The 57,671-nt window shown below is 71.0% G+C and carries 41 protein-coding genes, 2 rRNA genes and 1 other RNA gene (2 of these 44 only partly in view); 16 read left to right on the top strand and 28 right to left on the bottom strand.

Going from position 1 to position 57,671, the window contains the following annotated elements:
• A protein-coding gene (locus tag JGS22_RS13980) for a nitrate/nitrite transporter (protein WP_211041123.1) crosses the window boundary here: on the bottom strand, positions 1-354 show its 5' portion. 1,044 nt of this gene lie to the left of the window's left edge; only the first 354 of its 1,398 coding nucleotides appear in the window; it begins with the start codon at positions 352-354; its stop codon lies off the left edge, out of view.
• A gap of 357 nt (positions 355-711) precedes the next feature.
• Positions 712-1,680 carry a hypothetical protein gene (locus JGS22_RS13975; RefSeq protein WP_211041124.1) on the bottom strand — a complete coding sequence of 323 codons (969 nt, stop codon included), beginning with the start codon at positions 1,678-1,680 and terminating at the stop codon, positions 712-714.
• A 630-nt stretch (positions 1,681-2,310) separates the two neighbouring features.
• Here JGS22_RS13975 and JGS22_RS13970 point away from each other — a divergent pair.
• Positions 2,311-3,285 (top strand): helix-turn-helix transcriptional regulator, encoded by a 975-nt coding sequence (locus JGS22_RS13970; protein ID WP_211041135.1) that lies wholly within the window; start codon positions 2,311-2,313, stop codon positions 3,283-3,285.
• 218 nt (positions 3,286-3,503) lie between these two features.
• On the opposite strand, the gene JGS22_RS13965 is transcribed toward JGS22_RS13970, so the two are convergent.
• Both JGS22_RS13965 and JGS22_RS13960 read right to left on the bottom strand, forming a co-directional pair.
• Positions 3,504-4,325: an SDR family oxidoreductase gene (locus JGS22_RS13965; RefSeq protein WP_211041125.1), complete on the bottom strand. Its 822-nt coding sequence runs from the start codon at positions 4,323-4,325 to the stop codon at positions 3,504-3,506.
• A 144-nt stretch (positions 4,326-4,469) separates the two neighbouring features.
• Positions 4,470-5,456 carry a pirin family protein gene (locus JGS22_RS13960; RefSeq protein ID WP_211041126.1) on the bottom strand — a complete coding sequence of 329 codons (987 nt, stop codon included), beginning with the start codon at positions 5,454-5,456 and terminating at the stop codon, positions 4,470-4,472.
• On the opposite strand from JGS22_RS13960, the gene JGS22_RS13955 reads away from it, so the two are divergent.
• Positions 5,365-5,841, top strand: coding sequence for a GNAT family N-acetyltransferase (locus JGS22_RS13955; protein ID WP_372454245.1), 477 nt, complete (start codon positions 5,365-5,367; stop codon positions 5,839-5,841). The two genes, JGS22_RS13960 and JGS22_RS13955, sit on opposite strands and share 92 nt — an antisense overlap.
• Positions 5,842-5,899: 58 nt before the next feature.
• Here JGS22_RS13955 and JGS22_RS13950 read toward each other — a convergent pair whose 3' ends face one another.
• On the bottom strand, positions 5,900-6,367 hold the full coding sequence (locus JGS22_RS13950; protein WP_211041128.1) for a PPOX class F420-dependent oxidoreductase: 468 nt from the start codon (positions 6,365-6,367) through the stop codon (positions 5,900-5,902).
• A 61-nt stretch (positions 6,368-6,428) separates the two neighbouring features.
• On the opposite strand from JGS22_RS13950, the gene JGS22_RS13945 reads away from it, so the two are divergent.
• Together JGS22_RS13945 and JGS22_RS13940 are read left to right on the top strand one after the other, a co-directional pair.
• Complete coding sequence (locus tag JGS22_RS13945) at positions 6,429-7,310, top strand: GNAT family N-acetyltransferase (protein WP_308405662.1); 882 nt, start codon at positions 6,429-6,431, stop codon at positions 7,308-7,310.
• A gap of 209 nt (positions 7,311-7,519) precedes the next feature.
• Positions 7,520-8,698, top strand: a complete 1,179-nt coding sequence (locus tag JGS22_RS13940; RefSeq protein ID WP_372454244.1) for an MFS transporter — start codon at positions 7,520-7,522, stop codon at positions 8,696-8,698.
• A gap of 72 nt (positions 8,699-8,770) precedes the next feature.
• On the opposite strand, the gene JGS22_RS13935 is transcribed toward JGS22_RS13940, so the two are convergent.
• Positions 8,771-9,520, bottom strand: coding sequence for a chitinase (locus tag JGS22_RS13935; protein WP_211041130.1), 750 nt, complete (start codon positions 9,518-9,520; stop codon positions 8,771-8,773).
• 337 nt (positions 9,521-9,857) lie between these two features.
• Here JGS22_RS13935 and JGS22_RS13930 point away from each other — a divergent pair, with 337 nt between their 5' ends.
• On the top strand, positions 9,858-10,766 hold the full coding sequence (locus JGS22_RS13930) for a nucleotidyltransferase domain-containing protein (protein ID WP_372454243.1): 909 nt from the start codon (positions 9,858-9,860) through the stop codon (positions 10,764-10,766).
• A gap of 214 nt (positions 10,767-10,980) precedes the next feature.
• Here JGS22_RS13930 and ssrA read toward each other — a convergent pair.
• The 5 genes from ssrA to ftsE all read right to left on the bottom strand — a co-directional run bounded on the left by ssrA (position 10,981) and on the right by ftsE (position 14,916).
• Positions 10,981-11,352: a transfer-messenger RNA gene (gene ssrA, locus JGS22_RS13925) on the bottom strand.
• Positions 11,353-11,565: 213 nt separating this feature from the next.
• Positions 11,566-12,045 carry an SsrA-binding protein SmpB gene (smpB, locus tag JGS22_RS13920; RefSeq protein ID WP_211041131.1) on the bottom strand — a complete coding sequence of 160 codons (480 nt, stop codon included), beginning with the start codon at positions 12,043-12,045 and terminating at the stop codon, positions 11,566-11,568.
• A 17-nt stretch (positions 12,046-12,062) separates the two neighbouring features.
• Positions 12,063-13,226 carry a S41 family peptidase gene (locus JGS22_RS13915; RefSeq protein WP_211041132.1) on the bottom strand — a complete coding sequence of 388 codons (1,164 nt, stop codon included), beginning with the start codon at positions 13,224-13,226 and terminating at the stop codon, positions 12,063-12,065.
• A 78-nt stretch (positions 13,227-13,304) separates the two neighbouring features.
• Positions 13,305-14,216 (bottom strand): permease-like cell division protein FtsX, encoded by a 912-nt coding sequence (gene ftsX / locus JGS22_RS13910; RefSeq protein ID WP_211041133.1) that lies wholly within the window; start codon positions 14,214-14,216, stop codon positions 13,305-13,307.
• Between the two features lie 10 nt (positions 14,217-14,226).
• Entirely contained in the window at positions 14,227-14,916 is a 690-nt protein-coding gene (ftsE, locus tag JGS22_RS13905; protein ID WP_211041134.1) for a cell division ATP-binding protein FtsE, read from the bottom strand.
• A 525-nt stretch (positions 14,917-15,441) separates the two neighbouring features.
• Between ftsE and JGS22_RS13900 the strand changes: the two genes are divergently transcribed.
• The gene (locus tag JGS22_RS13900; RefSeq protein ID WP_216814985.1) at positions 15,442-15,639 is read left to right on the top strand and encodes a hypothetical protein; all 198 of its coding nucleotides are present in this window, start codon (positions 15,442-15,444) and stop codon (positions 15,637-15,639) included.
• Between the two features lie 298 nt (positions 15,640-15,937).
• Here JGS22_RS13900 and JGS22_RS13895 read toward each other — a convergent pair whose 3' ends face one another.
• The 4 genes from JGS22_RS13895 to JGS22_RS13880 form a co-directional block, all read right to left on the bottom strand.
• Positions 15,938-16,501: a hypothetical protein gene (locus JGS22_RS13895; protein ID WP_216814984.1), complete on the bottom strand. Its 564-nt coding sequence runs from the start codon at positions 16,499-16,501 to the stop codon at positions 15,938-15,940.
• 598 nt (positions 16,502-17,099) lie between these two features.
• A complete protein-coding gene (prfB, locus tag JGS22_RS13890; RefSeq protein WP_216814983.1) occupies positions 17,100-18,215 on the bottom strand; it encodes a peptide chain release factor 2 in 1,116 nt (371 codons plus the stop codon).
• A gap of 28 nt (positions 18,216-18,243) precedes the next feature.
• Positions 18,244-19,458 (bottom strand): serine/threonine-protein kinase, encoded by a 1,215-nt coding sequence (locus JGS22_RS13885; RefSeq protein ID WP_211043784.1) that lies wholly within the window; start codon positions 19,456-19,458, stop codon positions 18,244-18,246.
• Between the two features lie 154 nt (positions 19,459-19,612).
• A complete protein-coding gene (locus JGS22_RS13880; RefSeq protein ID WP_216814982.1) occupies positions 19,613-21,304 on the bottom strand; it encodes a serine/threonine-protein kinase in 1,692 nt (563 codons plus the stop codon).
• A 516-nt stretch (positions 21,305-21,820) separates the two neighbouring features.
• Between JGS22_RS13880 and JGS22_RS13875 the strand changes: the two genes are divergently transcribed.
• A complete protein-coding gene (locus tag JGS22_RS13875) occupies positions 21,821-24,997 on the top strand; it encodes an FtsK/SpoIIIE domain-containing protein (protein WP_216814981.1) in 3,177 nt (1,058 codons plus the stop codon).
• A gap of 430 nt (positions 24,998-25,427) precedes the next feature.
• Positions 25,428-27,632: a bifunctional glycosyltransferase/CDP-glycerol:glycerophosphate glycerophosphotransferase gene (locus JGS22_RS13870; protein ID WP_211039807.1), complete on the top strand. Its 2,205-nt coding sequence runs from the start codon at positions 25,428-25,430 to the stop codon at positions 27,630-27,632.
• 129 nt (positions 27,633-27,761) lie between these two features.
• Here the strand turns inward: JGS22_RS13870 and JGS22_RS13865 are convergent, their stop codons facing one another.
• From JGS22_RS13865 to JGS22_RS13855, 3 genes are all read right to left on the bottom strand, one after another.
• Positions 27,762-32,738: an NAD-glutamate dehydrogenase gene (locus JGS22_RS13865; protein ID WP_211039808.1), complete on the bottom strand. Its 4,977-nt coding sequence runs from the start codon at positions 32,736-32,738 to the stop codon at positions 27,762-27,764.
• 431 nt (positions 32,739-33,169) lie between these two features.
• The gene (locus tag JGS22_RS13860; protein ID WP_211039809.1) at positions 33,170-33,910 is read right to left on the bottom strand and encodes an HAD family hydrolase; all 741 of its coding nucleotides are present in this window, start codon (positions 33,908-33,910) and stop codon (positions 33,170-33,172) included.
• Between the two features lie 215 nt (positions 33,911-34,125).
• Complete coding sequence (locus JGS22_RS13855) at positions 34,126-34,644, bottom strand: DUF6912 family protein (protein ID WP_211039810.1); 519 nt, start codon at positions 34,642-34,644, stop codon at positions 34,126-34,128.
• Between the two features lie 268 nt (positions 34,645-34,912).
• On the opposite strand from JGS22_RS13855, the gene JGS22_RS13850 reads away from it, so the two are divergent.
• Positions 34,913-35,395: an Rv3235 family protein gene (locus tag JGS22_RS13850; protein ID WP_211039811.1), complete on the top strand. Its 483-nt coding sequence runs from the start codon at positions 34,913-34,915 to the stop codon at positions 35,393-35,395.
• A gap of 200 nt (positions 35,396-35,595) precedes the next feature.
• On the opposite strand, the gene secA is transcribed toward JGS22_RS13850, so the two are convergent.
• Positions 35,596-38,430 (bottom strand): preprotein translocase subunit SecA, encoded by a 2,835-nt coding sequence (gene secA, locus JGS22_RS13845; RefSeq protein WP_211039812.1) that lies wholly within the window; start codon positions 38,428-38,430, stop codon positions 35,596-35,598.
• A 187-nt stretch (positions 38,431-38,617) separates the two neighbouring features.
• Here secA and JGS22_RS13840 point away from each other — a divergent pair, with 187 nt between their 5' ends.
• Positions 38,618-39,199: a GNAT family N-acetyltransferase gene (locus JGS22_RS13840; RefSeq protein ID WP_211039813.1), complete on the top strand. Its 582-nt coding sequence runs from the start codon at positions 38,618-38,620 to the stop codon at positions 39,197-39,199.
• 386 nt (positions 39,200-39,585) lie between these two features.
• Positions 39,586-40,758 carry a winged helix-turn-helix domain-containing protein gene (locus tag JGS22_RS13835; protein WP_211039814.1) on the top strand — a complete coding sequence of 391 codons (1,173 nt, stop codon included), beginning with the start codon at positions 39,586-39,588 and terminating at the stop codon, positions 40,756-40,758.
• A gap of 207 nt (positions 40,759-40,965) precedes the next feature.
• Here JGS22_RS13835 and JGS22_RS13830 read toward each other — a convergent pair whose 3' ends face one another.
• From JGS22_RS13830 to mtnA, 7 genes are all read right to left on the bottom strand, one after another.
• The gene (locus JGS22_RS13830; protein ID WP_211039815.1) at positions 40,966-41,715 is read right to left on the bottom strand and encodes a response regulator; all 750 of its coding nucleotides are present in this window, start codon (positions 41,713-41,715) and stop codon (positions 40,966-40,968) included.
• Positions 41,716-41,955: 240 nt separating this feature from the next.
• A complete protein-coding gene (gene hpf / locus JGS22_RS13825) occupies positions 41,956-42,654 on the bottom strand; it encodes a ribosome hibernation-promoting factor, HPF/YfiA family (protein WP_308405661.1) in 699 nt (232 codons plus the stop codon).
• Positions 42,655-43,099: 445 nt separating this feature from the next.
• Positions 43,100-43,915: a ComF family protein gene (locus JGS22_RS13820; protein WP_211039817.1), complete on the bottom strand. Its 816-nt coding sequence runs from the start codon at positions 43,913-43,915 to the stop codon at positions 43,100-43,102.
• Positions 43,916-44,137: 222 nt separating this feature from the next.
• Positions 44,138-45,967, bottom strand: a complete 1,830-nt coding sequence (locus tag JGS22_RS13815; RefSeq protein ID WP_308405660.1) for an LpqB family beta-propeller domain-containing protein — start codon at positions 45,965-45,967, stop codon at positions 44,138-44,140.
• Positions 45,957-48,086 carry an MtrAB system histidine kinase MtrB gene (mtrB, locus tag JGS22_RS13810; RefSeq protein WP_211039818.1) on the bottom strand — a complete coding sequence of 710 codons (2,130 nt, stop codon included), beginning with the start codon at positions 48,084-48,086 and terminating at the stop codon, positions 45,957-45,959. The genes JGS22_RS13815 and mtrB overlap by 11 nt, the downstream gene beginning before the upstream one ends.
• A 1-nt stretch (position 48,087) precedes the next feature.
• A complete protein-coding gene (gene mtrA, locus JGS22_RS13805) occupies positions 48,088-48,765 on the bottom strand; it encodes an MtrAB system response regulator MtrA (protein WP_211039819.1) in 678 nt (225 codons plus the stop codon).
• Positions 48,762-49,874 (bottom strand): S-methyl-5-thioribose-1-phosphate isomerase, encoded by a 1,113-nt coding sequence (gene mtnA, locus JGS22_RS13800; protein WP_211039820.1) that lies wholly within the window; start codon positions 49,872-49,874, stop codon positions 48,762-48,764. The genes mtrA and mtnA overlap by 4 nt, the downstream gene beginning before the upstream one ends.
• 111 nt (positions 49,875-49,985) lie before the next feature.
• Here mtnA and JGS22_RS13795 point away from each other — a divergent pair, with 111 nt between their 5' ends.
• Genes JGS22_RS13795 through JGS22_RS13775 form a run of 5 tightly spaced genes read left to right on the top strand, consistent with a single transcriptional unit; the run spans position 49,986 to position 55,556 of the window.
• Entirely contained in the window at positions 49,986-51,215 is a 1,230-nt protein-coding gene (locus JGS22_RS13795) for a DUF7544 domain-containing protein (RefSeq protein WP_211039821.1), read from the top strand.
• 4 nt (positions 51,216-51,219) lie between these two features.
• Entirely contained in the window at positions 51,220-51,978 is a 759-nt protein-coding gene (locus JGS22_RS13790) for a DUF4129 domain-containing protein (RefSeq protein WP_236073146.1), read from the top strand.
• On the top strand, positions 51,975-53,264 hold the full coding sequence (locus JGS22_RS13785) for a DUF4350 domain-containing protein (protein ID WP_211039822.1): 1,290 nt from the start codon (positions 51,975-51,977) through the stop codon (positions 53,262-53,264). Before JGS22_RS13790 ends, JGS22_RS13785 begins: the two co-directional genes overlap by 4 nt.
• On the top strand, positions 53,261-54,226 hold the full coding sequence (locus JGS22_RS13780) for an AAA family ATPase (protein WP_211039823.1): 966 nt from the start codon (positions 53,261-53,263) through the stop codon (positions 54,224-54,226). Before JGS22_RS13785 ends, JGS22_RS13780 begins: the two co-directional genes overlap by 4 nt.
• A 19-nt stretch (positions 54,227-54,245) precedes the next feature.
• Positions 54,246-55,556: a DUF58 domain-containing protein gene (locus tag JGS22_RS13775; RefSeq protein ID WP_211039824.1), complete on the top strand. Its 1,311-nt coding sequence runs from the start codon at positions 54,246-54,248 to the stop codon at positions 55,554-55,556.
• Positions 55,557-55,757: 201 nt separating this feature from the next.
• On the opposite strand, the gene rrf is transcribed toward JGS22_RS13775, so the two are convergent.
• Together rrf and JGS22_RS13765 are read right to left on the bottom strand one after the other, a co-directional pair.
• Positions 55,758-55,874 (bottom strand): 5S ribosomal RNA (gene rrf / locus JGS22_RS13770).
• Between the two features lie 68 nt (positions 55,875-55,942).
• A 23S ribosomal RNA gene (locus JGS22_RS13765) occupies positions 55,943-57,671 on the bottom strand; it runs 1,400 nt beyond the window's last position.

Here is a 57,671-nt window from a genome sequence, read left to right as displayed (position 1 = left end):
GAACGCGGCCAGCGTGGGCAGCAGCAGCATCGCTGCGGCAACGACCGTCCAGTTCCGGCCGCCGAAGCGGGCCACGGCGAAGGTGTACGGCACCCGCATCACCGCCCCGACCAGGGTCGCCATGCCGACCAGGAAGAACTTCCCGGCGGCGTCGATCCCGTACTCGGGGCCCATGAACAGCACCAGCACCGACCACAGCGACCAGATGGAGAAGCCGATGTGCTCCGAGAGGATGGAGAAGGCCAGATTTCGGCGGGCGACGCGCTCGCCGTGCTCACGCCAGAAGTCCGGGTCCTCCGGCTCCCAGTGCTCGATCCAGCGGCCCGGACCGCGTGCGGTGCCTCGGGCTGTCATGGTGCCTCCTCTGCGGCCCGCGCCGTCCGCGCGCGAGAGCGCGGTGCGGTCGGTGCGTGCGTGCGTGCGTACGGTGTGGTCGGTGCGTACGGCGTGGTCGGTGCGTACGGCGTGATCGGTGCGTACCGAGTGACCGGCACCATTGTTGTGACCGGTGTGATCGGTGTGGTCGGACACGTTCGGGGTGATCGGTGCTCCGGGCGAGGTGAGGGACTGCAGGTTTCCGCGCTGTGTCCCGGGATGACGGCAGCGCTACCTCTCGATCGCTCGGGGCCTGCCTTTCCGGAGCTCGCCGGGCCCGCGACGCCCGGCACGCGCCTCTGCCGCTCCCGACCAACAAGATCCGAACGACAGACCCTAGCTCGCCTGGGCGCGGTGAGCCGGCCCGGCGAGTTCCAGGAGGGCGGCGATGGCGACGGCCGGCAGGCCGCTGTCCGGCGCGGGGCAGGCGCGGGCGGCCACCGGTCGCGGGCCGCGTGCGGTGAGGGCTGCGGTGATCCGGGAGGGGCCGGCCCAGTAGTCGGCCGCGTCCAGGGTGTCGCTCACCAACCGGTTCAGCTCCGGCCCTTCGGGGTCGAGCAGCCGGTCCCGGTCGGCGGAGCCGCGGGAGCCGGACGTCCGCCGGTCCCGTCCGATGCCGGGCGCCCCCTCGGGGCCGGGAGCCCCGTCCGTACCGGGCACCGGTGTGACGTCGTGGATGGTGTGGCTGCCGAGGTGGCTGTACGCCTCGACCACGACGCGCGGACCCTCCAGATACTCCTCGACGACCAGTTCGCCGGCCGGAAGCCGGTCGGCGAGCCGTTCTGCCTCGATCACACCGTGCACCACGGCCGGTTCCGCCGCGGAGGGGCCCGTCCGGGCGGCGGATTGACGCGGGCGCACGGAGCAGGGGAAGCCGACCTGGCAGGCGGCCCTCGGCAGCTCGGCGGCCGAGCAGAGGGCGTGACGCACGGGGGTGGAGGTGATCGAGTTGATCTGCTCGCGCAGGGCGAGGGGGTCGCTGAGCACGGCGACCGACCGGGGGCTGCTGCCCGCCAGGCGCAGACACCAGTTGGCGCGGGCGGCGGCGAGCGCGGTCCCGTCCTCGAAGCCGAAGATCGAGACCCGGGAAACCCCGGTGAGATGCGAGAGGTTCGCGGCCAGACGCCGGTGGTCGCGCCAGTCGGCCTCCAGGACCTGGTCCGCCTCGGCGGCGGCGCGGTTCATGCCCGGCGCGGTGAGGTCGGGACCCACCATGAGGGTGTGGGCCCCGACCTCACGCGCTACCCGGACCGTCTGCACACGGGGGTTGAGCAGAACGGCCAGGGGCGTGAGGGGTGGATTCACCGGGCGCGTCTCCGCGCACGAGGTGCGACGGTGAGCAAGCGGCCCGGCGACCGTCCGGCGGAACGGCCACCCCAACGTGACACCGGTCTGGCATCGCCGAGGGGGGAGCAGCGATGATCCAGGGTGTGACGACTTTTCACACTGCGCGCCCAGGCATCGGACACCACCCGGTCCCAATCCTCTGCCTGGACGTGTCTAAGGTCGCCGCGCCGGAAGCTGAGCGGACTCCCGGTCCGCGCGGCGGTGTGTTCCCCACGGGATGCGAGCGTGGTCATGGCTCTCTCCGAAGGCACTCAGTGGTCGTACCGTTCCGGTGCCGGTCACATCCAGATGTTGTCGCCGGAGTTGGCTCCGGTCGTGTGCGTCTGCGCTGCGGCGGTGCCCGCGACGCCCAGCTGCGCGCCCAGGGCTGCCAGCGCGACAATCATGGATGCAGCGAGTGCACGTGTAAGTCTCTTCACAGGACGCCTCCCTAACCGTGTCCGGTGAACGAAGGTGTCACCTTCATTCCGGTGTCGATATTTGCGACTTCTGCGCCAAGAACCAAGAGGTTTGCCCTGGCAGTATCTCGCCTGGCAGGTTGTCGCCCGAGCAGCAGGGACGGAACGAGGAAGCTGAGTCGTGCTGGAGATGTGCGAAATAGACGAGGTCGCGGCACGCGTGTACCGACTGCGCGTACTGCACCCCACCGACTCCGTGGAGCTGATCGCCGGCCGCAGCGGGCTGACGGTCGAGGAGGTGCGGGCCACCGAGCAGCGCCTCGCGAAGCTGAGCCTGCTCCAGCCCTCCCCCAGCGGCGGCTGGTCCGCCGTGAGCCCCGAGACAGCCGCGGACACGCTGCTCTCCGCGGCGCAGCAGGACGTGCTGGAGCGGCAGACCGCGATCGCCACGGCTCGCGCGCAGATGCACGCGCTCACCGGCGACTACCTCGAGGCCAGAAGTATGCGCTCGGCCAAGGGCCGTGTCGAGGTGATCGAGGGTCTTGACAACATCCGCGCGGTGATCGACGACCTCGCCCGCACCTGCAAGAGCTCGGTGGACGTCCTCAGCCCCGGCGGCCCGCTGGACGAGGCCGCGGTCAGCTCCGCCACCCCGCTCGACCTGGACACTCTCGCCCGCGGCGCGCACATCCGGATCCTGTTCCAGCACAGCACCCGCAAGCACCGGCTGACCGCCAAGTACGCGGCCCGGATCACCGCGGCGGGGGCCCAGATCCGCACCACGGGCGTGATGCCCTCGCGGCTGCTGATCTACGACAACGAGGCCGCGGTGCTCCCGGTGGACACCGAGGACACGGCCGCCGGTGTCGTGCTCGTGCGCGACCCCGCGGTGCTGGGCTTCCTCCAGCGACTCTTCACCCACCACTGGGACAGGGGGCTGGACTTCACCGCCGAGGAGGAGGAGAACGGCCCCGAGCCGACCCAACTGGAGCGCGACGTACTGCTGTTGATGGCCGCGGGGAAGAAGAACGAGGTCATCGCGCACCAACTCGGCGTCTCTCCGCGCTCGGTCAGCCGGATCGTCGCCGTGCTGCTGGACCGGCTCGGCGCCACCAGCCGTTTCCAGGCGGGCGTACGGGCGGCCATGAACGGCTGGATCAGCTGAGCGGACCACCGCGCCGGCGATGACATCGCTGTCGCGCAGGCGCCGACCGCGCTCGCCGAAGTCCGGTGCCGCCACGTCCCGTTGGGCGCCGCCGCGCGGTCGACCGGCAGCGCAGGCGGGTGCGGGCGGGTGCGGGCGGGTATGGACCGGTGCCGGCAGGGTCGGCGCAGGCAGGGGCGCGTACGGGACGGCAGGGGCGCGTGCGCGCCCGCGGCGCGCTACCTCGTTTCGGTGGGGACGCGGCGTCCTGCGTGCGGCGCGTGCCGCCGCAGTCGCAGCCACTCCTCGAACGTGGTCGTGCCGCGCAGCACACCCGAGGTGTCCTGGCCCTCGCCGCCCGGGGCCGTCAGGGCGCCGGCGCGCAGGGCCCGGCCCAGAGCGCCCGGCACCCGGACCGGCAGGGGCAGGGCACGGCTGCCGTTCGACTCCCGCCAGAGGCGGGCCAGTTCGCCCAGCTCGTACACCCGCGGTCCGGTGATCTCGACCAGCCCGCGGCTGGGCGCGGCGGCGGCAACGCGGGCGACGGCCCCGGCAGCGTCCGAGGTGCCGACAGGTTGGAGCAGCATCCCGGGCACCGCGTGCACCCCCAGCCGCTTGAGCGGCGCCAGGAAGGTCGCGGCGACGAACTCGTGGAACTGCGTGGCGCGCACGATCGTCCACGGCGTCCTGCCGCGCTCGACCAACCGCTCCTGGTCGGCCTTGACCCGGTAGTAACCCAGCGGCACCTCGTCGCAGTTGACGATCGAGACGCACACGTGGTGGGCGACCCCGGCCGCCACCTCCGCCTCCGCCTCCAGCAGTCGTGCGGTGCCCTCGACCAGGGTGCCGCGGGTCGCGGCGCTCGTACCGGTGCGGTTGCTCGCGTCGACGACGACCGCGGCGCCCTCGAGCGCCCGCGCCAACCCCGCGCCCGTGGTCAGGTCGATGCGGTGCACGGGCGCGTCGCGGCTGAGCACCCGTACGGTGTGGCCCCCGCTCCGCAGCCGATCCACCACGCGGCGGCCGAGCAGCCCCGTTCCTCCTACTACGGCGATATCCATACCCACCCGACGGAACGCCGGCCGGGAACGTGACACGCCGCCCCGCGGCGGGCCTGCGATGTGCGAGTGCAAGCGGGTCGCGGGCAGGTGCGAACGGGTCGCGGGCAGGGCTGGAGGGGCGCGGATGGGTGTCGGTGCACCGACTCAGCGGGCGCTGCCGCGCGGCCTCAGCGGGAGGCCGGGCAGCTGCGGGGCGGGGAGCCGCCGGGTGCGCCCGCTGTACCCGGTCACCGCACCGAAGCGGTCGGACTCGGCCTCCCACTGGGTACGGGCCTCGACGACCTCCTCGTGGCTGCGCGCCACGAAGTTCCACCACATGATGATCTCCTCGCCGAAGGGCGGGCCGCCGAGCAGAATCAGCCGGGCGGACTCCCGGCCGTTGTTCGCCAGCGCAATCCGTTCGGAACCGGGGGCCAGATAGGCGAGTTCGGCCTCGGCCACCGACTCGCCCGCGACGTCGACGCCCCCGGTGTCGACCAGCACACCGTGCTCGAACTCCGGGTCCACCTCCAGTGCGAGCTCGGTGCCGGGCGGCAGCAGCAGCTCGGCTCCGAGCAGCGGGCTGAAGGTGGGCACCGGCGAACGGCTGCCGCAGAGTTCGCCGAGGAAGACCCGTACCGTCGCGCCGCGGTGGTCGAGCGGCTCGGGCACATGGCTTCGGAAGTCGCGGGGCGCCCCGCGGTGCGCGTCGGGAAGCGCGACCCACAGCTGCACGCCGTGCAGCACCGTGGTCGCCCCGGTGGAGACCTCGGAGTGGCAGACGCCGTGCCCACCGGTCATGAGGTTCAGCTCACCGGGGCGTACGAACGCGTGCACCCCGGTGCTGTCCCGGTGCTCCACCTCGCCGGAGAAGAGCCAACTGACGGTCTGGAGACCGGTGTGCGGATGCGGCGGCACGTCCATGTTGCCGCTGACGGCGACGTCGGTCGGACCGAAGTGGTCGACGAAGCACCACGCGCCGATCAGCGAGCGCACCCGCTGCGGGAGCGTGCGGCGCACGGTGATCGCACGCGGGCCACCGAGCGGGACGTCCCTCGGCGTGAGAATCTCGACAGCGGGCCCGTCGTCCGCAGCCGTGGGGGCGCGGTCCGCACAACGCAGCTCGGCGGGACTGGGTTCGACGTTGCTCATTGCGTTCGCGCTCGCTCTCGCCGCAGGATCAGGCCGTACCAGTCTCACACCGGATGCGACAGGAGCCCACCCGATGAGTACCGACGTCACGGTCCGCGACAACCCCGAGCTGTCCCGGTACGAGGTGTACTCCGGCGAGGAGCTCGCCGGGTTCGCCCAGTACACGGTCGAGGGCAACAGGGTCTCGCTCACCCACACCGAGACCGACCCCGAGTTCGCCGGCCGCGGACTGGCCGGGCGCCTGGTCGGCGAGGCGCTGGAGGATCTGCGCGGCAAGGAGCGCGAGGTGCTGCCGTACTGCCCGTACGTGCGCAAGTTCCTCGCCAAGCACCCCGAGTACGTCGACCTGGTGCCGCAGGAGGAGCGCGCCGGGTTCGGTCTGTAACAGAGCTCCGATCGGCCGGAAGGACCGGGCGGGGGCCGGGCGCGGTGCCGGCCCCCGCTCAGTCCCGCGCGAGGCGGGCGGGGAAGCCTCCGGTGGCCACCGGGCCCCAACGGGTGGGCGTGACACGGATGATCGACTTGCCCTGCCGGACCATCGCCTGCCGGTACTCGTCCCAGTCCGGGTGCTCCCCGGAGATGCTGCGGAAGTAGTCGACCAGCGGCTCGGTGGACTCCGGCGAGTCGAGCACCTCGGCCGTCCCGTCCACCTGGACCCAGGGGCCGTCGAAGTCTTCGGAGAGGACGATCACGCTCACCGAGGCGTCCCGTTTGGCGTTGCGGGTCTTGGCGCGTTCGGGGTAGCTGGAGACCACGATGCGCCCCGTCCCGTCCACCCCGCAGGTGACCGGCGAGCCCTGCGGGGAGCCGTCGGTGCGACGGGTGAGGAGGATCGCCCGGTGCCGCGGACGCAGGAAGTCCAGCAACTCGTCGCGGGAGACCGGGGTGTTGGTGGCGATGGAAGGTGTCATTCCCCGAGCGTAGGAGACCGGGCGGCCGATAACCGGTTGCGCACGCTCATAGGGTCGGAATGTGACCGCCCCTCGCTCTTCCTCGACGCCTGCCCCCTCCTCTTCGCCGCCCCGGAGCGGCGCCACGCCCGTCCCGGGCGGCGACACCACCCGGGGGCTGCTGGCCGCCTACGACGCCCAACTGCGCGGCTGGGCCGGGGCGTTGCCCCCTGGCGCGTGGCAGGAGCGGCAGGGCCCGCTGTTGCGGGTCGCCGGAATGCACCGGGGCTATCTGCTTCCGCCGCGCGAACTCGACCTGGACACCGCCGGGTTGGACCGTCTGATCGCGGAGCAGCGCGAATGGTTCGCGGCCCGCGGCGAGTCCGTGGAGTGGAAGACCCACGCCCACGACCTGCCGGCCGAGGTGCCGGAACGACTGCGCGCGGCCGGCTTCGTGCCCGAGCCGCCGGAAACCGTCATGGTCGCCGACACCTCGGCGATCGCCGCACACGCCCCCGACCTGCCTGCGGGCGTCACCCTGCGGCGAATCAGCGCCCGAGCGGATCTGGAGCAGTTCGCCGAGGTGCAGGGCACGGCCTTCGGCGAGGAACGTCCGTGGCGCGCCGAGGAGTTGGCGCGTCAGATCGAGGCGGCACCGCAGGAGACCGCGGTGCTGGTGGCCGAGGCGGAGGGCGAGGTGATCAGCGGGGCGCGGCTGGAGTTCGAGCCCGGCACCGACTTCGCCGGACTCTGGGGCGGCGGGACGCTCCCGTCGTGGCGGAGGCGCGGTGTGTACCGGGCGCTGGTGGCGGCGCGGGCCGCTCTCGCGCGGGACCGCGGCGTGCGCCATCTGCGCGTCGACGCCTCCGACCGCAGCGCCCCCGTCCTGCTCCGGCTGGGTTTCCACGCGCTCACCACCACCACGCCGTACGTCTGGACGCCGCCGGAGAGCCCCCGCGTGTGAGGTGAGCCGGCCCGAGCCCGGCCCTCGCGTCTCCGGTCCTTCGCGTCTCCGGTCCTTCGCCGGGCGGGGCGCTGTTGCCGGGACCCAGCGGCGGAAAACCGTTGGACTGCGCGGGCCCGCTGCCGGAATCTGGTGCGATGCCCCCTACCGCTCCGGCCCCGGCCGGCCGACGTCCAGGCACGCACCGACTCGCCCCCTACTCACGGCTGTTGCGCACACCGGGGGCCGCGGCGTTCTTCGCCTCCGGGGTCCTCGCGCGCCTGCCGATGGCCATGTTCGGTGTCGCCGCGGTGGTGATGGTCGCGACCTCGCGCGGGTCCTACGCCCTGGCCGGAGCGGTGAGCGCGACCGGCCTGGGCTTCGCCGCGGTGGTCGCCCCGCTGGTGGCCCGCGCGGTGGACCGGCTGGGCCAGGCGCGGGTCGCCGTCCCCGCAGTACTCTTCGCCGTCGCCGCGCATCTGTCCCTCGCCGCCGCGGTACGGGCCGACGCCCCCGACTGGGCGCTCTTCTGCTGCGCCGCCCTCGCCTCCACCGCGCCCAACACCGGCGGGATGTCCCGAGCACGCTGGGCGCGCCTGTACCGGGACGATCCGGCCGCCCGCCACACCGCCAACTCCCTGGAGCAGGCCGCCGACGAGCTGTGCTTCGTACTGGGGCCGGTGGTGGCCGTCGCGCTCGCCGTCTCCTGGTTCCCGGAGGCCGGCACGGTCTTCGCGGCGGTCACCCTGCTGGCCGGCACGCTGCTCTTCACCGCCCAGCGCCGCACCGAACCGCCGGTGGGCGCGGCGGGGCCGAAGGGACGGGCTCCGGTCCGCACCCCGGGGATGGCGCCGCTGCTGGCGACTTTCCTCGCCACGGGTGTCGTGTTCGGCTCGATGGAGGTGGTGACGGTCGCCTTCGCGGACGAGAGCGGGTATCCGGGCGCGGCCGGCGCGATACTCGCGGTCCAGGCGTTCGGTTCGGGGGCGGCCGGGCTGGCGTTCGGCCTGCTGACGCTCTCGGGGTCGCCGTGGCGCCGGTTCGTGCGTTGCGTCTGCGCGATGGCTGCCCTGATGACGCTGCCGCTGCTCTCGGCGTCCGTCGGAGGCCTGTGGCTGCTGGCGCCGACGCTGCTGCTGGTCGGCATGGCGATCGCCCCGACGATGGTGACGAGCATGACTCTGGTTCAGGAGCTGGTGCCCGCCGCCCGTATCAACGAGGGCATGACCCTCGCGGTGACCGCGCTGCTCTGCGGCATCTCGGCCGGGGCGGCCGGCGGGGGCTGGGCGGCCGAGCGCCTGCCGGGCGCCTGGTCGTACACCCTGCCGCTCTGCGCCGCGGCGACCGCGGCCGTCGTCGCACTGCTGGGCGGTCGCGCCCCGGCACGCGAGCGGGCCGGGCAGGCTTAGCGCCCGCCCGGCCCGTCCGTGTTCACACGAAGGGGTCAGCTCCGCGTTCACAGGAAGGGGTCAACTCCGCGGTCAGCAGCGGAGGTTGTCACCCGGGGTGGTGCCGAGGAGGGAGCTGAACTCCTCGAAGAGCTTCACCCGGCTCTCGATCTTCTCGGGCTGGCCGCCGTTGCACTCCAGCGAGCCGTTGATGGTGCGGATGGTCTCGCCGAAGCCGTGGCCGTCGACGATCGCGGAGTGCGCGGTCATGGTGCCGGCGCCGGTCTGGGTGTTCCAGAACCACAGGGCGGTCTTCCACGCGACCTCGGGGTCCTCCTGGACCAGGCGCGGGTTGTTCAGCAGGTCGATGCCGAGGGCGTCACCGGCCGCCTTGTAGTTGAAGTTCCAGCTCAGCTGGACCGGGCCGCGGCCGTAGTAGGCGTCCTGGCCGGCGGGGCAGCCGTAGGGCTGGGTGTCGTCGCAGTAGTGGGGGTAGTTGCTCTCGTCCTGCTCGACGACGTGCACCAGGCCACCGGTCTCGTGGCTGACGTTGGCCAGGAAGGCGGCGGCCTCGCGGCGCTTGGTCGCGTCGTCACCGGAGTTGGTGAACTCGGGGTAGGCGCTGAGCGCCCCGACCAGGCCCTGGTAGGTGTAGAACGAGTTCCGGTTCGGGAACATCTGCTCGAACTGGGCCTCGCTCACCACGAATTCGGCGGCGTTGGCCTTGCTGTCCTTCGCCTCGCTCCCGCTGGTGGCGGCGGTGGAGACGGCCGCCGTACCCAGCAGAGCGAGGACGCCCAGCACCGCCGCGGTCAGCAGCGCGAAAAGCTTATTCCTTCGCACGGGAACACCTCTCAGGCGGCGCTCGGCCGCCGGGGTCACGAAATGGGAACGCTCTCATGAAAGGGTCCTATGCATGATCACGTCAAGGTCTAGACCAAGTATTGCGGAGAATGATCTTCCCCTGACGAAGAGTTGTCACCATCTGTCGGCGTCATCCGATTCCCGCCGCTCTCGGCCGACTTGACCCGCTCCCTCACGTCCCGAGGGCACCGGCGGGACGGCCGGTAGACTCCCCTGCCATGTGCGGATCCTTCTTCTCCTGAGGCGCGGACACCCCGGTTCAGCCGCCCACCCGAGGGTGGGCCAGTCCGTTCTGCCTTCGCACAGGAGAAGTTCCGTGACCTTTCCGCACCACCACCCGACCGACCCCACCCCCGGCTACGGCACCGAGCCGCCGAACGCCCTCGACGCCCGGATCGAGCGGCTGCGCACCCTCGCCCGCGCCGAACCGCGGCTGGCCGGCGTACTGCTCTACGGCTCCTGGACCGTCGGCGAGGCCGACGCCCACTCGGACATCGAGGCGTACGTCTTCCTCGACGACGCCCCGGTGGACCGAGCCGACGGCCGAGCCGCCCCGCACACCCACGACGGCTTCGACAGTGCCGTGTTCCTCCAACAGCTGGACCCCGGGCGGCCGTTGCGACTCGTCCACACCAACCGGTTCGGAGTGCTCACCGTCGTCTTCGAGGACCTGATGCGCGGCGAGTTCCATTTCGTCGCCGCCAGCACGGGCATCCCCGAGATCGGCGGCTGGCGGGGCATGGTCCATCTGCCCGACCCCGAACGCGCCGTACTCCTGGACCGCACCGGCCAACTCCTGCCTCTCGCAAGGGGGTTGAACACTCACCGGCCGCCCGAGCCGGCACCCACCGCGCAGCAGTGCGCCGACGAGCTGACCAACTGGACGCTGATGGTGGCGCACCTCCTGGCCCGCGGCGAACTCGCCCGGGCACACGCCTTCCTGGGCACGATGGTGGCACCGGAACAGCTCAAGCTCTGCCGGCTGCTCCGCGGCACCACCGCGCACTGGCTCACCCCCAGTCGCGCACTGGAACTCGACGTGCCGGAGGCGGATCGCGCACGCTACGCGGCCACCACCTCCGGCGTCGAGCCGGACGGCCTCCGCCGGGCGGCCCGGAGCTCCTGGGCCTGGAGCCGGGAGCTGATCGACGAGGCCGGCGCACGGTGGAACACCGGTCGCTCCCCCGCGCTCCACCGCGACCTGGCCGGACTGCTCGGCGACTGACCGGCCAGGACCGGCTGCCCGGCCGGTGCGGACCGCTGCCGACAGGCGCGGGCCCGGGCCGACCTGCTGCCGGACCGAACCGGGGACGCGGGCCGGGCTCCGCCGAGAGCGTCCCGACCCGCGTCCCGGTGCGGCCCGCCCCGCTCGGCTCGGGCCGCAGGGCACAGAAAAAGCCTCCGGACCACGAGGGGATCGTGGTCCGGAGGCTTTTCTCAGGTGGAGATGGCGGGAATCGAACCCGCGTCCAGCGGTGCAGGAGGAGGGCTTCTCCGAGCGCAGTCTGCTGTGCTTTTCTCGGCCCCGGCAGTCACGCAGACAAGCTGCCGACGGGCCCAGTCACTGTGAGATGTCCCGGCAAGCCCCGTGACCGGACTTACGCGGTGAGTTCCCTAGCTGATGCCAGGAACCGGGTCGGGAACGCACCCGGGCTGACACTTCGCAAGTCGCTGCTTAGGCAGCGAGGGCGAAGGAATCGCGCTTGGTGTTGGCGATTATTTTTTTGCGGCAGATGGTTAACGAGATCATTGCCGCGTTCCTCGGCTCGCTTCCCCTGCTTCGACATCCGCTGTCGAAACCGATCATCCCCATGTTGAGTTGACAAGACGAACCGGCCCGAGAGGGGCCGCTTCGCTGCTGTCGACCATCGTACGCGAACAACGCCGCGGACGGCCAACGAATTCCCCGGCCTCCTGCGGGACGTCCGAACCGACCGACAACCGGACCGGTCGGGACCGCTGCCCCGTCAGACCGACCGGCTCCACCAGGACTGACCGGCCCACCGGGACCGGCCGATGTGCGATCAGGACCGCTGCCGCCGGCGCACGGCCGACATCGTACGCTCGGCCTCCCTGCGGTCCTGCTTCTCCCGCAGCGTCTGCCGCTTGTCGTACTCGCGCTTTCCCCTGGCCAGCGCTATCTCGACCTTCGCCTTGCCGTCCTTGAAGTACAGCTTGAGCGGCACCAGGGTCAGGCCGGATTCCTGGAGCTTGCCGACGAGCTTGTCGATCTCCTCGCGGTGCATCAGCAGCTTGCGCTTGCGGCGGGCACTGTGGTTGGTCCAGGTGCCCTGGCTGTACTCGGGGATGTGCACGTTGTGCAGCCAGGCCTCACCGCCGTCGATCTGCCCGAACCCGTCCACCAGGGAGGCTCGGCCCTGCCGCAGCGACTTCACCTCGGTCCCGGTCAGGACCAGCCCGCACTCGTAGGTGTCCAGGATGAGGTAGTCATGCCGCGCCTTCTTGTGCTGCGCGATGAGTTTCTGACTCTTCTCTTTAGCCATAGCCGGGCCATTGTGGCTCAACTGCCGCCCGAGAGGCCACTCAATACCGTGCGGGCCTTCGCCGTCGCACGCTCGCCCTCGCGGACCGTGACGTCCGGCGCCAGGCCGACCCCGTCCAGCTCGCGCCCGGTGGGTGTCGTGTAGCGGCCGACCGTGAGCTCGGCGACCGAGCCGTCCGGCTGCTTCCTGGGCATCTGCACCGTGCCCTTGCCGAACGTCCTGGTCCCGACCACCAGCGCTCTGCCCCGGTCCTGGAGCGCTCCGGCCACCAGCTCGGCCGCGCTCATCGAGCCACCGTCGACCAGGACGACCAGGGAGGTGCGGGTGTCGCCGCCGCGCTCCGCGCGCAGCGCACGCTGTGTCCCGCCCTCGTCGTAGGTGCCGACCACTCCGCCGTCGAGGAACACCCCCGCGGTGCCGGCCGCCTCGTGCAGCAGTCCGCCCGCGTTCCCCCGCAGGTCCAGCAGTACGCCGGTGCCCTCGGGCAGTGCCCGCACCGCCTCACGTACATCCGCGGCCGTGCCCTTGGTGAAGGACCCGACCGTGATCCGTACGCAGTCCGGGGCCATCGCGCGGATCGACACCGACTCCGTGCGCAGCTCCGCCCGGCGCAGCTCGTGCTCCCACAGCCGGCCGTCCCTGCTCAGCCCCAACTCGACCTCGGAGCCCGGCGCTGCCTGCGGCTCGGTGTCGGCGCCGCCCTGGCCGCCCCGCAGCAGAGCCACCACCTCGGTGACCGGGCTGGCCGCGACCGCCTCGCCGTCCACCGTCCGCAGCAGGTCGCCGCGGCGGATGCCCGCACGGTCCGCAGGGCTGCCCTCGGTGACCCGCGCGACCTCCAGAACGCCCTGCGCGGAACGTCGTACGGCGATGCCCACGCCGACGTACTCGCCCTCCAGCGCCTGCCGCAGCCCCTCGTACTCCCGGGCGCTGTACGCAGCCGACCAGCGGTCGCCGCTGCGGCTGACGAGCTCGCTCGCGTCGCTGCCGCCCACCGGCGGGATGGGGGCGTCCGCGAGGGTACGGGGACGTATCGGGGCGCCCTCGCCGTTGCCGCCGTCCGCCTCCTGGCTCCAGGAGCCGGTGGCGAAGCCGGTCAACAGCACTCCGGCGAAAACGAATGCGATCCCTGCCCCGCGGCCGATGCGGCGGGGCAGGACGAACATCCATGTGCCCGACATGTTGCGGAGTCTAGGACAGAAGGGGCCTTCGCACGCGGGGTTGCGTGTACCGCTGCCGCGTCCTTCGTCACACCCGCGTCACACGCGCAGGTACTTGCGCAGCGCGAGGAAGGCTGCAAGCGCGGGCATCAGCACACCGACCGCGAGCACCAGCGGCAGCACCTTCAACACCGAGTCCCAGCCGACGAATTGGATCAGCGGGATCTTGTCGGCCAGCCAGTTGTCGACCAGGAAGTACTTGCCACCCATCAGCATGGTGCTGGCGAAGACGCCGCCGAGCAGACCCGCGACCGCCGCCTCCAGGATGAACGGGATCTGGATGTAGAAGCTGGACGCGCCGACCAGCCGCATGATCCCGGTCTCCCGCCGACGGCTGAACGCCGAGACCCGGACGGTGTTGACGATCAGCAGCAGCGCAACGATCAGCATCAGTCCCATCAGGAACAGCGCCGCGGTGTTCATGCCGTTGAGCAGGTTGAACAGGTCCTCAAGCAGGTCCTTCTGGTCCTGTACGGAGTGCACGCCGGCCCGGTCGGAGAAGGCGGAGCTGACCACGTCGAACTTGGTCGGGTCCGCGAGCTTGACCCGGTAGGACTCCTGCATCTGGTCCGCTGTCAGCGACGGGACCAGCGGGGAGTCGGGGAACTGCTCCTTGTAGTGCTCGTACGCCTGGTCGCTGGACTCGTAGAAGACCTTGTCGACGACCTGGAGCTTCTCCAGGTCGCCCTTGATCTCCCGCTTCTGCTGCCCGGTGACGGCGCCCCTGGTGCAACTCGGCTCGGTCTCCGCGTCGTTCTTGTTGCAGAGGTAGATGGAGACCTGGACCTTGTCGTACCAGTAGCCCTTCATCGAGTTGACCTGCTCCCGGGCCAGGAGCGCGCCGCCGAGCAGCGCCAGCGAGATCGCCACGGAGACGATCACGGCGAAGGTCATCGTGAGATTGCGGCGGAGACCAACGCCGATCTCCGAGAAGACGAACTGCGCGCGCATCGCGTCCCTTTCAGTGCTGGTAGCCGTAGACGCCGCGCGACTGGTCGCGGACGAGACGGCCCTTCTCGAGTTCGATCACGCGCTTGCGCATCTGGTCCACGATCTGCTGGTCGTGGGTGGCCATCAGGACCGTGGTCCCGGTCTTGTTGATGCGGTCGAGCAGCTTCATGATGCCGACGGAGGTGTGCGGGTCCAGGTTGCCGGTGGGCTCGTCCGCGATCAGCAGCATCGGACGGTTCACGAACGCCCGGGCGATCGCGACGCGTTGCTGCTCACCGCCGGACAGCTCGCCGGGCATCCGGTCGTCCTTGCCGCCGAGGCCGACGAGGTCGAGGACCTCGGGCACCGTCTTGCGGATCTGGCCGCGCGGCTTGCCGATCACTTCCAGGGCGAACGCGACGTTCTCCCCCACCGTCTTGTTCGGCAACAGGCGGAAGTCCTGGAAGACCGTGCCCAACTGGCGGCGCATCTGCGGCACCTTCCAGTTGGAGAGCCGCCCCAGGTCCTTGCCGAGTACGTGCACCTGCCCGGTGCTCGCCCGCTCCTCGCGGAGAATCAGCCGCAGGAACGTGGACTTTCCGGAACCGGAGGACCCCACCAGGAAGACGAACTCACCGCGCTCGATCTCCAGCGAGACATCGCGGAGTGCGGGGTGATTCTGCTTGGGGTAGCTCTTTGAGACGCTGTCGAATCGAATCACTGATTTACACCACGTCGACCTGGGTAGGGGCTACGGAGCCGCGAGCAGCACCGTGTCGGTGTGGGCGACCATACGCGACCCGCGCGAAGGACCGAAGCCGGTGCCCGGCACAACCCACCCTGCCCGTTGGGCATTTGGTCATATTTCAAGGTCTGTCCGACGCGAGCGCCACCGGTGGACACGCCCGGTTCCGCGGCTTTCGCCGCTGGGCGATTCGTGACGCCTCGGCCCTCCCGGCGAGCGTCCGCACCCGGCCGGGGAACAATCGCGACCGCCGCCGCGTTGGAGAACCCGGCCACTCCGGCCGGCCGACGAACACCCCGGCACCGACTTCGAGCCGCCTCGAGTCGGGCGGGGCGCGGCGGACCCCGGGCGCCGCGCGACTCGGGGCGGAGGCCGACGGCAAGCCCCGGAGGGGCGGCTCCGCGGCTGGCGCGGGACCATGAAGGGGCGGCCCGGCAGGGAGCCAGGCGCAGGAGCCCCAGCCCGAGCGGGACAGCGGACGAGCACAGCGAGGAGCGGCGGATGACGCACGACCGTCTGGTGTGCGCCAACTGCGCGGGACCGGTGCGCGAGGGGCGCTGCGCGGTGTGCCGCGCCGAGCGAGCCAGGCAGGCGCGGGAGACCGGTCCGCTGGACATGCTCTCCCCGGCCGCGCTCGGCGGTCTGCTGCTCCTGCTGCTGGCGCTGGCACTCCTGGCCCACCAGGCGTCCACCGCCTGACCGGCATCCGCCGCCCGGCTTCTCCTGCGCCCCGGCCCTTCGCTCGCAGCCCGACCCCGGCACCTGCCGGCCCGGCGTCCACGGCCCGCCATCCAACGCCCCACCAGGCGTCCACGGCCCGGCGTCCCCCGCGCGTCCCCGCTTCCAGCACCCGGGCTCGGCGCGACCCCGCGCCGGCCGCCGGTACCGCCGGCCGGCCCCGTGCGCAGATCCGTACACACGACGGCGGGGCCCGGACACTGGCCGTGTCCGGGCCCCGCCGGCCCGACTGCTTCTGCAGGATGCGTGACGCGTCGCCTCAGGCGGCTGCGGCGCCGCCGTCCTCGCGGCCCATCAGACGCGGCAGCAGACGGAAGCCGATACCGCCCGCGATCATCGTCGCGGCGCCGACCAGCAGGAACGTGGTCTCAGCCGCACCGGTCTCGGCCAGCTCCTCGTCCTTCTCCTGGCCGCCCTGCGGGTCCGGCTTCACCGGAGTGGTGATCTCTTCCTTGCCACCGGAGTCGGGGCTCTCGCCGCCACCCGCGGAGGTGTCCGGGTCAAGACCGTCGTCCGGGTCCTCGGTCGGGTCCTCAGTGGGGTCCGGGTCCTCGGTCGGGTCCGGGTCCTCAGTGGGCTCGCCGGGCTCGTCCGGGTCGTCCGTCGGCTCACCGGGCTCGTCCGGGTCGTCCGGGTTGTCCGGGTCGTCGCCACCGCCGCCGAGCAGGCCGCCGAGGAAGCCCTCTTCGGACTTCGTCGCCTTGCCGCTGTCGCCGCCGCCGGTTGCCTGAGCGGCACCCGCCACGGTGAGCGAGAGGCCCGCTGCGAACACGGCTCCGGCCGCGATCCGCGCGACGCGCACTCGCGTCTTCTTATTGGTCACTACCAACTACCCCCAGTAGCTGTCATTTCATCAACACGCGGCGAATGCCGAACAGTGCCGCTTCGGGAACGACACCCTTGGAACAAGGCCGAGTTGCGCCGAGTCCGAAGCCGCCCCCACACACGCACGATCACACCAGGCACACGCCTGCCGAGCGAACAGCTTTCCCACTAAAACCATCACCGTCAAGCGACATCGGTGCGAAATGTCCCTCGTGAGCGGGGAGTTGCCGCCGTGAGTGGTCTGTTGTGAGCGAACCGACACCAGCGACCCGGCGCGCGCGGTCATTTCGGGCGCCTGCTGTACGACAACCCACGGGTCGCGCCACGGCGTTGACGAACGGTACGAGTGATGATTCGAACAACTTCACCATGACATGGAATGAGTCGTCCCCAAAGCACCTTCTGCCCGTTGTTCCTCACGGAGAAACCCCAACGGCCGTACGGCTACGGAGAGTTGCACCCTGCACGAACATCCGGGCCACGGCAGCCCGCCGGCGGGGCCCACCGGCGGGGTCCCACCGGCCGCCGGGACGACGTCACCCCCGCCGCGGAGGCGACGGGGGTGACGGGCGTTGGCGGTGACGCCGGGCGACGGGTCAGCCGGTCGGCTGCTCCTGCTGCTTGCGCCAGCGGATGCCGGCCTCCAGGAAGGCGTCGATGTCGCCGTCCAGCACGCCCTGCGGGTTGCCCACCTCGTGCTCGGTGCGCAGGTCCTTGACCATCTGGTACGGCTGGAGAACGTACGAACGCATCTGGTTGCCCCAGGAGTTGCCGCCGTCGCCCTTGAGCGCGTTCATCCTCGCCTGCTCCTCCTCGCGGCGGCGGGCGAGCAGCCTGGCCTGGAGGACGCGCAGCGCGGCGGCGCGGTTCTGGATCTGGGACTTCTCGTTCTGACAGGAGACGACGATGCCGGAGGGCAGGTGGGTCATGCGCACCGCGGAGTCCGTGGTGTTGACCGACTGGCCGCCGGGGCCGGAGGAGCGGAAGACATCGATCCGCAGCTCGTTCTCCGGGATCTCGATGTGGTCGGTCTGCTCCACCACGGGCAGTACCTCGACACCGGCGAAGGACGTCTGGCGGCGGCCCTGGTTGTCGAACGGGGAGATCCGCACCATGCGGTGGGTGCCCTGCTCGACCGAGAGCGTGCCGTAGGCGTAGGGCGCCTTGACGGTGAAGGTGGTCGACTTGATGCCGGCCTCCTCCGCGTACGAGGTGTCCAGCACCTCGGTCGGGTAGCCGCGACGCTCGGCCCAGCGCAGATACATCCGCTGGAGCTGCTCCGCGAAGTCGGCGGCGTCCACTCCGCCCGCCTCCGCGCGCACCGAGACCATCGCCTCGCGCTCGTCGTACTCGCCGGACAGGAGCGTACGGACCTCCAGCTCGTCGACCGTCTTGCGCACCGAGACCATCTCCCGCTCGGCCTCGACCCTGGTGTCCGCGTCGTCCTCGGCCTCGGCGAGCTCGAAGAGGATCGCCAGATCGTCGATCCGGCCGTGCAGCTCCTCGACCTTCCTGAGCTGGCCCTGGAGGAAGGAGAGCTTGCTGTTGACCTTCTGCGCCCTGTCCTGGTCGTTCCACAGGGCCGGATCGGCCGCCTCCTGCTCCAACGCGGCGATGTCCGCCCGCATTGTGTCGAGATCGAGGACAGCCTCGATCGACTCCATGGTGGAGGAGAGGGACTTCAGAGCTTCGGATACATCGACGAGTGCCACGGCTCCAGCCTAACCGCTCCGCCGACGGTCACGGAGTGGACTGGTCGACTGCCGGTTTGGAGGAGTCTCCGTCATCGCCGCCGAGTGCCAGCCAGCCGCCGACTCCCAGCGTCGCAGCGGCCACCGTCGCCACCGCCGCCAGCTTCAGCCGGCGCCGCCGCTCAGCGGCCCGGTGCCGTGCCGAACCGGCACGCGGCAGGCCGGGGGCGCGGGGGGCGCGCGCGGTGCCGAGCGCACCGCCCGCCAGCTCCTGGGGGCCGGGCACGCGCATGCTGGTGTGCGTATCGCGGTTGGCCGACTCCGGATCGGCGGCGGTCGCGCCCTGGACCAGCGGTACCGCGCTGCGGGCCGGGAGCGGCTCCTGGTGGTCCTCGTAACCGGTGGGCGCGGGTGCGGGGGCGGGCTCGGTGTCCGGCTCGTCGATGTCCAGCACGGGCAGGCCCGCGAGATGGGGCAGCAGCTCCCGCAGCCGGGACGCGACTTCGCCGGCGCGCAGCCGGGAGGCGGGCCCCTTGGCAAGGCACTGGTGCAGCAGCCGCCACAGGTCGTCGGGGATCCCGGGCAGCGGCGCGACCGCCTCGGTCACGTGCCGCCGCAGTACGGCACCGGGGTGGCCGCCGCCGAACGGCGTGAATCCGGCGAGGAGTTCGTAGAGCACGGTGGCGAGGGCGTAGATGTCGACCGCGGCTCGCGGCGGCAGCCCTTCGACGATCTCCGGTGCGACGTAGTCGGGAGTGCCGACCACGCGACGGCCGCCGGCGCGGCTGGGCTCGTCGATGAGCTTGGCCACCCCGAAGTCGGAGAGCAGCGCTGCACCGGTGGACTCGTCGAGGAGGATGTTCTCCGGCTTGACGTCGCGGTGCACATATCCGGCGGCGTGGGCCGCGGCCAGCGCGTCGGCGATGTCCGCGGCGACGGCCACCGCCTCGCCCGGCGGCAGCCGTCGCTCGCGGTCCAGCCGACTGCGCAGGTTGACCCCCCGGACGAGGTCCATCACCAGCGCGAGGTCGTTGCCGTCGACGACGAGGTCGCGGATGCCGACCACATGCGGGTGGTCCAGACTCACCAGGGCGGCGCGCTCCTGTACGAAACGGCCGACGAGCTCCTGGTCGGCGGAGAGGTCGTCGCGCAGCAGCTTGATCGCCACCGCACCGTCGGGCCCCTCTCCGAGCCAGACCGTACCGGCGCTGCCGCGACCCAGGATCTGGTAGGCGGTGTAACGACTGCCGATCTTCCGTGCCATGACGACAAAGTTACGCGCCCGGACCCCCCACGGGTACGACGGATTGCACGAACCGCCGCTTCTGTGCGGGAAAGAGCCACTTGCTATGTCGACAAGTCACCGCGCCTGCCGCCCGGTTGGGCGCCGGTGACCCTCGACCGGCGCCCGGGGGCGGTCAGTTGGTGAGGCCCTTGACGCCGTCGCGGACCGATTCGTACCAGCCGACGACGGTGTCCCAGAACGCCTGGCCGTCGGCGATCCAGTCCTGGACCGGGGTGAAGTTCCAGACGAGCCAGATGATCAGCGCGAAGACGAGGATCACCATCAGACAGCCCTTGAGACAGCCGAGGCCCGGGATCCGCATCGGGTTCGCGCTGCGCTGGCGGGGCTCCCTGGGCCGACGCGGCTCCGGCTCAGGCGGCCGCTGCTGACGGCGCGGCGGCGGCTCGGGCTCGTACCGCTGGGGCTGCGGCTGGTAGCCGCCCTGGTAGCCCTGGTGTGCCGGGTGGCCCTGCTGCCCGTAACCGTCCTGGTACTGCTGGCGGCGCGGACGTCCGTAGTCGGGCGGGGGCTGCTGGTGCTGCGCAGGCGGCGGGGGCTGCTGCTGCGGGGAGGGACGCCGCGGGCGGCGGCGGAGCGGGTCCTCGCTCGGGTCCAGCGGACGGTACTGGGTCTGGTCGTTGCGGTCCCTGGCGGCCCGCATCTGGTTCTGCCAGGGATGCGCGCCGTCCCCACCGCCGTCACCAGGGCCGCCGGGCACGGGAGGCATCACGCTGGTGGCGTCCTCGCCGCCGCCCTGCCCCGCGCCCTGCCCCTGCCCGGGGCCGGTCTGCGGCAGCACGCTCGTCGCCCCGTGCGGATCGGCGCCCGAACCGGTGGGCAGCACCTGGGTGGGCTCCGCGTCCCCGCTTCCGCCGCCCACGCCCTGGCCGCCGCTGCCCGGCACCGGGGCGGGCTGCGGGTCGGGCGCCAGCAGCCCGGCCACGCCGAGCGCCGCGGCGTACTGCTCCGGTGCGGCACCGGGCGCGAGCCCGGAGGCGACCGTACGCAGTGCCCGGGCGAGGTTCTCCGCGCCGGGGCGCTCCTCGGGCCGTTTGCGCAGGCAGTGCTCGATGACCGTCCACATCGGCTCGGGCACCTGCTCCGGGCGACGCGGCTGCTCGCTCAGGTGCCGGTGCAGCACTTCCAGCGTGCTGCCGCCGCCGAACGGGGGCTGCCCGGTGAGGAGTTCGTAGAGCAGGATGCCGGCGCCGTAGATGTCGACGGCGGAGGTCTGCGGCTTGCCCTCGGCCGACTCCGGCGCCACATAGGCGGGAGTGCCGACGAACTCGTGGGTCCGGGTCAGCCCCGGGGAGTCGGCGATCCGGGCGATGCCGAAGTCGGTGAGCATCGGGCGCATCCCGTGCTCGCCCTCGGTGATCAGCACGTTCGCCGGCTTGAGGTCGCGGTGGACGATGCCGTCCGCGTGGCTGGCGGCGAGCGCGTCCGCGACCTGGGCGGTCAGCAGCGCCGCGCCGACCGGCGAGAGCGGACCGTTCTCGCGCAGATAGCGGTGCAGGTCGGGGCCGTTGATCAGGTCCATCACGAGGGCGAGCAGATCGCCCTCGACGACCAGGTCCCGGGTGCGGACGATGTTCGGATGGGTGAGCCGCAGGAGCACGGAGCGCTCCCGCAGGAACCGCATCACGACGTCGGCGTCGTTCGCCAACTCCTCTTTGAGCACCTTGATCGCGACGAGCTCGCCCGGCTCGCCGGCCACGGCTGCCTCGGCTCCCGCGGTCTCGCGCTGCCGAGCCCGCCATACGGTGCCCGTGGCGCCGCGTCCCAGTGGCTCCTCGAGCAGGTACTTGCTGCCTACCGGCCGCACGTCATCGGCTCCCTGATCGTGGTCGTCGCTCACCGCGGGCGGGGCCCGCGCACCTGAGGCGTCGGAGTCCGCCACCGCCGCGCCACGACCTCGGTCGGCACACGGCGGACGGACCTGTCCGGGCCAACTGTAGTGCCGGGCACCACCGGCGCTCACCCTTGTCCCGAGGCCCGGCGCACCGGCATCGCGAGCGGCCGGGACCGTCGGTGCGCACCCGTCCGCCCGGCCCGCCCGTTCGCGACCCCGGGCCCGGGTGGCAAGACGTGGCGCGCAGTCATTCGGTTGCCAAGTGACCACGAACCGATCCGGAACCGGTTGCGATGACGATCACCGGACGGGCAGTCATGGCCGGAACACCGGTCAACTCCGTTGTGAACTCGGCCACATATGATCCCTCGTGTGCATCTCCCCAGCCAATCAAGATCATTGGAGGCCGTGGAGGGCACAGATTGTCGGCAGCAGGTGCGAGGATGCACCCCACGGTCTGGCACGTGGTTGATGAACCGGGAGGGGCCGATGCCGAACCAGATCCGGCTCACAGTCCTCGGACCGCGCGGCGGTGCGAGTCAGCACAGTGGTGAGTGCGACGTGCTCGTGACGGCCCCGCCGGGCACCGTGCTCGCCGCGATCACCGGCGGCCTCGGCGCGGCCCTGGCCTCCACCACCGGGCCGCCGAGCGGCCAGGGCCACCCGAGCGGCAGCTCCGGGGGCGGCGAGAGTCCGGTCCGGAGCACATCGCCGAGCGGCGGCGAGTCCGTGGCCGTGTACGCCGGCAGCCGCCGGCTCGACCCCCAGCGACAGATAGTCGGCGAACCCCCGCTGACCGACGGCGCGGTGATCTCCCTCCACGGCCCCGTGCGCGACCCCGCCTCCCCCACGCCCGACAGCCTCCGGCTGGAGACCGTCTCCGGCCCCGACGCCGGCGGCGTGCACCTCCTGCACGGCGACCTGATCCGAGTGGGCCGCTCCGTCGACGCCGACGTCGTGCTGGACGACCCGGACGTCTCGCGGCTGCACTGCGTGGTCGCGGTGGCGCCCGACGGCGCGGTGACCGTCGCCGACCTGGGCTCCACCAACGGCACCGCGGTCGACGGCGCGCCGGTCGGCGACCGCCCGCGCCCCCTTCCCCCCGGCGCGGTGCTGCGAGTGGGCGAGTCCGAGCTGTGGCTGCGCTCGGGAGCGCTGCGCGCGGCGGAGGCGTCCGCAGGCGCGCCGCCCCGGCCCCCGACAGCCGCCGCGGGCGGCGCTCCCACCGGCGCGACCACGCACGGCGCCGGCGTGCTGGGCGGCGCGGCCGGAGTCCCGCCGTACGACCCCGAGCCCTCGTACGACGCCGGGCCGCCCTACGGCCCCGAGCCCTCGTACGACGCCGGGCCGGTCTACGACGCAGTCCGGGCCAGGGGCGCCGCGGAGAGTGCGGCGGAGGTGCCGCGCCCACCGGCCGGCCCACCGTCGCTGCCGGAGCAACGGCGCGCTCGTGGAGGCATCGGCTGGGGTCGGCGGCGCTCCGGCCGCGAGTCGGACCGGATGCCCGATCAGCCCACCCGTACCGCCACCGGGCCGATGGGCAACGCCGGTGCGCACGGCGGCCGTTCACTGCCCGACGCCGCGCTGCCCGGCGCCGCGTCCGACCGCGGCGCCCGCGCGTCCCGGGGCGCGCACGTCACGGGCGGGCCGGGCGGCAGCCGCTGGCCGGACCCCGCCGAGCTGCTGCTCACCGCCTTGGACGAGGGCGAGCGCCGCTGGGAGCGCGACCCCGCCCACGCCGACGCGCTCACCGTGCGAATCGGCACCGCGCGGTACGGCTCGCGCCCCTCCGTGCCGGTCACCGTCGATCTGAGGGAAGCCCGCTCGCTGGGGCTCGCCGGCCCCAGGCCCCGGCTGCTCCCACTCGCCCGCGCCGTGCTGGCGCAGCTGACCCTGCTGCATCCGCCGAGCGACCTGGAGGTCGTCGTGCTCGCCTCCGGGCGCGGCCGGAGCGTCGAGGACTGGAGCTGGCTCGGCTGGCTGCCCCATCTGCGGCCGGGTCAGGGGCAGGACTGCCGACTGCTGTTCGCCTTCGACCGGGACCAGGCCGCCGCCCGTACCGAGGAGCTGCTGCGGCGGCTGGAGGACGGCCCGCTCGGCAGCGGCTGGGTGACGGCGGAAGAGGCGGAGATCCGTTCCGCAGCCGCCGCCCACAACGGACCGTCGACCGTGCTCGTCGTCGACGGCGATCCGGGTACGGCCGAGCTGCGCGAGTCGGTCGCGCGCCTGGCCGGTTCGGGCGCGGCGTGCGGAGTGCATGTGATCTGCCTGGCCGAGACACCTCCCACCACCGCGACCTCGCCGTTGGCGGACACCCTGTCCGCCGCGTACTCCACCTTCCCCGCCTTCCGCGGCTGCGGGGCGCTGGCACTGCTCAGCGGCGCGGTCGCCACCGCGGTGCGCGTGGTGCGCCGCGGCGATTCGCCGGCGGGTGAGCTCGCCACCGTCGACGGCGTCTCCGCCGCCTGGGCCGAGCGGTTCGCCCGTGCGCTGGCGCCGGCGCGCGAGACCGCCCCGTCCGCTGCCGGTGACCACCGCAGGCCGGCCGCCGCGCTGCCGCCCGCCGCCCGGTTGCTGGACGAGCTCGGTCTTGCGCGCGCCACGCCCGCCGCGCTGCTGGCCCGTTGGGCCTCCACCGCCGACGGCGCGGGCGGAGCGAGCAGCGTCAGCCTGGTGCTCGGCGCGGGCGGACGCGGAGCGGTCGCGACCGACCTCGCGCAGGACCGCAGCCATCTCTTCGTCAGCGGCGGAGCCGGCAGCGGCAAGACGGAGCTGCTCTGCTCGCTCAGTGCGAGCCTGGCCGCGGGCGAACGCCCGGACCGGCTCGGGCTGGTGCTGGTGGACGGCGCGGGCGAGGGGTTGCGGCCGTGTGCCGAGCTGCCGCACGTGATGACGTATCTGAGCGCGGGCGACCCGGTGCGGATGCGGGAGTTCGCCCGTTCCCTCTCGGCCGAGCTGAAGAGGCGCGGCGAGCTGCTCTCCGAAACGGGGTACGAGGCGTACGTCCGGCAGTCGGCCGCGGGCGCCTCGACCGAGGCACTGGCCGGCCCGCAGGGAAGCCGCTCCACCGGCGACGCCGACCGCGGCACCCTCCGGCTGCGTGCCGGCCGCAGGGCCGCGATTCCCTCCGGCGGCAGCGCCACCACCGCACTGCCCCGGCTCGCGGTGCTGGTCGACGACTTCGACGCGCTCGTCGATCCGGCGCTGGGCAACCCCGGTCGTCCCGCGGCCGGTTCGGTCGTACGGGCACTGGAGGCGGTCGCGCGGGACGGCGTCCGGCTCGGCATCCATCTGATCGCGGCCACCGGCCGCCCCGATCGCACGGCACAGACCGTCACCGACCAGAGCTCGGCGCTGCGGGCGTCCATAGGCGGCGACCCCAGTACCGACGAGCACCGCCCGGGCCGCGGCGTGCTGCACCGCCCCGACGGAGAGGTGGCGACCTTCCAGGGCGCGCGCGTGACCGGCAGGATTCCGCGGACGGCCACCACCCGGCCGACCGTGGTGCCGCTGGACTGGGCCAGGGAGGGCGACCCGCCGTCCCGTCGGCCCGTGCGCGAGCTGGGCAACGGCCCGACGGATCTCGCGCTGCTCGCCAGCGCGGTGGAGCGGGCCGCCCGAGAGGCCGGCGCCACTCCCCCGCCGCCGCTGGTCGCCGCGGACTGACTCCGCGCGGTCGGGAGCGGCGCGGGCGCGCCGCGCGGTCGGGAGCGGCGCGGTCCGACTCGCGCGGTCGGGAGCGGCACGGGCGCACCGCGTGCGGGCGTTCACCCGGCCCGTACGGACCGGCCGGCGCGGCAGGCACGTTGCCTCGGAACGCCTCCGGCGTGCCGGGCCGGGTCTTCGCATCCGCTGCCCGAACAGGACGGTCTGCCCTCCTGGCCGGCGGCCTCGTGGCGCGCCCCGGCCCCGCCGCGGCTCGTACGCCGTGGGCCCGCCGGAGCCGCGGCGGCTCCACTCCACTGCACCAGGCCGTACCCCGACCGCGCTGGGCCGAACGAACCATTTCGGTCCGGACCTCGGCCGAGTGCGCGGTCTCGGCGTGCGTATCACCCATTATCGGGTTAATCAGACCGCGCCCACCTGTGGATGTGCCGTGCCTCGCTTCAGCATCATCGTTCCCGCCCACCAGGTGCAGGCATATCTGCCCGAGTGCCTGGAGTCCGTGCTCAAACAGACTTGTACCGACCTGGAGTTGATCCTCGTCGACGACGGTTCACCGCCCGACTGCGGCGAGTTGCTCGCCGAGTACGCCTCCCACGACAGCCGCGTCACGGTGCTCCGGCTGCCGCGGCACTCGGGCCCCGGCCCGGCCCGCAACGCCGGGCTGCGCTACGCAAGCGGGGAGTACGTCCTCTTCCTGGACAGCGACGACGCCCTGACGCCCGGGGCACTGGAGGCGATCGCCGACCGCCTCGCGGCCACGGCCGACCCGGACGTTCTGCTCTTCGACCACACCAGGACCTTCTGGCACGGCGGCAACGACCGGAGCGAGGGCCCGCCGCTGGGCCCGCTGACGGAGCAGGAGCCTCAGGTGGTCCGGCTCCGCGACCGGCCCGCGCTGCTGCGGGTCGCCCCGTTGGCGTGGAACAAGGCGTACCGCAGGGAGTTCCTCGTCGAGCAGGGCGTGCGGTTCCCGCCGGGCGCGTACGAGGGCATCCCCTGGACCTGGCACACCCTGCTGACCGCGGAGGCGGTCGCCGTGCTGGACCGGGTGTGCGTCCGGCACCGGCTGCGCAGGCAGGGCGGCGTGCTCGGCTCCTCCCCCCGGCGCCACTTCGACATCTTCGGCCAGTACGACCGGGTCTTCGCCCTCCTCGACGAACGCCCCGACCTGGCGCGCTGGAAGTCCGCTCTCTACCGGCGGATGACCGACCATCTGGCCGGGCTCTTCCTCACGCCCGGCCGGCTGCCCAGGTCCGGACGCACGGAGTTCTTCCGGCGCAGCAGCAAGCAGTGCCTGCGCCACCAGAGCGCCGCGGGTCGGACCGACCTCACGCAGCTCCTGGTGCGGCTCGGTGCCCGCCGAACCTTCCGGCTGCTCTGGTCGGCCAGGGGGTGGGGCAGCCGGCTGCGCGGCACCGCCGGTTCGGTGCGCGGCGCCGTGCTGCGGCTGTACCACTCGCTCCAGTCACGACGCCGTCCGGATCCCGCACTCGCGGTCTTCCTGCCCACCCCCTCCCAGGGACGCCAGGAGTACGGCGGCGACCTCGGTGCGCTGGAGGAGCGGGCAAGGGTGTTGGTCCCGGGGCTGCGTACGCTCTGGGTCGCCGGCGACGAGGCGGCGCCTTCGCTGCCCGAGGGCGTCAGCCGGGTGCGCCCGGGCTCGGCAGCCCACTGGACGGCGCTGGCCCGCGCCAAGTACCTGCTGAGCGACGGCGACTTCGGCCCCCGCCGGCACAAGCGTCCGGGCCAGGTGCTGGTGCAGACCCACACCGGCACCCCGCTCGCGCTGGCGGGGCTGGACCGGGGCGAGCACCGCGAGGACGGCGCCGCCGACCTCACCCGACTGCTGGAGCGGGTCGACGACTGGGACTACAGCCTCTCGGCCGGCCGCCACGCCACTCTCGCGCGGGAGCGCGCATACCCGGGCAACTACACGGCCCTGGAGTACGGTTCGCCGCGCAACGACGTCTTCCACCGCGCCACCGCGGAAGAGGTCGCCCGCATCCGCGCGCAGCTCGGAGTCCCGGCGGGCGCGGTCGCGGTGCTGTACGCCCCGGTCCGCCGCGACTACCCGCACGGCGGGGGCTCGGAGCTGGAACTCTCACGGCTGGCGAGCGCGCTGGGGCCCGGCTATGTCGTCCTCGACGCCCGTTCCCCCCGCCCGCGCGCCGAACTCTGCCTGGCCGCCGACGTGTTGGTGACCGACTATTCGCCGATCATGTTCGACTACGCGGTGCTCGACCGCCCGATCGTGCTGTACGCCCCGGACTGGGAGACCTACCGGGCCACCGCCGGCACCTACTTCGACCTGCTGTCCGCCCCTCCGGGCCCGGTCGCGGGCGATCTGGAGTCGCTGGTCGGATGCTTCCGCGGGAACACCTGGCGCTCGGCCGGCTCGCGCGCGCTGCGGGCCGCGTTCCGGACGCGGTTCTGCCCCTACGACGACGGGCTCGCCGCGGAGCGGGTCGTGCGTTCGGTCTTCCTCGACGGCTCGGCGCTCGCCCCGGTGGTACCGGCGGAGCTGCGCCGGCCCGCACCGCTGCCGCGGGAGGAGGCGGCGCGGGCGGTGATCCATCCCGCGCGCACCGGCTCGGGCTCCGCGGCCGGCGCTCCCCCGCAGGGCGCCCGGACGTGAGCAGAGCGGGGCGGCCCGGGAGGAAACGCTCCCGGGCCGCCCCGCTCCCACGGTCCGAAGCCGGCGACGCGACCTCCGGCGGTGCTGCCCGCCGGAGACCCGCCGCCCGCTTCCGGCCCGCGGCTGCTGCTAGCGGTTGCTGCGCAGCAGGGTGCGCATGGTGCGCATCGCCACCGAGAGATTTGCCAGATCGAAGGTGTCCGACGCCTTGATCTCGTCCAGGGTGCCGAACGCGCGGCCGAGGACCGCGGCGTTCTTCTGCTCCCAGGCCTCGAACTGCTCCTCGGCACTGGCGCCGCTCTCGCCCACGGCCAGCACATCGGCCGTCAGCAACTGGTGGGCCGCGTACAGGTCCTCGCGGATCGCCGCACGAGCCATCGACTGCCAGCGGTCGGCCCGCGGCAACTCACTGACGCGGTCCTGCAGCTGGCTGATCCCCAGACGGTCGGCGAGATCGTAGTAGACCTCCGCGACGTCCAGCAGGTCCTTGCCGGTGCGCTCCGCCACCGCGACCACGTCGAGCGCGGGGAAGACCGAGGAGAAGCCGGCCACCCTCTGGGCGAGCGCGGCCGGGACCCCGGCGGACTCCATCTCGTCGTGCAGCTTGCCGTACCAGCTGTGGTCCTCGCCCTTGAGGAGCTTCGGCAGCGCCTCCCAGACCGACTCCACCCGCTGCTGGAAGAAGTCGACGGTCTCGCTGAGCTGGAGCGGCTGCGGCCGGTTCCCCAGCAGCCACCGCGTCGCCCGCTCGACCAACCGGCGCGAGTGGAGCCTGATCCGGGTCTGCACCTCGGCCGCGACGACGTTGTCCAGAGCCCCGACCTCGCCCCAGATCCCGTTGATGTCGAAGATCGCGCGGGCGGCGGTGTGCGCCCTGACGATCTCCTCCATCGAGGCGCCCGACTCCTCGCGCAGTCGGTGCAGGAAGGTCGAACCGCCCACGTTCACGGTGTCGTTGACCAGCGCGGTGAACACCAGCTGGCGGTGGAGCGCGTGCTGGTCGATCTCGGTCGCGAAGCGCTCCCGCAGCGGACGCGGGAAGTACTCGTGCGCCAGCCGCCGCAGATACGGGTCGTCGGCCAGCTCCGTGTCGACCAGCTCCTCGGTGAGCGTGATCTTGGCATAGGCCAGCAGCACCGCCAGCTCGGGCTGGGTCATTCCCTGGCCGGCGGCGAGCCGCTCGGCGATCTGCCGGTCGGTGGGCAGGTGCTCCAACTCGCGGTTGAGCCGACCGGACTCGCCCAGCTTGAGCATGAAGCGCTGATGGGCCTGGAGCAGGCTGGGCGCCGTCTCCAGTGCGTTGGCCAGGACGACGTTCTGCGCGTAGTTGGAGGCGAGCACCAGCTCGGCGACCTCGTCGGTCATCTTCGCGAGCAGGGCGTTGCGCTGCTTGACCGTCAGATCGCCCTCGGCAACGACGGAGTTGAGCAGGATCTTGATGTTCACCTCGTGGTCGGAGGTGTCCACACCGGCGCTGTTGTCGATCGCGTCGGTGTTGATCCGGCCGCCGCTCCTGGCGAACTCGATACGCCCGAGCTGCGTCAGGCCCAGGTTGCCGCCCTCACCGATGACCTGCGCGCACACGTCCTCGCCGTTGACGCGGATCGCGTCGTTGGCCTTGTCCCCGACGTCCTGGTTGCTCTCGGCGCCGGCCTTCACATAGGTGCCGATACCGCCGTTCCACAGCAGGTCCACCGGGGCCTGGAGGATGGCCTTCATCAGATCCGGCGGGGTCATCTTGGCGATGCCGGGGCTGATACCCAGTGCCGCCCGCGCCTGCGGACTGATCGGGATCGACTTCGAGGTGCGCGCATAGACGCCGCCGCCCTGCGAGATCAGTCCGGTGTCGTAGTCCTCCCAGGAGGAGCGCGGCAGCTCGAACACCCTGCGCCGCTCGGCGAAGGAGGTCGCGGCGTCGGGGTCCGGGTCGAGGAAGATGTGCCGGTGGTCGAAGGCGGCGACCAGCCGGATGTGCTCGCTCAGCAGCATGCCGTTGCCGAACACGTCGCCGGACATGTCACCGATGCCGGCGACGGTGAAGTCCTCGGTCTGGGTGTCGTGGCCCAGCTCCCGGAAGTGCCGCTTGACCGACTCCCAGGCGCCCCGGGCGGTGATGCCCATGCCCTTGTGGTCGTAGCCGGCCGAGCCGCCGGAAGCGAAGGCGTCGCCGAGCCAGAAGCCGTAGGAGGCGGCGACCTCGTTGGCGATGTCGGAGAACTTCGCGGTGCCCTTGTCGGCGGCGACCACGAGATAGGTGTCCTCGGCGTCGTGGCGCACCACGTCCGCGGGCGGCACGACCTCGCCCTGCACCAGGTTGTCGGTGATGTCCAGCAGGCCGGAGATGAACGACCGGTAGCAGGCGATGCCCTCCGCCAGCCAGGCGTCCCGGTCCTTGGCGGGATCGGGCAGCCGCTTGCCGACGAAACCGCCCTTGGCTCCGACCGGCACGATGACGGTGTTCTTGACCTCCTGGGCCTTCACCAGCCCGAGGATCTCGGTACGGAAGTCCTCCTTCCGGTCCGACCAGCGCAGCCCTCCGCGGGCCACCTTGCCGAACCGCAGGTGGACGCCCTCGACCCGCGGCGAGTACACCCAGATCTCGTAGGCGGGCCGCGGCGCCGGCAGATCGGGCACGGCCTGCGGGTCGAGCTTGATGGAGACGTAGTCGTGCGGCTCGCCGTCGGCACCGCGCTGGAAGTAGTTGGTGCGCAGGGTCGCGCGGATGACTGTGAGGAAGGACCGCAGCATCCGGTCCTCGTCCAGGTTGGCCACCCGGTCCAGTGCGCCTTCCAGCTCCTCCAGCAGACCGTCGATCAGCTCGGTGGCGGCGTGCTGGCGGTCCGGCGACAGACGCGCCTCGAAGAGCGAGACCAGCAGCCGGGTGGTGTGCACGTTCCGGCGGAGGGTCTCCTCCATGGTCGTCTGGCCGAACTTCGCGCCAGCCTGCCACAGGTAGCGCGCATAGGCCCGGAGCACCATCGCCTGGCGCCAGGTCAGCCCGGCGGCCAGCACCAGTGCGTTGATGCCGTCGTTCTCCGCGTGGCCGTGCCAGACGGCCGCGAAGGTGTCCTGGAAGCGCGCCCGGGCGTCCTCGCCCATCCCCTGGATCTGCTCCTGCGGCATCCGCAGCCCGAAGTCGTAGATCCACGCACGGGTGCCGTCCGCGGGGCGCAGCTCGTACGGCCGCTCGTCGACAACCTCCACGCCCATCGACTGGAGGATCGGCAGCACGGCGGAGAGCGAGACCGGCTCGCCCGTCCGGTAGATCTTGAAACGGCGCTCGCCCGGGGCGGCGCCGACCGGCTCGTAGAGGCTCAGCGCGAAGTCGCCGCGCCGGCCGTCCTCGCCCTCCTCGCGCAGCTCGTCGACGTGCTGGAGGTCGGCGACGGCGGCGCGGGGAGGAAAGTCGGCCTTGTACCCCTCGGGCAGGGCGGTGCCGCCGTAGCGGTGCGCCAGCTCGGCGGCACGCTCCTCGCCGTATTCGGCAAGCAGCGCGTCGACGAATCCGTCGGCCCAGGACCTGGCGGCGTCCACCAGCCGGGCCTCGATGCGGTCGACGTCCGCCTCGGTGAGCTCGTCGAGCTCGGTGCCGGACTCGACCCGGATGACGAAGTGCAGCCGGGAGAGCACCGATTCGGTGTTCCACGCGGTGAAGTCGACGTTGGTGCCGCCGAGCTCCTCCATCAGGATGTCGATCAGCCGCAGCCGGACACCGGTGGTGTACCGGTCGCGCGGGAGGTAGACCAGCGCGGAGTAGTACCGGCCGTACTCGTCCTGGCGCAGGAAGAGCCGCAGCTTGCGGCGCTCCTGGAGGTAGAGGACGGAGATGGCGACCGAACGCAGGTCCTCGACCGGGATCTGGAACAGCTCGTCGCGCGGGTAGGTCTCCAGGATCTGGAGCAGGTCGCGGCCGTCGTGGCTGTGTGCCGAGAAGCCGGCCGCCGTCAGCACGCCCTCCACCTTGCGGCGGATCACCGGGATCTGGCGGACGCTCTCCACGAAGGCCGAGGCGGCGAAGAGGCCGAGGAAGCGGCGCTCGCCGATCACCCTGCCCTCGGCGTCGAAGCGCTTCACGCCCACGTAGTCGAGGTAGGAGGAACGGTGCACGGTCGCCCGGCTGTTGGCCTTGGTCAGCACCAGCAGGCGGTGCTCGCGGGCCTTGGCCCTGGCCCCCGCGCTCAGGCGGTTGAACGAGGGCGAGACGGGGTGGCCGTCGTCCTCGCCGGTGTGGCTGGGGTCGGCGCGCAGCACTCCGAGCCCCGTGCCGGGGACGGGCTTGAGCACATCGTCGGTGCCCTCGTCGGTGCTGACCTCCTCGAGCGCGTACTCGCGGTACCCGAGGAAGGTGAAACGGTCGTCGGCCAGCCAGCGCAGCAGCTCCCGGGCCTCGCCGACCTCGTCCTCGGAGAGGTCGTCGGTGGGCTCCCGGGGAAGCTCGTCGGCGATGCGCAGCGCGGTGCCCCGCATCTTCTGCCAGTCCTCGACGGCCTCGCGCACGTCCGAGAGGATGCGCCGCAGATCGGTGGTGATCTCCTGGAGATCGCCGTTGTCGGTCTCCCGGTCGATCTCCACATGGATCCAGGACTCGACCAGCGCGTCCTGCGACAGGCCGTCCCCGCCCGGCTGCCCGGGCAGCACCCGCGGGTCCCGCGATGTGTCGAGGACCTCCAGCAGCTTGCCGGCCACGTCGCGCCGCACCACCACCTGCGGATGGATCACCAGGTGGATACCGCGCCCCTGGCGGCTCAGCTCGTTGGTCACCGAGTCGACCAGGAAGGGCATGTCGTCAGTGACGACCTCGACCACGGTGTGGGTGCAGGTCCAGCCGTTCTCGTCGACCGTCGGGGTGTACACCCGGACGTTCGCGGTGCCCTGCGGTCGCTCCTGGCCCAGCCGGAAGTGGGACAGCGCGGCGCCCAGGACATCGACCGGGTCGCGGTCGGCAAGGTCCTCCGGAGCCGTGTGCCGGTAGAACCGCTGGAGGTACGGGAGCAGAGCATCACCTGCGAGGCTCTGGCCCGGGAAGCTCCCGCTCGGGCTGCTGTCAGCGATCTGCGCTGCTCGTACGAGCAGATCGGCCTTGGCTTCGTCCAGCTTGGTCTGCATGTCCTCTGGCTCCTGTCGCGCGCCGTTGCGTGACGTCAGATGGGTGGAGGCACAACGTCGTTCGAGAGTTGTTCTTCGGGAACTGCCGCTCCCGCACGACGGTACGCCGGTCGGCAAAGTCAGCGGCTGCCCGGGTGCGGGTGCACCTCGGGTCGGCCGGGGCGACGGCACCGTCGCTCGCCCGGTCCGCAACTCTTGCGGATATAGCGCTGATCACGGAGGTCAGGCTATCGCTCATACCCGTGCTTCCGTCATGAGCCACATGTGTACAAAACCGGATGGGGAAGTTTGACGTTCTGCACAGCGGAAATCAGTAGAGGTTCCGCTGAGTGTCAACGTCGCTTCGAAACAGGCCGGCGGGACACGGCCGGGCAGGTGGTCGCCGGGTGGACAGGCGGTCACCCGGCCGGCCCGCGAGCCCGGCACGACCGTCAGCCGGCTATCCGCTCGGCGGTCTCGACAGCCTCGGCGAGCGAATCGACCACCGGCACACCCGCCTCCCGAAGGCTGCGTCTGCTGTGCGAGCCACCGGTGTAGAGAACCGCGTGCGCCCCCACGTGCGCAGCGGCCTTCGCGTCGTCGAGGGCGTCACCGATCACCACGGTGCGCTCGGGCGTCAGCCCCTGCACCTCCACGAGCAACTCCCGGACGTGGCGGGCCATCTGCTCGGCTTTCCCCGCACTCGGGCCGCTCGGGTCGCTGCCGTCGATCCGTACGAAGTGCTGGTGGATGCGGTGGCCGTGGACGAGCGGCACCAGATGCTCGTGCGGGGCGAGCGAGCACAGGGACTGGGTGAACCCGGCGGAGCGCCGCGAGGCGAGCAGCTCCGCAGCGCCTTCGGCGAGGCCCGCGTCGGCGACCCGGGCGAAATAGTGGCGGTGGAAGGTGCTGTCCAGGACCGCGAACTCCTCCTCGCTGGGCAGACGCCCTGTCAGCCGCTCGTAGAAGCGCGGAACCGGGACGCAGTACAGGTCGCGGTACCGGTCGAGGGTGATGGTGGGCATGTCCAGCTCAGTGAAGGCCGCGTTGGTCGCCTCGATGACGGTGTGGATGTCGTGCAGCAGCGTGCCGTTCCAGTCCCAGACGATATGGGTCCCCCGACCGGGGGCGCCGGGCTCCGACGGCAGGAGCGACTCGGGGACAGGCTGCGTGGACGGCGGGCTGGAATCCATGCTCACGAAGGTACGGGCTGCCACTGACATCCCGACACCGGGTCCCGCGAGAGGCCCCGCCGCACCGGGCGGCGGGGTGCGGGGAGCGGCAGCGAGGAGGGAGAAGGCGGACCGCCGGCCGAGCCGGGGAACAGGGCCGGGGGTTGGCGCTGGGCGTCGGCGCTGGGCGTCGGCGCTGGGCGTTGGCGCTGGGCGTTGGCGTCAGGGCGTTGGCGTCAGGGCCGGACGAGTTGGTCGAGCTCCTGTACGCCGTACCAGAGCAGTTCGTGCTCCACCGCGTCCTCGACGATCGACAGCGCCTGCGCCTCGCCGCGGTCCGCCGCCGGTTGCGCCCCACAGGCTTCGGCGAGGTCCCCGGCGGCGTCGGAGTCGTCGATGTGCAGCGCCGCGACCCGCTTCAGCGGCACCGCCCGGCTCAGCCGCACCTCGCCGAGGCCCTCGGGGTCGAGCGGCTGCGCCACCTCGGCCTCCACGAGCTCGTCGGAGACGTCCGCTGCCGCCACCACGCGCCGCGGGTCCCCGCGTTCGGGCTCGGTCAACGCAGCCAACAGGCGCAGCGAGGCACGGGCGGCGCGGCCGAGCGCGGTGTACTCCAGCTCCTCCTGGTCCTCCGTTCCGCACCACTCGCGCAGAGCGGGCGTCACGGCGTAGGCGACGAGCGGGGCGGGGGCCAGCTCTCGCGCGGCGTGCGCCGCCTCGAGATCGCGGAAGGTGAGCGGTACGTAGACACGCATAAATGCTGCTTTCGTGTGAGGCCTGAGCACGCTGAAGGCCAGGATACGGCCTGTGAGCGGACAGCTCTGAACTCTTATAGCCGCTAACGGAAAGGGAAAATCGCAGGTCAACAGCGTACGACGACAAGGCGGAAAGGGTCACCACCCATACGGTGGAACTCCGGTGGAGCAAGATCAACGCATTGCGGAAGGGGTGCCGATGTCGCTACAACCAGTACCGAAGCTACTGCCCGGTAGCGACGGTCGATCTCTCGAGCACGGGGTTTCCATGGCACCTGACCAGTTCCGGACCGCAACCACCACCGCACCCCGCACCACGCGCACCACTCGACCCGCCGGCCGCAGGGACTCCCGCAGGCCCGCCCGTTCCGCGGTTCTCGCCGCCCAGCGGCTCCGCGACAACCGCACTCCGCACCACTGGTTCGCGCAGCGTCTGCTCGTCGTCCTCAGCGGGCTCGCACCCGTGCACAGCCTGCTCGGGCACACCAGCGGAGCCGCGTACGACCAGCTGGTCGGGCTCGCTCCGCTGACACCGCTCAGGGACATCCGCGCCTGCGGGCCGACCACTCCGACGCCGGTGCTGGAGCAGGTGCGCGGCACGACGCCGAGTCACGGCGTGATCGAGGCGTACGCCCGGGTGTCCGCCGGCGAACGCTCGCAGGCGCTCGCCTTCCGACTGGAGCGCGGCGACGACGGGCGCTGGCGCTGCTGCGCCGTGGAGCTCGGCCTGGAACCCCAACGCGCGGGCTGACCGTCCGCCCAGCCCGCCCAGGCCCCGCAGCCGGCCACAGCGCCGCTGCGGCCTCGCTGGGGCGGCGGCGCCACACGGCGGGCACCGCCACGCAGCGGAGACGGGCGCACAGCAGACACGGGGAAACGGTCACCACACACAGACCGGGGCCGGGAGTCCACACGGTGTGGACTCCCGGCCCCGGTCGGAGACGACTCGCGTCACTTCTTGCGGCGCTTGCCGCCCTTCTGCGCCTTGCGGCGCTCGGCCCGGGTCTGGCCGTCGGAGGAGGTCGTGGCCGCCTTCGGCGCCTCCTCGTTGGTGAAGTCGCCCTCCACCACGCCGCCTTCGCCGTCCACGGTGGGGGCGGAGAAGTGCAGCCGGTCCGGCCGCTGCGGGGCGTCGAGGCCCTTGGCCCTGATGGCGGGACGGGCACCGGCGGGCACCGCGTCCTCGGGCTCCTTCTCCAACGAGTGGCCGGACTCCTCGCGCTCCTTCTGCTTCACCGGAACCTCCTCGACCTGCTGCTCCACCTGGACCTCCAGGTTGAACAGATAGCCGACGGACTCCTCCTTGATGCCGTCCATCATCGCCTGGAACATGTCGAAGCCCTCGCGCTGGTACTCGACCAGCGGGTCCTTCTGGGCCATCGCGCGCAGGCCGATGCCCTCCTGGAGGTAGTCCATCTCGTAGAGGTGCTCACGCCACTTGCGGTCCAGCACCGAGAGCACCACGCGACGCTCGAACTCGCGCATGACCTCGGCGCCGAGCTCGCTCTCCCGAGCCTCGTACTGCTTCTCGACGTCCTCGCAGACCGACTCGACGATGAAGTCGGCGGTCAGACCCTCGCGGTCGCCGGCCTCGTCCTCGAGGTCCTCCACGGTGATGCCGACCGGGTAGAGCTGCTTGAAGGCGCCCCACAGGCGGTCCAGGTCCCACTCCTCGGCGAAACCCTCCACCGTCTCGGCCCGCACATAGGCCTCGATGGTGTCCTCCATGAAGTGCTGGATCTGCTCCTTGAGGTCCTCGCCCTCCAGGACGCGGCGGCGCTCGCCGTAGATGACCTCGCGCTGCCGGTTCAGCACCTCGTCGTACTTCAGGACGTTCTTGCGGATCTCGAAGTTCTGCTGCTCGACCTGGGACTGCGCAGAGGCGATGGCGCGGGTGACCATCTTGTTCTCGATCGGCACATCGTCGGGAACGTTGGCCATCGACATCACGCGCTCGACCATCTGGGCCTTGAACAGACGCATCAGGTCGTCGCCCAGCGAGAGGTAGAAACGGGACTCGCCCGGGTCTCCCTGACGGCCGGAACGACCGCGCAGCTGGTTGTCGATACGCCGCGACTCGTGCCGCTCCGTGCCGAGGACGTAGAGGCCGCCGGCCTTCGTCACCTCGTCGAACTCCGCCTCGACCGCCTTCTCGGCCTTCGTCAGGGCGGCCGGGAGCGCGTCCTTCCACTCCTCGATGTGCTCGGACGGGTCGAGGCCCTTGGCCCGCAGCTCGTCCTCCGCGATCACCTCGGGACTGCCGCCGAGCTTGATGTCCGTACCGCGGCCGGCCATGTTGGTGGCCACGGTGACGGCGCCCTTGCGGCCGGCGTCGGCGACGATCGCCGCCTCGCGCTCGTGGTTCTTCGCGTTGAGGACCTCGTGCTTGACACCGCGCTTGGTCAGCTGCTTGGAGAGGTACTCCGACTTCTCCACCGAGGTCGTGCCGACGAGGATCGGCTGCCCCTTGGCGTGCTTCTCCTCGATGTCGTCCACCACGGCCTCGAACTTGGCGACCTCAGTGCGGTAGATCAGGTCCGCCTGGTCCGCGCGGACCATCGGGCGGTTGGTGGGGATCGGCACGACGCCGAGCTTGTAGATCTGGTGGAACTCCGCCGCCTCGGTCATGGCCGTACCGGTCATGCCCGAGAGGGTGTCGTAGAGGCGGAAGAAGTTCTGCAGGGTGATGGTGGCGAGCGTCTGGTTCTCGTCCTTGATGTCCACCCCTTCCTTCGCCTCGATCGCCTGGTGCATGCCCTCGTTGTAGCGGCGGCCGGCGAGGATGCGGCCGGTGTGCTCGTCGACGATCATGACCTCGCCGTCGATGACGACGTAGTCCTTGTCGTTCTTGTAGAGCTCCTTGGCCTTGATGGCGTTGTTCAGATAACCGACGAGCGGGGTGTTGACCGACTCGTAGAGGTTGTCGATGCCCAGCCAGTCCTCGACCTTGGTGACACCGGACTCGTGGATGCCGACGGTGCGCTTCTTCTCGTCGACGTCGTAGTCGCCGGTCTCCGGCTTCTGGGTGCGGACGTCGGCCGCCTCGCCCTTCTCCAGCCGCTTCACCAGCTTGGCGAAGTCGCCGTACCACTTGGTGGCGGAGTCGGCGGGGCCGGAGATGATCAGCGGGGTACGGGCCTCGTCGACCAGGATGGAGTCGACCTCGTCGACGATCGCGAAGTTGTGGCCGCGCTGGACGAGCTCCTCCTGCGACCACGCCATGTTGTCGCGCAGGTAGTCGAAGCCGAACTCGTTGTTGGTGCCGTAGGTGATGTCGCAGGCGTACTGCTCGCGGCGCTGGGCCGGCTTCATGTTCGCGACGATGCAACCGACGGACAGGCCGAGGAACTTGTGGACCCGGCCCATCATCTCGGAGTCGCGCTGAGCCAGGTAGTCGTTCACCGTGATCAGGTGAACTCCCTTGCCGGACAGGCCGTTCAGGTACGCGGGCAGGGTGCCGACGAGAGTCTTGCCCTCACCGGTCTTCATCTCGGCCACATATCCCATGTGCAGCGCGGCGCCGCCCATCATCTGGACGTCGTAGTGGCGCTGGCCGAGCACGCGCTTGGCGGCCTCGCGGACTGTCGCGAACGCCTCGGGGAGCAGGTCGTCCAGGCTCTCGCCGCCCTCGTGCCGCTCCTTGTACTCGTCGGTCAGAGCACGCAACTCGGCGTCGGAGAGGTCGATGAAGTCCTCTTCGATGGAACTGACCTGGTCCGCGATGCGGTGCAGCTTGCGCAGGATCTTGCCTTCGCCTGCACGCATGAGCTTGTTGAAGACGGACACGGGGGTTGGTCTCCTTGCCGGTCGGGCCTGGCGCGGTCGGTACGTACGCATTCCGTACGGTGCGGGGCTCCCACGGCCTGTCGAGGGCGTACCGCACCGGCCATCGTATGCGAGGGGCGTCTGCCCCTGTACCCCCAACGTGCTGGAGACCCGGATGGTGCCGGCGCCGGTGTTGGATAATAAGGACATGCAACCACCGACGCTCACCACGGAGCGGCTCGTACTGCGTCCTCTCGAACCGCGGGACGCCGAGGCCGTTCACCGGGCCTGCCAGGACGCGGACATCCTGCGCTGGACGACCGTACCCAACCCGTACCAGTTCAAGCACGCGGAGGAGTTCGTCGGAGTCATCAGCCCGGCGGGGTGGAGCGGGGACACTCTCTACAACTTCGGGGTGTTCACCGCGGACGGGACGTTCGTCGGCTCGATGGGGCTGGTCGGTCTCACCCGGCTCGGCGCGCCCGAGTGCCGCGCCGAGCTCGGCTTCTGGACCGACCCGCGGCAGCGCGGACACGGGTACACCGCGGAGGCCGCACGGGCCGTCGCGCGGTGGTCGTTCCGCGAACTGGGCGTCGAGCGCCTCGAGTGGCTCGCCGAAGTGGGCAACGAGGCTTCGCGGGCGGTCGCACGGAGCGTCGGTTTCGTGATGGAGGGGACACAGCGCGCACGGATGGTCAACGCCGGTGTCCGCAGGGACGTGTGGGTGGGCGCGCTGCTCCCGCAGGACTTCGGCATATCGGCCCGCACGCCGTACCGGCCCGGCGGCTGAGCCCGGCCTCGCCGAGGTCGGCGCCCTCCCGGCCGGCCGGGAGGGCGCCCCCTTCACGCCCCGTGGCGCGGCGGGCTCGGGCGTCTCCGCTCCGAACACCGTTCCCTGCGCGGGTCGTACGCCGCCGAGTCCGGCAACAGCCGCCGGGTAACGGGTTTTGGGGGCCGGTACTGCCGGGGCCGGGGGCCGCCGCCCGTACGCACACCGGCGCCCCCGCCGGTGCGCCTCGTACGGTGCGTCGCCCCGAGCGGTGCGGTTGCCGTACTCCCGTGTCGCACTGCCGTGTTGGTACCTGCCGCCGTACGTTGCCGTTTCCGCGCGGCCCCGACCGGCGGTACGGCCGCAGCGGCGACCGGCCTGTCAGTGGTACGACCTAGGCTGGCCGCATGACTACTCCGGCGCTGAATCTCTCCGCCGACGAGGCTCGTCGCATCGCCCTGCGGGCTCAGGGGCTGCTCGGCGCCCCCGACCGCGCGGCCGGTGTCCGCGGCGTGCTGCGCGCTCTGGGAGCGGTGCAGTTGGACACGATCTCGGTGCTCGCGCGCTCGCACGAGCTGGTGCCGTACGCGCGGCTGGGCTCGGTCCCCAGATCCACCGTGGAAGCCGCGTACTGGTCCGGCACGACCTCCTTCGAGTACTGGTCGCACGCTGCATGCATCCTGCCGATCGAGGAGTGGCCGCTCTTTGCCTTCCGGAGACGGGAGCGGCGGGCGGCCGGGCGGCGCTGGCACACACTGCCGGACGCGGACGCCGTCTGCGCGCGGGTGCTCGACCACCTCCGGGGCGAAGGGCCCTGCACCGCCTCCGAGTTGGGCGGCGCGAAGAACGGCGGGGAGTGGTGGGACTGGTCGGAGACCAAGATCGCGGTCGAGCTGCTGCTCGACCGCGGCGAGGTCGTCTGTGTGGAGCGGCGCGGCTGGAAGCGGGTCTACGACCTCGTCGAGCGGGCCGTGCCGGTCGGGCTGCGCCACGACGAGCTGGCAGACGCCGAGTGCCTGCGGCAGTTGGTCGCCCAGGCCGGCGCCGCGATGGGCGTCGCCACCCGCGCGGACCTGGCGGACTACCACCGGCTCAAAGCGGCCCAGGTGGAGTCCGTTCTGCCCGACACGGGGCTGGTTCCCGTCACCGTCGAGGGCTGGGAGAAGGCTGCGTGGGCCGATCCCGGCGCGTTGGAGGCGTCTGCGAGAGGCCGTCACCGTACGACGCTGCTGTCGCCGTTCGACTCCCTGATCTGGGACAGACCGCGTACCGAGCGCATCTTCGGCTTCACTCACCGCCTTGAGGCGTACGTCCCCAGACCCCGCCGGGTGCACGGGTACTTCGCGATGCCGCTGCTCGCCGGAGGCCGGCTGGCGGGCCGGGTCGACCCCGCCCGCGAAGGCACCGCCCTGGTGGCGCGGCAGGTCTCCATGGCCGACCGCAGCGCTGTGCGCCCGATGGCGAAGGCCCTGGCGGAGGCGGCGAGTTGGGTGGGCTGCACGGAGGTGCGGATCGAGCGCTGCGACGATCCCGAACTGTCCCGGGAGCTGCGGGCAGTGCTCAGGGCCGGCGACCACTGAGGCGGCTCATCGGGCCCCGCCCGGGGCTGCGGCGACCGTGAACCAGCACACCCAGCACCCAGCACCCAGCACCCATGAACTGCGCCGGACTCGGGCGGAATCGGGTCGTCGGCACGACGGGCCGACCTGCGCGAGCGCCCAACGCCTGCCGTCTCGTCGCTCGGCACCACCGAACCCGGGGTGCACCTGCCGTGGCCCTGGAGAGCTCTAGCGGATCTCCAGGATCTTCTCGCGCATCGCGTAGACAACAGCTTCCATGCGGGAGTGCAGCTGGAGTTTCTCCAGGATGTTGCGCACATGGTTCTTGACCGTGTTCTCGCTGATGAAGAGCTCTTTGGCGATGTCGCGGTTGTTCATTCCGGTGGCCACGAGCTTCAGCACCTCCAGCTCCCGATCGGTCAGCTTCGGGGCGGGCACCAGCTTGCTCTCGTCGGTGCGCTGGATCATGGACTTGAACTCGGTCAGCAGCTTCGCCGCCATGGAGGGGCTGATCTGCGACTGCCCGTCCGCCACCGCCCGAATCGCCGCGGAAACCTCGTCGGTGGAGATCTCCTTCAGCAGATAGCCGGTCGCCCCGGCCTTGATCGCCTCGTAGAGGTCGGCTTCCTCGTCGCTGATGGTCAGCATGATGATCTTGGCGCTCGGTGCGACCTCTTTGATCGCCGTGCAGGCCTCGATGCCGCCTCGCCGAGGCATCCGCACGTCCAGCAGCACGATGTCCGGGAGGAGGTCGGCGGCCTTGTGAACGGCTTCGGCTCCGTCACCCGCCTCACCGATGACCTCGATGTCCTCCTCCTGCGCGAGGACGATCTCCAGGCCGCGGCGGAAGAGCTCGTGGTCGTCGACCACCAGCACCCGGATCGGCTCGGGCTGCGGCATGTCGGTTCGGAGCACGGCTCGCTCGGGCCCGCGGTTCCGGTAGGCGTCGGGCATCATCGGCCCGAAGCTGTCCGTCATTCGTCCTCCCCCTGCAAAGCCATGCCGTGTCCAACGCAGTCATCGCCAACCAGGCTGAGCAGGAGGCCGGTTGGACAGTAATGCCCATGGTATAGGCGTGGCGGCAGGCAGTTGACGCGACAACGGGGGCCTTGTACGGCGCACCGAAGCGTGCCGAGCGCGTGCGGGGTACACACGGGTGCGCACGGGCACCGCCCCGGCCCGGCAGTGCTGCCGGGCCGGGATACGAGTCAGACCCACTCAGCCACCGAGGGCACCACCGGCGCCGTGGGGCGGCTCCTCGACGAAGGGGTCCGGGTCGAGGTGGATGACGCCGTAGTCGTACGCGTGCCTGCGATAGACCACGCTGGGCTGCTTGTTGTCGGAATCGACGAACAGGTAGAAGTCGTGCCCGACCAGCTCCATCTCGTAGAGGGCCTGGTCAAGCGTCATCGGTGCTGCCTTGTGCGTCTTCTCGCGGACGATGATGGGGCCCTCGCCCTGGACCTCCAAGGGGCCTGCCCTGGTCACGACGGTCTCGGTGGCCGGCTCGTCCGTCGACGGCGCTCCAAGCTCTCCGTTGCCGTTCAGAGTGGCGGCGTCGGGGACCATGGCGGCGACGTCGCTGGCCGGGATGCGTCCGTTGCCACGGCGCGAGGTGCGCTTGTCGTGACGCCTGCGCAGGCGGGACTCCAGCTTCTCCGCTGCGAGGTCCAGCGCCGCGTACGCGTCGGCCGCGGCTGCCTCGGCACGGATTACGGGTCCCCGGTGGCGGAGGGTGATCTCCACCCGGTCGGAACGCTCCGCCTGACGCGGGTTGTGCTCCTTGGACACCTCGACGTCCAGACGGATCACCTTGGCGTCGAACTTCTGGATCTTCTCCAGCTTGAGCTTCTCGGCCACGTGCTTGCGGAACCGCTCCGGAACCTCTGTCTTACGGCCCTTGACGACGATGTCCACGCAGAACTCCGTTCCCGGACGACTCCGCGACGATGCGGAGTGCATCCTTTGTGCACTGGTGCCGAACAGCGCCGGGGCTACCGGCCGCTCTCCGGCGTTACGTCGGGTTGCGACTTCCACCTCCTTCTCCCCCACTGGGAAGATCGCCATTCCCTCTGGTCGAGAGACGGCTAGCAGAGTCGGGGAAACGCGACGAACCGCGCATGTTCCGCTCGGTGGAACAAATACTGCTTCCTCACCTCCGAAAATACCCCTCTCGGGGGAAGGTCGGCACCCCCTACCGGTGCGTACCTCAGCAGTCATCACCTCCCCTTCTCCTCACCACCTGCAACGACACGGCGCTCCCGGCAGTTCCGGAGCCGCGCACATAGGCACCCGGTGTCAAACGGGAGACCCGGGGGCCGAGCGCGTACGGCGGCGGGCCGGTCGCCCACCGGCACACCGCTCAGGTGCCCGCTCGCGACCCCCTGGGGGCCGCCACCACCGCGGCTCCCACGACCGTGCCGCCCGCCGCCCGCACCGCACGTGCGGCCTCCGCCAGTGAGGCCCCGGTGGTCAACAGGTCGTCCCCCAGCACCACCCGCCGGCCCCGCAGCAGGGACTCCGCTCCCGCACGTACGGCGAAGGCGCCCCGTACGTTCGCGGCCCGCTGTTCGGCGGTCAGCCCTGCCTGATCGGTCGTCCGTCGCGCCAGGCCGAGCGCCGGGAGCAGCTCTGTGTCCGTGTTTTCGGCGCGCAGTCGGGCCGCCGCCGCCCGGGCCAGCCGCAGCGTCGGATGGTGGCCGCGCGCGGCCACCGAGCGTCGGGAGGACGGCACCGGCACCAGCAGGACCGTCCTCTCGCCCGAGCCCGCGGCTGCCCCGCGCACGCCGTTCTCGCGCCCGGCAGCCCCGCGCGCCGGGCCCCGGGGGGCCCTGTCGATCTCTCGATGCGGCGGCTCCGCAGAGGCGCCCGTTCCGAGTCGCTCGGCCCTCAGTGCCACCCGCACCGCACCCGCCAGTGCTTCGCCCAGCGGCCCGGCCAGACGCAGCACTCCCCGCTCCTTGTGCGCCAACAGCGCCGCCCGCACCGCGTCCGCGTACTCCGCGCAGGCGTACACGGCGGGCAGCCCCGGCGGGCACGGACTCGGCCGCACCCGGCCGAGCACCCCCGCATCGGTCAACTCCCTTGCGCAGTCGGCGCACCACGCCTGTCTCGGCGCACCGCAGCCCGCGCAGTCGACCGGCAGCACCAGGTCGACCAAGTGCTCCCACCACGCCATGACGCCCCCATCCCTCGCCCACCCGCCGTACGCCGGTCCAGACGTACGGGCCGCCACGCGACGTCGCGCCGCACAGCGGGGCCCGGTCCGGGCGGGCCCCGTCGCTCACGACCCGAGGTCCGGCCCCGACGCGCAGGCTCGGCGCAGAACCGGCCCGCGCAGAACCGGCCCGCGCAGAACCGGCCCGCGCAGGGCCGTCCGGAGAGAGGCGGCTCGGGGAGGTCAGCCCGGGTAGATCGGTGCGGATCCCTCTTTGGTGACCTCCTGCCAGCTGCCGTCACGACGCGGCAGCCGCACTATGCCCTCCTCGGAGTCCGCGAGCAACGGGCGCTCCTCGTTCTCCGAAGCGGCTATGCCCCGCACGTTGTTGACCCCCGGCAGAGTGGGCGGAACCCCCGCCGACCCGTCCGTGGACACCACTCGCAGCTGCTGCACGCCTCCCGGCTCCTTGCCCACGAGCACCAGTCGGCTGGCCCCCGCCCAGGAGACCGCTGTCACTCTTTCGAGTTGGGGCGCGGCAGGCCGCAGCGCACGGACCCGGACGAGCGCCTCGCCGTCGTCCGCCGTCGTCCGCTCAACTCGGCCCAGCTGCAGGGTGGTCGACTCGCCGTCGTCCACCAGCAGTGCGATACGGGTGCCGTCCGCCGACATCCGTATCGCCTCTATCCGGTCGGTGCCGAGCCCTGCCACCGGCACCGTCTGTGGCTCGCCCCGGCCGTCCCGAAGCCGCAGCAGACGCGGCCTGCGCTCGTCCCGGTCGGCGACCCACAGATCACCGAGGCCGTCCCAACTGGGTGCGGACAGACGGGTGCTGTTGGTTCCTCCGCGGCTCGTCAGAGCCGGATCGTCGAACTCACCGCCACCCGAGAGGGAGGCGACGTACAACTCGCCGCCGTCCGCGACCACACCGGCCCCCAGACTTTCGTCCCGGCTGACCGCGACCGAGCCCGTCGCCATGTGCCCCGCACCGAACGGGCCGTCGACGGTGGCGCCCGGCTTGTTCTCCTCGTCTATGGCGATCAGTCGGCTGCTGCCGTCCAGGTAGTACTGCCGCGCCGCCGGGCCGTTCAGCAGTCCCGGCGCGAAATCAGCGGCAGCGGTGCGGTCCGTGCCGCACAACTCCCCGCGCCCGTCCTTCAGTTCCACCTGCTGGATGGTGGCCGAGGACTGCTGGTCGGCGGTGTGCAGCAGTTGGGCGGCCATCCGCCGGCAGGTCTGACGATCGACCTCCACGCTGCCGCCTTTGCCACCGGGCGCGAGGGTGACTTGCAGGCCGCCGGAGTCGTCCAGAGCGGGACGCTTGCCCTGCGCGATGCGCACCCCGTCGGGAAAGGCCGAGTTCACCACCGGTCGCAGCCAGTTGGAGGGCCCCTTCAGCAGCGCGGACACCGTCTCCGTCAGAGGGTCTATCCGTCGCCGCAGATAGACGGGATCGGCCACCAGCACGTTCCGCCCGGACCGCACGGACTCGGCGTCCTCGCCGAGAGAGGCGTAGAAGTAGGTGTTGACGGAACGGTAGATGCGCTCGAAGTCCGGCTCTCCGACGACCAGTCCGTGCGGGAGCTTGTCGATGCGCCATTCGCCGTTGACCTTCTTCAGGTGGAAGCGCTCCAGGTAGGCGCCCTCGCGCGAGGTGTACGAGTTCTTCTCGTCGACCTCGGCGACCTGGACCCCGGTCACCTCGACGCTGAATCCGAGCCCGTCGGCGTCGGCCCTCACACCATCGGGTGTCACGTCGGGCCCGCCGTTGACGACCATGGTCCGGTCGAAAGGCCGCCAGCTCTCGGCGGCCTGCGGAGCGAGGTACTTGCGCGCGGTGTCGAAGTTCGCCTCGTCGCTGGTGGTCGCCTCCAGGAACCCCCGGACGATGTGCCGGGGTTGCTCACCCTTGCGGGGGCTCACCCCGAACACCCGCACCTGCGACTCCGCCTCCGCCCTCTGCGGCGAGTCGACCTCTTTGAGATCCCCGCCGGAAGGCATCGACGCACATCCGCTGAGCAGCAGCGCCACGACCACGAACAGCGAACCTGCCACGCGTCGTTCACTCTTCACTGTCGGCCTCCTCGGCACGGTCGGCCCGGGTCGCACCGGAGGCGCGCACCGGCAACCCGCCCTCGCCCGGTGGCGGTTGACTCTCCTCACCGACCGCACCGCGCCGCGCCGGCGAGGCACCCGCCGCGGCGGTCTCCGGTGCGGTGCGATCCGGTGCAGTGGTCTCCGGTGCGGTGCGTTCCGGTGCGGCGCCTTCCGTTGTGCGTTCCGATGCGGTGGCGCCGGTTGTGCGTTCCGGATCAACGGCGTCCGAGCCGGTGCCCGTGGGATCCGAGGAACCCGCGGGACCCGAGGCGTCTGCCTCCGCCACCGCCGAATCACCGAGACCGTCGGGTCGGCCGCCGTCCGGGGGCTCCAGCGGCAACGGCGAGCCGCGCAGCACCTCTCCCGCCGCAGCCGGCAGCGTCAGCCGGAACTGCGAGCCGCCACCGTGCTCGCCCCATGCCTGCAACCAGCCGCCGTGCAGCCGGGCGTCCTCGATCGCGATCGACAGTCCGAGGCCGGTTCCGCCGGTCGTCCTCGCCCGGGCCGGGTCCGCGCGCCAGAAGCGGTTGAAGACGCGCTGGGCCTCGCCGGGACGCAGACCGACGCCGTAGTCCCGTACGGCCACTGCCACCGCACCGTTGCGCTGAGCCAGCTTGACCACGACCTCCCGGCCCTCGCCGTGCTCGATCGCGTTGACGACGAGGTTGCGCAGGATCCGCTCCACCCTCCGTACGTCGGCCTCCACCACCACCGCACGATCGTCGCCCTGCACACGCAGCCGGCTGCCCTTGGCGTCCGCCAGCGGCTCGGCCCCCTCCAGCACCCGGTGCACCACCTCGCGCAGGTCGATCGGCCCGGCCTCCAGCGCAGCCGCACCCGCGTCGAAGCGGCTGATCTCCAGCAGCTCCGCGAGCAGCGACTCGAACCTGTCCAGCTGCCCCAGCAGCAGCTCGGCCGAGCGCTTGGTCACCGGATCGAACTCGTCCCGCGCCTCGTGGATGACGTCCGCCGCCATCCGGACCGTGGTCAGGGGCGTACGCAGCTCGTGCGAGACGTCCGAGACGAAGCGGCGCTGCATCCGCGACAGCTCTTCCAGCTGCCCGATCTTCAGCTGCAGATTGCGCGCCATTTTGTTGAAGGCCTCGCCCAGTCGGGCGATGTCGTCCTCTCCGCTGACCTTCATCCGCTCCTGGAGCCGGCCCGCGGCCAGCCGCTCCGAGATGCCGGCGGCCATCCGCACCGGGGTGACCACCTGCCGCACCACCAGCCAGGCGATCGCCCCGAGCAGGACGACGACGAAGACACCGGCCGTCGCCAGCGTCCCCTTGACCAGCGAGAGGGTCTTCTCCTCCTGCGTGAAGGGGAACAGGTAGTAGAGCTGGTACGGGTTGCCGTTCGCGTCCGCGAGCCGTTTGCCGATGATCAGGGCGGGCTGCGAGCTGCTGTCGGTGCGGATGATCCGCCCGTACTGCTGGTGTGCCCGGGGCTCCTCGTTCAGCGCGCTGCGCAGCTCGGCGGAGACGCTCTCGTCGGGGCGTACGTCGCCGGAGGCGCGCGGGCCGCGGGTGTTGGTGTTCTCGTCGCCTATGAAGGGGGTGGAGTCGGCGTCCGAGTTGAGGGCGACGACGGAGTACACGCCCTGGCCACCGCTGGCGAGCTGCTGGACGAGCTGGGTCAGCCAGGTGCCGCTGTTCTGGACGGCTCTGGTGCCGGACTCCTCGCCGTCCCGGCCTCCCTCGGCCGCGCTGTCGGCCATCTCGGTCGCCACGGCGAACCCGCCCGCGGCCTGGCTCTGCGCCGCCTGCTGCTTGGCGTCCAGAAGCCCGTTGCGCACCTGGCCGATGACCACGAGCCCGAGCACCAGCACGACCGCTATGGAGAGCAGCAGAGTGGCGGCGACCACCCGCAGCTGCAGATTCCGCCGCCAGAGCCTGGTGAGCTGGAGCAGCGGGCGCCGCACCAGCCGTACGAACATCCGCACCATCGGGTGCGCACGGCTGCCGGTGGCGCCCTCCGGTATCAGCCCGTGCGGCAGGAGGTTCACATTGCGCCACCGGCTGCCGATCGCGGCGACCGCCGACCTGCGGCCGGCGACCGCCTTCGCCCCCGGCGGAACCTGACCAGGGTCCTGCATCTCAGTTCGGTCCGGCCTTGTATCCCACGCCGCGAACGGTCACCACGATCTCCGGACGCTCCGGGTCACGCTCGACCTTCGAGCGCAGCCGCTGCACATGGACGTTCACCAGCCGGGTGTCTGCGGCGTGGCGGTAGCCCCACACCTGCTCGAGCAGCACCTCCCGGGTGAAGACCTGCCAGGGCTTGCGGGCCAGCGCCACCAGGAGGTCGAACTCCAGGGGCGTCAGCGCGATCGACTGGCCCGTCCGCTTCACCGAGTGGCCCGCGACGTCGATCACCAGGTCGCCGATCGTCAGCTGCTCCGGAGCGGGCTCCTCCGAGCGCCGCAGTCTTGCGCGGATCCTGGCGACCAGCTCCTTGGGCTTGAACGGCTTGACGATGTAGTCGTCAGCTCCGGACTCCAGACCGACCACCACATCGACGGTGTCCGACTTGGCGGTGAGCATCACCACCGGTACGCCGGATTCGGCCCTGATAAGGCGGCACACCTCGATTCCGTCACGGCCGGGCAACATCAGATCGAGCAGCACAAGGTCGGGCTTGGTCTCTCGGAACGCGGCGAGCGCCTTGTCCCCGTCGGCAACAAACGACGGTTCAAAGCCTTCGCCGCGCAGCACGATGCCAAGCATCTCTGACAGTGCGGTGTCGTCATCGACGACGAGGACGCGTCCCTTCATGAGTTCATCATCCCATTACCCGATCGTGATGTTCTCTCCAGTGGTATGGAACACAGTTCTGCCAGGTCGGGCGCGGTCACCGGGGACACCGCACCCGCTTCGGTGACGATCGCCGTCACCAGCCCCGGCGGCGTCACGTCGAAGGCGGGGTTGTGCACCCGCGTCCCCTGCGGAGCCGTCGACGTGCCGGACCCCTCACCCGTGACCTCGGCCCCGTCGCGCTGCTCCACCACGATGTCGGCGCCGACCCGGGTCGCGGGGTCCACCGTCGTACGGGGAGCCACCACCACGAACGGCACTCCGTGATGGCGCGCCAGAACCGCCAGCGGGTAGGTGCCCACCTTGTTCGCGACCGCTCCGTCGGCGGCGATGCGGTCCGCACCGACCAGCACCGCGTCCACCTCACCCGCGGCGAACAGCGAACCGGCCGCGTTGTCGGCCAGAAGGGTGTACGGCATCCCTTCCCGCGCCGCTTCGTAGGTGGTGAGCCGTGCGCCCTGGAGCAGCGGCCGGGTCTCGTCCACCCAGAGCATGTGCAGCCGCCCCGCCCGGTGGACTGCGCCGACCACCGCGAGCGCCGTGCCGCGACCACCGGAGACCAGCCGGCCGGTGTTGCAGTGGGTGAGGATCCGCATCGCCCGCCCGGGGACCAGCTCGCGCAGCAGCGCGCAGCCGTGGGCGGCCATCGCCTCGCTCGCCTCGGCGTCCTCCCGGTGCAGCTCCCGGGCCTCCGCCAGCGCACCCTGCGCGACCTCCTCCGGGCCGCCGCCGGCCGCGCGTATCCTCCGGCACACCGACAACACTCTCGTGACGCCGGAGGCCAGGTTCACCGCGGTCGGCCGGGCAGCGGCCAACTGCGACGCCGCGCCCTCCACATCGGCTCCGCGCGCGGCAGCCAGGGCCACGCCGTACGCACCGGCGATGCCCAGCACCGGGGCGCCGCGCACGCGCAGCACGCGGATCGCCTCCACCAGCACGGATACCTCCGTGCAGTGCAACTCCTGTTCGACGTGCGGCAGTTGGGTTTGGTCGAGCAGTGCGACCGCAGGGCCGTCCTCGCCCTGGGCCCACCGGATCACCAGCAGGTCGGTTCGATCAAGAGCAGCCATTTGCCCATACTGCCTCTCGGCAGGGCGCTTTGGGCAGGCCGGAGCAGCTCCGTTCAGCCGCCGTGGGACGATGGCCCCCAGCCAGCGCCACAGCGACCGAGGTGAATCGCAGTGAACGAGTCTCCGGGCTGGGCCTCGCCCGGGTCCACTCCTCCCGAGCCGGACCGCTCCCCGCAGACTCCACAGGGAGAACAGCCGGCCCGCCCCGACGGTGCCGTCCCCGAGCCCGGTTGGTCCGGGCGGCAGCCTCCCGCGGCGCCGTCGGGGTGGGGAGCACCCACCGGCGGCAACTTCTCCGGCGGGCCGCACGGACGGTGGCACAACTCCTGGCAGCACCCACCGGCTGCGAAGCCCGGAGTCATACCCCTGCGCCCGCTGGATGTCAGCGAGATCCTCGACGGCGCGGTCTCCACCATCAGGGCCCACTGGCGACCGGCTCTGGGCATCGCGCTGGGAGTGGCTATCGCGCTGGAGCTCGTCGTCACGCTCACGACGGGGCTGTGGTTCCGGGACAACCAGAGCATTCGCGAACTGGAGAGCGCTGAAACTCCGACGATGTCCCAGGTGACGGCCGCCTACCGGGAGTTGCTCAGCGCCCAGATCGTCCCCACGCTCGCCGGTCTGGTCGCCTCGGTGCTCGCTACGGCACTGCTCACCATGGTGGTCTCCAGAGCGGTGCTCGGGCGGTCGGTCAGCGTCACCGAGGTGTGGCGCGACTCCCGTCCGATGCTGCTCCGGCTCTTCGGGCTGTCCCTGCTGCTCCTGGTGATCGTGGTGCTGCCGGTGGTGGTCGGAGTCCTGCCCGGACTGCTGGTGGGCCTCGGAGGCGCCACCGCATCCGGAGTGATGCTCTCCCTGCTCGGCCTCACGGCGGGCGCCGTGGTCGCAGTCTGGCTCTGGGTACGCCTGTCCCTCTCCGCTCCCGCACTGATGCTGGAGAAGCAGGGCATCGGCACCGCGCTGGTCCGATCGGCAAAGCTGGTCCGCAACTCGTGGTGGCGGACCTTCGGCATCCAGGCACTCGCCTATCTGCTGATGATGGTGCTCGCCTTCGTCGTCGGACTGGTGACCAGTGTCATCGCGGCGATGGCCTCGGGCGACGGCCTGGGCGAGATGCTGGGCGCCGGAGCGACCAACCAGAGCTGGACCTATCTGGTGGTCCTCGGAATCGGAGCCGTGATCAGCTCGACCCTGACCCTGCCCTTCGCCGCGGGCGTCACCACACTCGTCTACATCGACCGGCGCATCCGCCGCGAGGCACTCGACCTCGAACTCGCCCGCGCAGCCGGAATTTCGGACGCCGACGGTCCGAGCGCCGCCGGAACTCCGCCGATCCGCTAGGGCGATGACCACGGCACCGATGACGAGCGGCCCGCTGAAGCTCGCATCCGACGCCGCCCCGAGCGCCCCCGGCACCTCGCGGTCCCCGGGCAACCCCGACCCGTCCGACGGGCCCCCGGTGGTTCTCGACCGGGAAGCCGCACGCGAAGCCGCGGAGCGCGAGCTGACCAGGTCCGAGTACAGCGAGACGGAGCCCGGCCCGGTGCGCCGTGCCGCCGACTGGCTCGTCGACCAGGTGGAGCAGCTCCTGGGCCTGACTGCCGACGGGGGAACCGCCGGGTGGGTCCGGATCGCGGTGCTCCTCGTGCTCGCCGTCCTCGTCGCGCTCGCAGTCCCCGCTCTGCGACGACGGCTCGGCCCGCTTCGCCGCCGCACACCGGGGGACGAGCCGCGCCTCTTCGCCGCCGGCCCGCGAGGCTCGCACCAACACCGCGACGCGGCCGAGCAGTTCGCCGCCACAGGCGACTGGGACAAGGCGCTCCAGGAACGCATGCGCGCCGTCGTCAGATCGCTCGAGGAAGCGAACGTCCTGGCTCCGAGCCCCGCACGCACAGCGGGCGAGGCCGCCGAGGAAGCCGGACGTGCACTCCCTGAGCTCGCCCCTGCGCTGACCGAGGCCGCAGCCTCCTTCGACGAGGTGACGTACGCCCACCGCCGCGTCTCCAGCACCGCGTACGACCAGGTCAGGAAAGTTGACACCGCGCTCGAGCAGCACCGCCGCACCAGCGCGACCGCCCGCGTCGCGAGCGGAGGCCGCCGGTGACTCGCGCCCCTTCGCTGCGCACCGCTCCGCCCACCGGCCCGGATGCCCCGGCAGACGCCGCCGCGCCCGCTTCCGGAAACTCGGCCACGTCTCCCGGACGCGGCCTGCGGCCACCCCGAGCGCGCGGCCTCCTTCTGGCCCTTCTGTTTCTGCTGCTCGCAGGGCTGGCCATCGCCGCCCTCAGCGCCCGGTCCCATCAGGCTCTGCTCGACCCGCGGTCCCCCGCACCGAACGGCAGCCGCGCCGTCGCCCAACTGCTGGCCTCACACGGGGTCGACATCCGCGTCATCACCACCACCGAGGACGCCACGCGCGCCGCATCGCGCACCGACACCACCCTCCTGGTCTCCCGACCCGAGCTGCTCGGCACGGCCCAACTCTCGACGCTGCGTACGGCCTTCGCCACCGGCAACGGCCGCACCGTGCTCCTCGCTCCCGACGACACGGCAACCGCAGCCCTCGCTCCCCGGGTCCGCACCACGAACCGGACTGCGATCAGCACCCGCCCTGCCGACTGCGACAGCGAGTACGCGGCCAAGGCCGGCCCGGTCGAGCTGGGAGGCCGCGGCTACACCACCTCGGCCGCACAGGCCGACACCTGCTACCCCACCGAGCACGGTTCCGCCCTCGTGCGCATCCCGCAGGCGGAAGACAACGGCGACACTGTCATCCTCGGCACCGGCGAACTCCTCTTCAACGAACGCCTCGCGGCCGAGGGCAACGCCTCGCTCGCCGTCCAACTCCTCGGCTCCCGCAGTCATCTCGCCTGGTACCTCCCTTCTCCCACGGATCCCGCCGCCGACAGCAACGAGAGCGGTCTGTTCTCCCTGCTCCCCGACGGCTGGCTCTGGGGATCCGCACAGCTCGCCATCGCAGTGGGCCTGGCCGCGCTGTGGCGCGCCCGCAGGCTCGGCGCGGTGGTGGTCGATCGCATCCCGGTGGCGGTCCCCGCCTCCGAGACGACGGAAGGCCGAGCACGTCTCTACCACCGCTCCGGCGCCCGCGACCGCGCCGCCGAGACACTGCGGTCAGCCGCCAGGGAACGTCTCGCTCCGCTCGTCGGAGTCGCCCCCGAGCACGCGCACGTCCGGACGGCGCTGTGCCCGGCCCTCGACCTCCACACCGCCGATCCACCACCCAACGGTGCCGAACCGGCCACTTCCGCGCCTCTGCTCTTCGGCCCCACTCCGGCCAACGACGCCGAGCTTGTGCTCCTCTCGGAACAGCTCGACCGCCTCCAGGAACGCATCAAATCCTCCCGCGGAGGAAAGGAAAGACGCCCGTGAGCGCCCCATCGCAGGACCCCGCCCGTGCCGCCCTCGAGGGGTTGCGCAGTGAGATCGCCAAGGTCGTCGTCGGTCAGGACGCCGCTGTCACCGGTCTCGTCGTCGCTCTGCTGTGCCGAGGGCACGTGCTCCTCGAAGGGGTTCCCGGAGTCGCGAAAACGCTGCTCGTACGGGCTCTTGCCGCTGCACTCACCCTGGACACCAAGCGGGTGCAGTTCACGCCGGATCTGATGCCGAGCGATGTGACGGGATCGCTGGTGTACAACAGCCGCAACTCCGGGTTCTCCTTCCAACCCGGGCCGGTCTTCACCGACATCCTCATCGCCGACGAGATCAACCGAACACCTCCCAAGACACAGGCGTCGCTGCTCGAAGCCATGGAAGAGCGCCAGATCTCCGTCGACGGCACTCCGCGACCGCTCCCCGACAACTTCCTCGTCGCCGCGACGCAGAACCCGGTCGAGTACGAAGGGACCTACCCCCTTCCCGAAGCTCAGCTGGACCGCTTCCTGCTGAAGTTGACGGTGCCTCTGCCAAGCCGCGACCAGGAGGTCGACGTCCTCAGCCGCCACCGGGACGGCTTCAGCCCCCGCGACCTGCACGCCGCCGGCGTGCGGCCCCGCGCCACCCCCGAGGACCTGGAAGCCGCGCGGAACGCGGTCGCATCAACCTCGGTCTCTGCCGAAGTCACCGGCTACATCGTGGATATCTGCCGTGCCACGCGTGAATCCCCCTCACTGACCCTGGGCGTCTCGCCCCGCGGCGCGACCGCTCTTCTTGCCACCGCCCGCGCCTGGGCCTGGCTCACCGGCCGGAGCTATGCCACCCCGGACGACGTGAAATCACTGGCGCTTCCCACTCTTCGCCACCGGATCCATCTCCGCCCCGAGGCGGAGATGGAGGGCCTCACTCCCGACACCGTGGTCAACTCGGTGCTCGGCCAAGTCGCCGTTCCGCGCTAGAAGCAGAGGCCGAACTCGGATGGCGCTCACAGGACGCGCAGCCTTCGCCGCTGCTCTCGGCGTGCTGGTCGTCGGTTTCCTCGTCCCGAGCTGGGTCGGGCTGGCTGCCGTCCAACTCCCCCTGCTATTCGCAATTCTGTACGATCTCGCTCGCGCCGCGCCGGCGCGTTCCGCCCACTTCACCCGTTCGGCCCAGCACTCCGTACAAGCGGGTTCGGCGACGCATGTCGATCTCACCGTGGAGAACTCCTCACACCGGCCGATGCGAGCGCTCATCCGCGACGCCTGGCCGCCGAGCACGCTGCCGGCCCAACCAGTCCCACAGCAGCCTCGGCACCGTGTGGTGGTACCTCCGGGCGAGCAACGCCGCCTCACCACTCGGCTGTTGCCCCAACGCCGCGGGGACCACCACGCACATCCCGTCACCATCCGCTCCTACGGGCCGCTCGGCATCGCCGCACGGCAGAGCGACCACACGGTGGAGTGCACCGTGCGTGCGCTGCCCCCCTTCCACAGCCGCAGACACCTGCCTTCCCGGCTCGAACGGCTGCGTGAACTCGACGGCCGCACCAACATCCTCGCGGCCGGAGCGGGCACGGAGTTCGACAGCCTGCGCCACTACGTGCCCGGCGATGACACCCGGTCCATCGACTGGCGCGCGACCGCCCGCCAACCCCAACCAGTCGTCCGCACCTGGCGCCCCGAACGCGACCGCCGCATCCTCCTGGTTCTGGACACCGGTCGGACCGCGGCAGTCCGGGCCGGCGAACTGCCCCGTCTGGACACCTACCTGGACGCCGCCCTGCTGCTGACCGCACTCGCGGCAAAGGCCGGAGACCGCACCGACCTGCTCGCCCACGACCGGCAGGTACGGGCGACCGTCAGCGCACGAGGGACAGCTTCCGCACTCTCCACGATCGTTTCCGCGCTCGCGCCGCTGGAAGCCGAACTGTGGGAAACGGACCCGCGGGCGCTGGCTGCCGCAGCGCTGCACGCCGGCCGCCGCGCATCCCTCCTCGTACTCTTCACCGGTGTGGAGAGCGCCGGATTCGAAGAGGGGCTGCTCCCCTTCCTCCCGCGGCTCGCCGCCGAACACACCGTCGTACTCGCCGCGGTGACCGATCCACACCTGGCAGAGATGGCACAGCAGCGGGGATCCGTCGAAGCCGTCTACCGCGCTGCGGCAGCCGAACGGGCCCTGGCGGAACGACGCCGAACCGTACAGCAGTTGAGGGCCCAAGGTGTGATTGTCGTCGACGAGACTCCCGATCGCCTCGCCCCTCGACTCGCGGACACCTACCTCGCTCTCAAAGCCGCCGGCCGCCTCTGACACCTGCTCCTCCCCCTCCCGGACTCCGCACGGTCGGCGCCCGGTGGGGGAACGGTGCACGCACGCCTCTGCTGTCGTGAGCAAGAGCGCTCAGGCATACAAAGAGGCCCGTCGGCAATACCGACAGGCCTTTCAGCACTCGGGGACAACGCAGAAAAGGGCCGTACCGGCGATCCGGTACGACCCTTTCCTTCAAAAATTGTTCGGCGGCGACCTACTCTCCCACACGCTCCCGCATGCAGTACCATCGGCGCGGACAGGCTTAGCTTCCGGGTTCGAAATGTAACCGGGCGTTTCCCCATCGCTATGACCACCGAAACACGGTGAAACACACAACCGGAACAGGTTGCTGTCTCAGAAACTACACAGTGGACGCGAGCAAATCTATGGTCAAGCCCTCGGCCTATTAGTACCGGTCAACTCCAACCCTCACGGGTCTTCCATATCCGGCCTATCAACCCAGTCGTCTACTGGGAGCCTTACCCCATCAAGTGGGTGGGAGTCCTCATCTCGAAGCAGGCTTCCCGCTTAGATGCTTTCAGCGGTTATCCCTCCCGAACGTAGCCAACCAGCCATGCCCTTGGCAGAACAACTGGCACACCAGAGGTCCGTCCGTCCCGGTCCTCTCGTACTAGGGACAGCCCTTCTCAAAACTCCAACGCGCGCAGCGGATAGGGACCGAACTGTCTCACGACGTTCTAAACCCAGCTCGCGTGCCGCTTTAATGGGCGAACAGCCCAACCCTTGGGACCGACTCCAGCCCCAGGATGCGACGAGCCGACATCGAGGTGCCAAACCATCCCGTCGATATGGACTCTTGGGGAAGATCAGCCTGTTATCCCCGGGGTACCTTTTATCCGTTGAGCGACGGCGCTTCCACAAGCCACCGCCGGATCACTAGTCCCGACTTTCGTCCCTGCTCGACCCGTCAGTCTCACAGTCAAGCTCCCTTGTGCACTTACACTCACCACCTGATTACCAACCAGGCTGAGGGAACCTTTGGGCGCCTCCGTTACTCTTTAGGAGGCAACCGCCCCAGTTAAACTACCCACCAGACACTGTCCCTGATCCGGATCACGGACCCAGGTTAGACATCCAGCACGACCAGAGTGGTATTTCAACAACGACTCCACACACACTGGCGTGTGCGCTTCAAAGTCTCCCACCTATCCTACACAAGCCGAACCGAACACCAATATCAAGCTATAGTAAAGGTCCCGGGGTCTTTCCGTCCTGCTGCGCGAAACGAGCATCTTTACTCGTAATGCAATTTCACCGGGCCTATGGTTGAGACAGTCAAGAAGTCGTTACGCCATTCGTGCAGGTCGGAACTTACCCGACAAGGAATTTCGCTACCTTAGGATGGTTATAGTTACCACCGCCGTTTACTGGCGCTTAAGTTCTCAGCTTCGCCATGACGAATCACAGCTAACCGGTCCCCTTAACGTTCCAGCACCGGGCAGGCGTCAGTCCGTATACATCGCCTTACGGCTTCGCACGGACCTGTGTTTTTAGTAAACAGTCGCTTCTCGCTGGTCTCTGCGGCCACCCCCAGCTCAAGGAAGCAAGTCCCTATCACCAGAAATGGCCCCCCTTCTCCCGAAGTTACGGGGGCATTTTGCCGAGTTCCTTAACCATAGTTCACCCGAACGCCTCGGTATTCTCTACCTGACTACCTGAGTCGGTTTAGGGTACGGGCCGCAACACAACATCGCTAGAGGCTTTTCTCGACAGCATAGGATCATCCACTTCACCAAAAAGGCTCGGCATCAGGTCTCAGGCACACAGCACACGGATTTACCTGCATGCCGCCCTACACCCTTACCCCGGGACAACCACCGCCCGGGCTGGACTACCTTCCTGCGTCACCCCATCACTCACCTACTACCACCTTGGATCAGCGGCTCCACCACTCCCCCACACTCCAAAGGAGAACAGGGGCGGCTTCACGGCCTTAGCATCAGAAGATTCAGTGTTGGGCGCTGTATCACGGGTACCGGAATATCAACCGGTTGTCCATCGACTACGCCTGTCGGCCTCGCCTTAGGTCCCGACTTACCCTGGGCAGATCAGCTTGACCCAGGAACCCTTAGTCAATCGGCGCAAGAGTTTCCC

The organism is Streptomyces tardus (genome assembly GCF_018101125.2).
In the GTDB taxonomy this organism is placed as follows: domain Bacteria; phylum Actinomycetota; class Actinomycetes; order Streptomycetales; family Streptomycetaceae; genus Streptomyces; species Streptomyces tardus.
Note: the sequence above shows the minus strand (reverse complement) of the source record. Positions and strands in the feature narration are given on the sequence as shown.

Excerpts from the sequence above, each read along its gene's own strand:
- JGS22_RS13970 (WP_211041135.1), top strand. The coding sequence starts at position 2,311 with ATGTGCGAAATAGACGAGGTCGCGGCACGCGTGTACCGACTGCGCGTA.
- JGS22_RS13965 (WP_211041125.1), bottom strand. The coding sequence starts at position 4,325 with ATGGATATCGCCGTAGTAGGAGGAACGGGGCTGCTCGGCCGCCGCGTG.
- JGS22_RS13960 (WP_211041126.1), bottom strand. The coding sequence starts at position 5,456 with ATGAGCAACGTCGAACCCAGTCCCGCCGAGCTGCGTTGTGCGGACCGC.
- JGS22_RS13950 (WP_211041128.1), bottom strand. The coding sequence starts at position 6,367 with ATGACACCTTCCATCGCCACCAACACCCCGGTCTCCCGCGACGAGTTG.
- smpB (WP_211041131.1), bottom strand. The coding sequence starts at position 12,045 with ATGGCTAAAGAGAAGAGTCAGAAACTCATCGCGCAGCACAAGAAGGCG.
- JGS22_RS13915 (WP_211041132.1), bottom strand. The coding sequence starts at position 13,226 with ATGTCGGGCACATGGATGTTCGTCCTGCCCCGCCGCATCGGCCGCGGG.
- ftsX (WP_211041133.1), bottom strand. The coding sequence starts at position 14,216 with ATGCGCGCGCAGTTCGTCTTCTCGGAGATCGGCGTTGGTCTCCGCCGC.
- JGS22_RS13900 (WP_216814985.1), top strand. The coding sequence starts at position 15,442 with ATGACGCACGACCGTCTGGTGTGCGCCAACTGCGCGGGACCGGTGCGC.
- JGS22_RS13885 (WP_211043784.1), bottom strand. The coding sequence starts at position 19,458 with ATGGCACGGAAGATCGGCAGTCGTTACACCGCCTACCAGATCCTGGGT.
- JGS22_RS13875 (WP_216814981.1), top strand. The coding sequence starts at position 21,821 with ATGCCGAACCAGATCCGGCTCACAGTCCTCGGACCGCGCGGCGGTGCG.
- JGS22_RS13865 (WP_211039808.1), bottom strand. The coding sequence starts at position 32,738 with ATGCAGACCAAGCTGGACGAAGCCAAGGCCGATCTGCTCGTACGAGCA.
- JGS22_RS13860 (WP_211039809.1), bottom strand. The coding sequence starts at position 33,910 with ATGGATTCCAGCCCGCCGTCCACGCAGCCTGTCCCCGAGTCGCTCCTG.
- JGS22_RS13855 (WP_211039810.1), bottom strand. The coding sequence starts at position 34,644 with ATGCGTGTCTACGTACCGCTCACCTTCCGCGATCTCGAGGCGGCGCAC.
- JGS22_RS13850 (WP_211039811.1), top strand. The coding sequence starts at position 34,913 with ATGGCACCTGACCAGTTCCGGACCGCAACCACCACCGCACCCCGCACC.
- JGS22_RS13840 (WP_211039813.1), top strand. The coding sequence starts at position 38,618 with ATGCAACCACCGACGCTCACCACGGAGCGGCTCGTACTGCGTCCTCTC.
- JGS22_RS13835 (WP_211039814.1), top strand. The coding sequence starts at position 39,586 with ATGACTACTCCGGCGCTGAATCTCTCCGCCGACGAGGCTCGTCGCATC.
- JGS22_RS13830 (WP_211039815.1), bottom strand. The coding sequence starts at position 41,715 with ATGACGGACAGCTTCGGGCCGATGATGCCCGACGCCTACCGGAACCGC.
- JGS22_RS13820 (WP_211039817.1), bottom strand. The coding sequence starts at position 43,915 with ATGGCGTGGTGGGAGCACTTGGTCGACCTGGTGCTGCCGGTCGACTGC.
- mtrB (WP_211039818.1), bottom strand. The coding sequence starts at position 48,086 with ATGCAGGACCCTGGTCAGGTTCCGCCGGGGGCGAAGGCGGTCGCCGGC.
- mtrA (WP_211039819.1), bottom strand. The coding sequence starts at position 48,765 with ATGAAGGGACGCGTCCTCGTCGTCGATGACGACACCGCACTGTCAGAG.
- mtnA (WP_211039820.1), bottom strand. The coding sequence starts at position 49,874 with ATGGCTGCTCTTGATCGAACCGACCTGCTGGTGATCCGGTGGGCCCAG.
- JGS22_RS13790 (WP_236073146.1), top strand. The coding sequence starts at position 51,220 with ATGACCACGGCACCGATGACGAGCGGCCCGCTGAAGCTCGCATCCGAC.
- JGS22_RS13775 (WP_211039824.1), top strand. The coding sequence starts at position 54,246 with ATGGCGCTCACAGGACGCGCAGCCTTCGCCGCTGCTCTCGGCGTGCTG.